Source organism: Salmonella sp. 32100201201700099SM, assembly GCF_017572645.1.
Classification (GTDB): Bacteria; Pseudomonadota; Gammaproteobacteria; order Enterobacterales; family Enterobacteriaceae; genus Salmonella; species Salmonella enterica.
In genome coordinates, this window is record NZ_JAGERQ010000003.1 from 288358 (window position 1) to 346028 (window position 57671).

44 protein-coding genes and 3 pseudogenes (2 of these 47 only partly in view) are annotated in these 57671 nt (G+C 54.7%); 13 read left to right on the forward strand and 34 right to left on the reverse strand.

The genetic code is table 11. The features are described from left to right. From J4685_RS06950 to J4685_RS07035, 18 genes and pseudogenes are all read right to left on the reverse strand, one after another. A protein-coding gene (locus J4685_RS06950; protein WP_023211766.1) for an adhesion domain-containing protein crosses the window boundary here: on the reverse strand, positions 1–4426 show its 5' portion. Its footprint begins 1949 nt before the window's first position; the window shows 4426 of its 6375 coding nt (coding positions 1–4426); the start codon lies at positions 4424–4426; the stop codon falls past the left edge of the window. Between the two features lie 137 nt (positions 4427–4563). Next, positions 4564–5529, reverse strand: a complete 966-nt coding sequence (locus tag J4685_RS06955) for a SinI family autotransporter-associated protein (RefSeq protein ID WP_001149069.1) — start codon at positions 5527–5529, stop codon at positions 4564–4566. Positions 5530–5586: 57 nt separating this feature from the next. Continuing rightward, positions 5587–7742: pseudogene (gene sinH / locus J4685_RS06960) on the reverse strand (intimin-like inverse autotransporter SinH). Between the two features lie 345 nt (positions 7743–8087). Continuing rightward, positions 8088–8309 (reverse strand): zinc ribbon domain-containing protein, encoded by a 222-nt coding sequence (locus tag J4685_RS06965; protein WP_000402503.1) that lies wholly within the window; start codon positions 8307–8309, stop codon positions 8088–8090. Between the two features lie 88 nt (positions 8310–8397). Next, the gene (der, locus tag J4685_RS06970; protein WP_000249411.1) at positions 8398–9870 is read right to left on the reverse strand and encodes a ribosome biogenesis GTPase Der; all 1473 of its coding nucleotides are present in this window, start codon (positions 9868–9870) and stop codon (positions 8398–8400) included. A 116-nt stretch (positions 9871–9986) separates the two neighbouring features. Beyond that, positions 9987–11165, reverse strand: a complete 1179-nt coding sequence (gene bamB, locus J4685_RS06975) for an outer membrane protein assembly factor BamB (protein ID WP_001177072.1) — start codon at positions 11163–11165, stop codon at positions 9987–9989. Between the two features lie 10 nt (positions 11166–11175). Then, complete coding sequence (locus J4685_RS06980; RefSeq protein WP_000409190.1) at positions 11176–11796, reverse strand: YfgM family protein; 621 nt, start codon at positions 11794–11796, stop codon at positions 11176–11178. Between the two features lie 13 nt (positions 11797–11809). Continuing rightward, positions 11810–13084, reverse strand: coding sequence for a histidine--tRNA ligase (gene hisS, locus J4685_RS06985; RefSeq protein WP_001107148.1), 1275 nt, complete (start codon positions 13082–13084; stop codon positions 11810–11812). 110 nt (positions 13085–13194) lie between these two features. Further along, positions 13195–14313: a flavodoxin-dependent (E)-4-hydroxy-3-methylbut-2-enyl-diphosphate synthase gene (gene ispG / locus J4685_RS06990; RefSeq protein ID WP_000551804.1), complete on the reverse strand. Its 1119-nt coding sequence runs from the start codon at positions 14311–14313 to the stop codon at positions 13195–13197. A gap of 26 nt (positions 14314–14339) precedes the next feature. After that, on the reverse strand, positions 14340–15344 hold the full coding sequence (gene rodZ, locus J4685_RS06995; RefSeq protein WP_001090890.1) for a cytoskeleton protein RodZ: 1005 nt from the start codon (positions 15342–15344) through the stop codon (positions 14340–14342). 291 nt (positions 15345–15635) lie between these two features. Further along, a complete protein-coding gene (locus J4685_RS07000) occupies positions 15636–16802 on the reverse strand; it encodes a bifunctional tRNA (adenosine(37)-C2)-methyltransferase TrmG/ribosomal RNA large subunit methyltransferase RlmN (RefSeq protein ID WP_000003206.1) in 1167 nt (388 codons plus the stop codon). Positions 16803–17008: 206 nt separating this feature from the next. Continuing rightward, positions 17009–17440, reverse strand: a complete 432-nt coding sequence (ndk, locus tag J4685_RS07005; protein ID WP_000963846.1) for a nucleoside-diphosphate kinase — start codon at positions 17438–17440, stop codon at positions 17009–17011. Between the two features lie 120 nt (positions 17441–17560). Then, a complete protein-coding gene (locus tag J4685_RS07010) occupies positions 17561–18424 on the reverse strand; it encodes a 4Fe-4S binding protein (RefSeq protein WP_000247774.1) in 864 nt (287 codons plus the stop codon). Then, entirely contained in the window at positions 18424–19233 is an 810-nt protein-coding gene (locus tag J4685_RS07015) for a dimethyl sulfoxide reductase anchor subunit family protein (protein WP_000544884.1), read from the reverse strand. The genes J4685_RS07010 and J4685_RS07015 overlap by 1 nt, the downstream gene beginning before the upstream one ends. Continuing rightward, entirely contained in the window at positions 19226–19855 is a 630-nt protein-coding gene (locus tag J4685_RS07020) for a DMSO/selenate family reductase complex B subunit (protein ID WP_000077433.1), read from the reverse strand. The genes J4685_RS07015 and J4685_RS07020 overlap by 8 nt, the downstream gene beginning before the upstream one ends. Further along, positions 19852–22230, reverse strand: a pseudogene (locus J4685_RS07025) (DMSO/selenate family reductase complex A subunit). Before J4685_RS07025 ends, J4685_RS07020 begins: the two are co-directional and overlap by 4 nt. Positions 22231–22386: 156 nt before the next feature. After that, positions 22387–24702, reverse strand: coding sequence for a peptidoglycan glycosyltransferase PbpC (gene pbpC / locus J4685_RS07030; RefSeq protein ID WP_001014769.1), 2316 nt, complete (start codon positions 24700–24702; stop codon positions 22387–22389). After that, complete coding sequence (locus J4685_RS07035; protein ID WP_000681875.1) at positions 24703–29637, reverse strand: alpha-2-macroglobulin family protein; 4935 nt, start codon at positions 29635–29637, stop codon at positions 24703–24705. Positions 29638–29845: 208 nt separating this feature from the next. On the opposite strand from J4685_RS07035, the gene sseA reads away from it, so the two are divergent. Next, positions 29846–30688 carry a 3-mercaptopyruvate sulfurtransferase gene (gene sseA / locus J4685_RS07040; protein ID WP_000205252.1) on the forward strand — a complete coding sequence of 281 codons (843 nt, stop codon included), beginning with the start codon at positions 29846–29848 and terminating at the stop codon, positions 30686–30688. Here the strand turns inward: sseA and J4685_RS07045 are convergent. Further along, the gene (locus J4685_RS07045; RefSeq protein ID WP_024131533.1) at positions 30668–30892 is read right to left on the reverse strand and encodes a hypothetical protein; all 225 of its coding nucleotides are present in this window, start codon (positions 30890–30892) and stop codon (positions 30668–30670) included. The genes sseA and J4685_RS07045 overlap by 21 nt on opposite strands. Positions 30893–30933: 41 nt before the next feature. Here J4685_RS07045 and J4685_RS07050 point away from each other — a divergent pair, with 41 nt between their 5' ends. Both J4685_RS07050 and timP read left to right on the forward strand, forming a co-directional pair. Further along, positions 30934–31602 carry a DUF5066 family protein gene (locus tag J4685_RS07050; RefSeq protein WP_000355301.1) on the forward strand — a complete coding sequence of 223 codons (669 nt, stop codon included), beginning with the start codon at positions 30934–30936 and terminating at the stop codon, positions 31600–31602. Positions 31603–32017: 415 nt separating this feature from the next. Then, positions 32018–32134 (forward strand): small toxic inner membrane protein TimP, encoded by a 117-nt coding sequence (gene timP / locus J4685_RS22490; RefSeq protein WP_242617172.1) that lies wholly within the window; start codon positions 32018–32020, stop codon positions 32132–32134. A gap of 36 nt (positions 32135–32170) precedes the next feature. Here timP and sseB read toward each other — a convergent pair whose 3' ends face one another. From sseB to trmJ, 11 genes are all read right to left on the reverse strand, one after another. Next, positions 32171–32947, reverse strand: coding sequence for an enhanced serine sensitivity protein SseB (sseB, locus tag J4685_RS07055; protein WP_016505160.1), 777 nt, complete (start codon positions 32945–32947; stop codon positions 32171–32173). A 109-nt stretch (positions 32948–33056) separates the two neighbouring features. Then, positions 33057–34340 carry an aminopeptidase PepB gene (pepB, locus tag J4685_RS07060; protein ID WP_000133540.1) on the reverse strand — a complete coding sequence of 428 codons (1284 nt, stop codon included), beginning with the start codon at positions 34338–34340 and terminating at the stop codon, positions 33057–33059. A 53-nt stretch (positions 34341–34393) separates the two neighbouring features. Beyond that, positions 34394–34594: a Fe-S cluster assembly protein IscX gene (gene iscX, locus J4685_RS07065; protein WP_000523621.1), complete on the reverse strand. Its 201-nt coding sequence runs from the start codon at positions 34592–34594 to the stop codon at positions 34394–34396. A gap of 11 nt (positions 34595–34605) precedes the next feature. Then, complete coding sequence (fdx, locus tag J4685_RS07070) at positions 34606–34941, reverse strand: ISC system 2Fe-2S type ferredoxin (protein ID WP_001124466.1); 336 nt, start codon at positions 34939–34941, stop codon at positions 34606–34608. 1 nt (position 34942) lies between these two features. Then, positions 34943–36793, reverse strand: a complete 1851-nt coding sequence (gene hscA / locus J4685_RS07075) for a Fe-S protein assembly chaperone HscA (RefSeq protein ID WP_001196660.1) — start codon at positions 36791–36793, stop codon at positions 34943–34945. Positions 36794–36805: 12 nt separating this feature from the next. After that, the gene (gene hscB, locus J4685_RS07080; RefSeq protein ID WP_000384391.1) at positions 36806–37321 is read right to left on the reverse strand and encodes a co-chaperone HscB; all 516 of its coding nucleotides are present in this window, start codon (positions 37319–37321) and stop codon (positions 36806–36808) included. A 196-nt stretch (positions 37322–37517) separates the two neighbouring features. Then, on the reverse strand, positions 37518–37841 hold the full coding sequence (gene iscA, locus J4685_RS07085; RefSeq protein WP_000028952.1) for an iron-sulfur cluster assembly protein IscA: 324 nt from the start codon (positions 37839–37841) through the stop codon (positions 37518–37520). Between the two features lie 28 nt (positions 37842–37869). Further along, on the reverse strand, positions 37870–38256 hold the full coding sequence (gene iscU / locus J4685_RS07090; RefSeq protein ID WP_000331704.1) for a Fe-S cluster assembly scaffold IscU: 387 nt from the start codon (positions 38254–38256) through the stop codon (positions 37870–37872). A gap of 27 nt (positions 38257–38283) precedes the next feature. Beyond that, positions 38284–39498 carry a cysteine desulfurase gene (gene iscS, locus J4685_RS07095; RefSeq protein WP_000775263.1) on the reverse strand — a complete coding sequence of 405 codons (1215 nt, stop codon included), beginning with the start codon at positions 39496–39498 and terminating at the stop codon, positions 38284–38286. Between the two features lie 180 nt (positions 39499–39678). Next, complete coding sequence (iscR, locus tag J4685_RS07100) at positions 39679–40173, reverse strand: Fe-S cluster assembly transcriptional regulator IscR (RefSeq protein ID WP_001241346.1); 495 nt, start codon at positions 40171–40173, stop codon at positions 39679–39681. A 177-nt stretch (positions 40174–40350) separates the two neighbouring features. Continuing rightward, positions 40351–41082, reverse strand: coding sequence for a tRNA (cytosine(32)/uridine(32)-2'-O)-methyltransferase TrmJ (gene trmJ, locus J4685_RS07105; protein WP_000940032.1), 732 nt, complete (start codon positions 41080–41082; stop codon positions 40351–40353). Between the two features lie 118 nt (positions 41083–41200). Between trmJ and suhB the strand changes: the two genes are divergently transcribed. The 5 genes from suhB to asrC all read left to right on the forward strand — a co-directional run bounded on the left by suhB (position 41201) and on the right by asrC (position 46098). Beyond that, positions 41201–42004, forward strand: coding sequence for an inositol-1-monophosphatase (gene suhB, locus J4685_RS07110; RefSeq protein ID WP_000553467.1), 804 nt, complete (start codon positions 41201–41203; stop codon positions 42002–42004). 144 nt (positions 42005–42148) lie between these two features. Beyond that, positions 42149–43027: an alpha/beta hydrolase gene (locus J4685_RS07115; RefSeq protein WP_000174944.1), complete on the forward strand. Its 879-nt coding sequence runs from the start codon at positions 42149–42151 to the stop codon at positions 43025–43027. 181 nt (positions 43028–43208) lie between these two features. Beyond that, on the forward strand, positions 43209–44252 hold the full coding sequence (gene asrA / locus J4685_RS07120; protein ID WP_000985211.1) for an anaerobic sulfite reductase subunit AsrA: 1044 nt from the start codon (positions 43209–43211) through the stop codon (positions 44250–44252). A gap of 3 nt (positions 44253–44255) precedes the next feature. Beyond that, on the forward strand, positions 44256–45074 hold the full coding sequence (gene asrB / locus J4685_RS07125) for an anaerobic sulfite reductase subunit AsrB (RefSeq protein WP_000017582.1): 819 nt from the start codon (positions 44256–44258) through the stop codon (positions 45072–45074). 10 nt (positions 45075–45084) lie between these two features. Then, a complete protein-coding gene (gene asrC, locus J4685_RS07130; protein WP_000020684.1) occupies positions 45085–46098 on the forward strand; it encodes a sulfite reductase subunit C in 1014 nt (337 codons plus the stop codon). Here asrC and J4685_RS07135 read toward each other — a convergent pair whose 3' ends face one another. Then, a complete protein-coding gene (locus tag J4685_RS07135; protein WP_000111012.1) occupies positions 46099–47085 on the reverse strand; it encodes a nickel/cobalt transporter in 987 nt (328 codons plus the stop codon). Further along, positions 47076–47714, reverse strand: a complete 639-nt coding sequence (locus J4685_RS07140) for a DUF1007 family protein (protein WP_000805728.1) — start codon at positions 47712–47714, stop codon at positions 47076–47078. The genes J4685_RS07135 and J4685_RS07140 overlap by 10 nt, the downstream gene beginning before the upstream one ends. A 125-nt stretch (positions 47715–47839) precedes the next feature. On the opposite strand from J4685_RS07140, the gene csiE reads away from it, so the two are divergent. Beyond that, the gene (gene csiE, locus J4685_RS07145) at positions 47840–49117 is read left to right on the forward strand and encodes a stationary phase inducible protein CsiE (protein WP_000982961.1); all 1278 of its coding nucleotides are present in this window, start codon (positions 47840–47842) and stop codon (positions 49115–49117) included. Here the strand turns inward: csiE and J4685_RS07150 are convergent. Beyond that, positions 49112–50251, reverse strand: a complete 1140-nt coding sequence (locus tag J4685_RS07150; protein ID WP_001173724.1) for a 3-phenylpropionate MFS transporter — start codon at positions 50249–50251, stop codon at positions 49112–49114. The two genes, csiE and J4685_RS07150, sit on opposite strands and share 6 nt — an antisense overlap. 195 nt (positions 50252–50446) lie before the next feature. Next, positions 50447–51700: a serine hydroxymethyltransferase gene (gene glyA / locus J4685_RS07155; RefSeq protein WP_000919178.1), complete on the reverse strand. Its 1254-nt coding sequence runs from the start codon at positions 51698–51700 to the stop codon at positions 50447–50449. 324 nt (positions 51701–52024) lie between these two features. Between glyA and hmpA the strand changes: the two genes are divergently transcribed. The 4 genes and pseudogenes from hmpA to cadA all read left to right on the forward strand — a co-directional run. Further along, entirely contained in the window at positions 52025–53215 is a 1191-nt protein-coding gene (gene hmpA / locus J4685_RS07160; RefSeq protein ID WP_000883148.1) for an NO-inducible flavohemoprotein, read from the forward strand. A 181-nt stretch (positions 53216–53396) separates the two neighbouring features. Continuing rightward, positions 53397–54940: pseudogene (gene cadC, locus J4685_RS07165) on the forward strand (lysine decarboxylation/transport transcriptional activator CadC). 360 nt (positions 54941–55300) lie between these two features. Continuing rightward, complete coding sequence (gene cadB / locus J4685_RS07170) at positions 55301–56632, forward strand: cadaverine/lysine antiporter (protein ID WP_000100008.1); 1332 nt, start codon at positions 55301–55303, stop codon at positions 56630–56632. Between the two features lie 82 nt (positions 56633–56714). Then, a protein-coding gene (cadA, locus tag J4685_RS07175; protein WP_001100647.1) for a lysine decarboxylase CadA crosses the window boundary here: on the forward strand, positions 56715–57671 show its beginning. 1188 nt of this gene lie beyond the right edge of the window; 957 of the gene's 2145 nt are visible here — the first part of the coding sequence; it begins with the start codon at positions 56715–56717; its stop codon lies off the right edge, out of view.

Here is a 57671-nt window from a genome sequence, read left to right on the forward strand (position 1 = left end):
CTATAGGCCAGTTTTCATTTGTCTCGGCATAGCTCTTCACACCTAACGTCGACGCCAGCTCGCTATACAGCCGCGGGCGCTTAAACTCCGCGCCGTTGCTGGCGGTGAAGGTTTCCGGCATATGGCCATACATATTGGCCTGCGGGCTGTCCGGGCTGGTCACGGTGGTGAACACCACCGGCAGCGTCGAGGTTACCGTCGGCGTGTCGGTCAGGGCTGCGGTTATCACGTTTTTCACCCCCGGCCCTGCGGCCTGCGTCAGCGTGAGGACCGCCGTGCCGTCCGCGCCGGTGGCACCGTAAATAGTGTAGCCATTATAGTAGAACTGTTGCGCCGAACCGGTGGGCGGCGCCAGCATCATGTTAGTGCTGCCGGTAAAGGTATAGCTGGTGTTGCGCGCCGTCCCGGCGTCGCGTATGAGGGAAAATGGCGTATAAGGCACCGGGTTGCCCGCCGCATCGGTGGTGGTGATCACCAGCGGAATCGAGTCGCTGTTTTTTGCCTTCACCGCCTGGATATCGCTATCCGTCGCCAGCGTAGAAGTGAGCGTAATCCGCCCGGCCAGAGTCTGCGGCGTCGCGGAACAAATCTGGTATTGCCTGTCGCTATCACTAATATTGGGAACCTTCCGGTGCGCATCATCATTCAGATCGACCGTGTAATAGTCATAGGGTGGCGCGCCGGGGGTGATTGTCCCGGCGTTTGTGCCGCTCCAGTAAGAACGGATGATCGGCCAGCCCTGGGCGGTTTTTATCGCTCCGTTCGGGTATTTGCTGTACAGAGAATCCAGTTGCTCAACGGACGGAAAATACCCCTTGGGGCAGGCTTCCGGACTAACGGTTTTGGTCGTATTCGGCCCATAGAACACTACCCAGCGTTCGTTGTCTTCCGGGTACTCCGCAGCACCGGTCTTGCTGGCCAGTTCATCGTAGAGCGACGGGCGCTTGTACACCGCACCATCCGCAGCCGTCAGCGACGGCGCCATATGTCCCCACATGCGGGCGACACTGACATCCGGGCTGGTGACGACGGTAAAGATGGTGTCGATGCTGGCGCTCACGGCGGCATTTTCATACAGCGTGGCGGTAATGGCCGTGCGGGTGCCGTGGGTGTCCGGGCGGGTGACGCTGATGATGCGGGTGCCGTCAGGGCCGGTCTGCGACCCCATTTTGGTGGTAGTCCAGGCCAGCGATTCGCCGTCGATCACCACGGGCGTCACGATATTTTGCAAATCGGAGCCGTCCTGGGCGGTGTACTTTTCCCCTTTGCGATCGTAGCCGTCGCCGCGGGTGAGCACAAACGGCGCTTCCGGCACCGGTTTGCCGCTGGCGTCCTTCACCGTCACCTTCAACTGTAGGGTATCGCCCTTTTTCACTTTCAGCGCATGGACGCCGCTGCCGTCGTACCACTGCGACGGATCGACCGGTTCAATGGTGATGGCGGCTGGCACCGGGTTATCGCTGGCCAGACAACTGGTGTAAACCGAGGTGTTGCTGCCCGGAAATTCACTGCCGCTCGCCAGCGCGATCAGTTTCCAGGTGGTGGCGCTCTGGTAGGTGGACGACCAGTAGTTAATTAAGGTTGGCCAGCCCTGAGTCTTTTTCATCGCGCCGCCGCTGTTGGCGCTGTATAACGCCTCAAGCTGGTCGATACGCGGCAGGCGGTTCGCCGCGCAGCCGCCCGCATCCGGGTTGCCCGCCGCGTCGATATGGGCCACGCGCGTCCAGGTTTCATTGCTCTCTTCCTGAGTACGCAGCGGGCTATTTACTTCACTCGCAAGCTTAGGCCGTTCAAAAGTCCAGTCGCCGACGGTAAGAGTGTCGGCCATGTGGCCCCACATTTTGGCTTTTGCCGTGTCCGGGCTGGTGGCGACGGTAAACTTGACGCTGCGGGAAATCGGCGTCTTGATTAATGAATCGACGGGCGCGATGCTTAACGGCGTCAGCAGCCCCACGCCCTTATTCTGGGTGAGGATAATGGTCGCATCGCCGTTGGCGTCGGTGATCCCGTGATAAACCTGCCCGGCAGGGTAGCCCACGCCGTCAAACTGCATCTCGCCGTTGCTGGGATCGGTAAAGCCGGTCGACTGCCCGTCGCGCCGCTTGCCGTTCGCCATGGTGATGGTGAAGTCGGTATAGGCAATCGCCATGTCGTTAAGGGCGTTGCGCGAATGAACGTTTAGCTTAATCTGTTCACCGACTTTGGCGGTCATATCAGCGTTTTTGGTCGTTGGGTCGTCGTTGAAGTAGACGTCCAGCACCGCCACCATTTCATTGGCCGAGCAGGTCAGGTAGTTCGGCGCATTGGTAAATTTACCGCTATCGCCATTTTCGAGGTTGACGTGTACCGTCCCGGAGGCGTCGCTGTCGGCGGCAATGAAGTAGTCTTCGGTCGGCCAGCCGTGTTCGATTTCCATCTTGCCGCTGGGATGCTCGCTGTATAAATGCGCCAGCGATGACTGATCCGGCACCTGGCCGACGCCGCACTGCGCGGTGGCCGACGCCACGGAGTTAAACGTCGCCCACTCTTCGTTGTTTTCACTGAACTGACCGTCTTTATGGCTGGCTTCCACCGCCAGCAGCGGGCGCTTATACAGGTTGCCGGCATCCACCACGCCGCGCATATGGCCCCACATGTTGGCGCCGTCCACGTCCGGGCTGGTGATTACGGTGAAAATCACGCTAAAGGGCAGCTCGACGCTGCCGCCTTCATCGTCCGGCATCACGATTCGGATGGGCGTCTCAACCCCCATGCCGCTGTCGTGCTGTAGCGTCAGGTGCGCCTGACCGTTGACGTCGGTCACGCCGGTATAGTGCTCCGGCGACGAGGCGCGCATATCTTCGGAGCTGACGGTAACCCGCTGGCTATCCCACGCGTCCTGATGCCCCCCTTTACGGTTTTTCGCCGGGTCGATAAACAGCTCCATGTAACGGTAAGGCAGCGGTTTTTGCGTGTCTTTATCGACCACGGTCATGACTAGATCAATCGATTCCCCCACCTGCGCCTTATAAGGCCCCTCCGGGGAGAGGGTAATCTGCGGGTGCGCCGCGGGCTGGGCCTTATCTACACAGCTAACCAGCAGCGTATCGCTGTTGGGCGCCCTGACGACCGACGCGCTGTTCATATGCACGGCGGCGTGGTAGTTGCTCATCTGATCTTTGGTCGATGACCAGTATTCCGCATCGCCCGACGCCGGCCAGCCGGTGTACGTTGCCAGCGTGCTGTGCGCATGTCTTAGCGCCACCAGTTGTTCGGCGTCCGGCAGAACGTCGCAATGGTTATCCGCGCCGCCCCAGGTAAACTGCGCCCAGGTTTCGTTAGTATCGTTGACGCTTTCGTCAGCGTTGCCCGCCTCCACCGCCAGCTTCGGTCGAGTGAAAGTGTAGGTCGCGCCGTTCAGCGTGGCGCTGGCGCTCTCCAGCATGTGGCCGTACATGTTGGCCTGGGCGGTGTCGGGGCTGGTGATGGTGGTGAAAATAACGTCCACGCCGTCCGTCAGCGTAGGATAACTTTGCGAAGCGACGATAAGATGCGTTTTTACGCCGGGGCCTTCATCCTGCGTCACCACCACTGTGGCTTTACCTTCGGCATCGGTGACGCCGCGATACTCCGTTTGCACGGTCGTTAGCTCGGTATCGCCAACGTGCACCGGGTTAGTGTTATTGACCACACCCTGACGGTTTTTGGCATCCTCACGGCGGATGACAAACGGCGCATTTTTCACCAGTTCGCCATCACACCCTCTGGTCGTGACGGTGAGGGTGATGCTCTCTCCCACTTTCACTTTTGAGGCTTCAAAGCTGGCGTCAACATGATCGCCGCTGACCGACACGGGATTGCCTACTGCCTGGGCAATATTGACAGTCACTTTCGAGCTGAGCAACGGGATGGCCGCATTATTCGGCACGCCGGTGTGGGTATAGAGCCACAGCGCGGGGACGGTCGTTTCATCGTCTGGCTGCGGCCAGACAACCAGTTTCCGTCCGGCCAGGTTCTGGGCGCAAAAGGTCTGGTTAGGCATCGGCTGCGGCGAAAGCGGCGTGTCGGGCGTGGCGGCATCGGCCCATAACAGGCCCACGCTCGGCGGCTGTTGATTTTCCCAGGCAATGGTCGGCGGATCGCTAAAGAGATCGCCTTCGGTATCGGTGGAATTGACCGCACGCATCGAGGTTGAGGTGGCATCCGCGCTAAAATCGCGCGGCATGGCGGTGAACGCAACATCGTAGGTTTTGGTCGGGTCAAGCAGCATACTTCCCTGATACACGGGAATAATCGCGCCGTCGGCGCGGGGCACGGTGCCGTTAACTGCGGCAGTGGCTGAGTTCAATTCTTGCCAGGTCCCGCCTTTCAGTAAGGCCTGCGCAGGCGCGATCGACGCTACAAACATGATCAGTAATGTCAGTAAGAAATGTACAACTTTATTCACTTGCCGATTCCTGTCCATGAGCGATAGCCACCCGTTTTCATTCTCTGTCGTAATTCAACCCACTTTGCTTAGCGCGCGGCTAAGCAAAGTGCGCGGAAAATACCACTCCCCGCGGGGAGTGGTATGTTGAGGACAACTTATTTGCGTTTGTAGTCGATGGACAAAGCAAAGCCCTGGACACCGTCGCTACCCACGGTAACGCCGCCGTCTGCTCCCTCGAACGCCTCTTTCGCTTCGGCGTTGGTAAGCGGGATGACAAGGTCTTTATCGTTCCAGTTTTCGTTGACGATACCGCCAGTGCCAGTACCTGCAATTGCGCTGGTACCGACGAATTTCCAGCGGTAGTCATACTGGTCGGTAACGTTTTCACCGGCATCATAGGTGCCGTTGCCGTTCTTATCGCTCCACAGCAATACCTGATAGGTGGTATTCGTTTTGAGTGTCGTCCCTGAATTCTTCAACAGGTTGGTATTCGAATCTTTCTCATGAATAACAACATGGACGTTTTCATCCACCACCGGACCTTCCGGAATGTCGTCGCCATCCGCACCACCGCCCGCATCGGTCGACAGGTCTTTCAACAGCAGTTCGGTTGCCACGGCAGGGTCACCGGTGGTGGTGGTTGGGGTGATTTTGATACCGATATAATGGTCTGCGTCACCCGCCTGAATTTCATAGGTATCGCTGCCTTTGGTGCCAATCTCTTCGGGATTGCTACCATTCTGGTCGCTGTATCTCATCCACTGCACCGTCAGTTTCGTGGCGGCGTTGTCGACATCCAGGTCGCCTTCCGTATCGCCAATCGCCCAGTTGACCGTGACCTTATCGCCAACGTGGAACTGCTTATCGCCTTCGGTCACAATTTTGCGATCGCCGCGATCGATAGTTACCGTTACGTGATCTTTGTCGGTATCCGCAGTTTTATCCGCCGCACGGGTAATCCACGGCACCGTACCCTGAATGGTGCCCGTCTGTTCAGAGACAATCTGCCACTGCCCCGATTTCAGATTACCGTTTGCCGCCACCGCCGGCGCGGCGCAATACCCGGCAACTACTAATGCTAAAGCGACCTTCGTCAGCCGCCGTTTTACTGTTGCTTGCATTCAGACTCTCCTTTTTCTCAAAATTCAGCGGCTGGCTGGTCAGCCACAACGCTGACGCTATTTCTGACTATACGTAACGCGTATGCCGTAACCCTGAACGCCATCTTCCACATTGGCGGCAAACTTCTGCGCCGCCTCTTTATTGGTTACTGGCAGAACAAGATCTTCATTTATGGTGTTGGCCAGCGCGCCGGTATGTCCGTTTGTACTCTGTCCGGTAAACTCCCACTGGTAGTCGTACAACGCCATCTATTCTTCCGTGAGCTGCTCGGACATCTGGAATACGCCGTCTTTATTTTTGTCGCGCCACAGCAGGAAACGGTAGGTGTTATTAACCGTAGGATGTTTATCTTCTTTGCCGATCAGGTTGACAGGGTTGGCGGCTTTGACCTGATAAATCACCGCATTCAGCGCACTCAGGTTGTCGCCGATAAAAGTGACATCAACGTAGTTACTGTCGCCATAGGCGTCTTCTTTCGCCTTCCAGCGGAAAGTGCCCGGCAGGGTGCTGGAAAGCGTCACCGTCCCCGCTTCTTTGTCACGGCTGGCAATAAACACGCAGGGGGTTTCCGTGGTGCAGGGCGTCTGGGCCAGGGTGACTTTTTTATCATTGCTGTCGTACAACACGGGCGTCATGGCATCGTCCACCAGTTCGTTACCATTGCGATCCGTGGAGTCGCCAAAGGAGTCGGTGATCAGGAGATCCATCACCACGCCGTCTTCGCCATCGGCCAGCGCGCTGGCTTCATGGCTGTGATCGCTACGATCGGTATCGGCAATGTTGTCGACGATCAGCTCAATTTTGCGATCCTGCTGAACGGTGATTTCCACCACACCGGAGTTCTGCTTATTGCCCTTTTCGTCTTCCAGCATCATGCGTACTTTCCAGGTGTTCAGGGCGGTGCGCTGCTCTTCGGCATCGGCGTTAACCCAGGCAGGAAGCACCAGATTCCAGCTGTTATTGTTGCCTTCGGTCAGCGCATCTGCTTTTACCACCGGCATCACCAGAGTACGGGCGGCGTTGTTTTTCGCCTGCCAGGAAGCAGAAATAATTTTGTAATGATGGTTAATCAGCGCGTTGACCGTCCACTTACATTTCTCCAGCCCCACCGCGGCCTCAGGCGTATCTTCAATCACGCATTCCGGGTGTTCGTCGGTGGCGTCGGCCTTCAGCCACAACGTGACGTCCAGCGGATCTTTCTCGCGGTATTCGAGAATGATGAAATTGTTACGATCGACAAAATCGGTGCGGCTGCCCATTAAAGAGTGCTGGATTTTAACGTTTTCCGGATCGAGTTGCGCCGCCAGCGGCGTTCCTATCTGGTAGTTCACAGTCGCTTTAACGCTAAAATCGTTATTATCGCCAGTACCGGCGTATATTCCAGCCCCAAGGTAACGGCATGAGGATCTTTTTGCAGATTATCGGTGCCAAACAGCGCCACTTCATCGCCGTAGTACTGTTCGTAAACTAATTTAGCGCCAAGCTGCGGATAAAAGGGCAGCCAGCTTTCCATGCGGATATCCCAACCGCGCGCAGGTCGTTCTTCATAAAAGTCGAAATCTTCGGAATCCTTCCAGTCAGAAAGAGGATGGTAATAGTTGCCGGAGAATTTCAGGTAATCCGTCCAGGCTTCGGTTCCCAGACCTAGTCGACGGTGACCGCGCGTAAAATCGTAGTCATAGAATGCGTTGCCGCCAAGCAGCCAGTTGCCGACGTTCTGGCGCACGCCAAGCCCAAAGTTACCAATGGTGCGGTCTTCTTTACGTTGGGCTGAGAGTTGGCTAAAAAGTAAGGTTTTTTCGTTATCATACCAGGGAACGAAATAATCCAGCGAACTGCCGTCCAGATCGCCGCCTTCGCCTACGGAGAGGCTGGTACGGATCTTGCCATAAGGTGACATTACGCCTTCAAGATATGACTGTGCTGATGAAGTGATTTGGTTTTGCAAATAGCTACGCGCCTGGGATTCCAGCGCTTCCGGGGTGAGATTATCAAAGCCCTGGGTGGCGGAATTAATAAAGTAGTCAGCGCCCTGTTCTTTAAAGGACTTTCCTTTATTTTCCTGTTCTTCTTTTTTCGCGGATTCGCTGGCTAAATCAGGCAGGGAGGAGTGGCTTTCATCGTTTGCAGGTACAGAGTTACCTGCGCCGGAAGCCGCAACTGATACTCCAGACACTAATAGCAAAACCAGAATGCGAATCCTTCGCACCATATGATATCCCTGTTGTTAAATAAACACGCTGCTATGAGACGATATTATATGGATGATTCATAGGGAATCATAACTAACAGGCCTAAATATATTCCTAAAAAGAAAAGTTTAATATGAAACAGACTTATAATATTGATATAATAAATAAAAAGAAAGATGTTATTTATTTTTAATATTGATTTTCGGGAATAATATTCCCTATAAATAGTTGAATCAATAAAAAGAATAAAATAACCGCCGGGCAGGATACTATGCTGATATTACGGGAGTATCGAATAACTCTTTTGCCCTTAGCCGGATAAGACGTCGGCGCCTCTGCTCTGCGGCGCAACGTCGACAGCGGTTTTATTGATCGGAAATGACGAAATTAACCCGTTTTTTTGAAATTAAACCATGACCGTTCTGGCAAAAATAGTCCACTGCGCCGCAGGCTTTCAAAACCTGTAACGGCTGGCGGCAGTCAGGACAAAGTGCCTGTAACGAGAAATCCTTAGCGCATGTCTCGCAATGGGCTGTATCGCCATTGCGCTCCAGCGCGTGATGGCAAACAGGGCAGATTATTTCCATAACATTCTCCTCAGGCGCGTGACTCGCTTTTACTTGAAAGGCCTGATAGCGCTGCGCTTATCAGGCCTGGAATATTACTGAAAAAGCATTACTTGCTTTTCTTGATATGCTTCATCAGACGCTTACGTTTGCGCATTTGCGTTGGCGTCAGTGTGTTACGCTTGTTCGCATACGGGTTCTCCCCTTCTTTAAACTGAATGCGAATCGGCGTACCCATCACTTCCAACGACTTGCGGAAGTAGTTCATCAGATAGCGCTTATAGGAGTCTGGCAGATCTTTTACCTGGTTGCCGTGAATAACCACAATCGGCGGGTTATAGCCGCCAGCGTGGGCATATTTCAGCTTCACACGGCGACCGCGCACCAGCGGCGGCTGATGATCTTCCACCGCCATCGTCATGATACGGGTCAGCATCGCAGTGCTCACCCGGCGAGTGGAACTGTCGTAAGCCTCGCGTACGGACTCAAACAGGTTCCCGACACCGCTGCCGTGCAGCGCAGAGATAAAGTGCACGCGGGCAAAATCAATAAAGCCCAGACGGAAATCCAGCGTCTCTTTCACCTGCTCTTTGACTTCCTGGCTCAGGCCATCCCATTTGTTGACTACGATAACGAGTGAGCGCCCACTATTGAGGATAAAGCCCAGCAGAGACAAATCCTGGTCAGAGATCCCCTCGCGCGCATCGATAACCAACAGTACGACGTTAGCGTCTTCAATCGCCTGCAACGTTTTAATCACCGAGAACTTTTCTACCGCATCGGTGATTTTTCCGCGCTTACGCACCCCCGCCGTGTCAATCAGCACATATTCCCGTTCGTCGCGTTCCATCGGGATATAAATACTGTCGCGAGTGGTGCCCGGCATGTCGTATACCACCACGCGCTCTTCACCGAGAATACGGTTAGTGAGTGTGGACTTACCTACGTTCGGGCGACCAACAATCGCCAGCTTTATCGGCAGGCTTTGCGGGTCAAAATCATCTTCCGGCGCTTCTTCGCCATTTTGTTCCGCCTCGAACTGCGCCCAGTATTCTGCGTCTTCATCCACCTCTTCCTGCGGCGCGACATCATCCATCCACGGCAGAAGCACATGTTCCAGCAGGCTCAATACGCCGCGACCATGTGAGGCGGCGATAGGGTAAATTTCGCCTAATCCCAGCGAGTAAAAATCGACAACCGCCTGATCGGGATCGAGACCATCCGTTTTATTCGCCACCAGGAAGGTCGGTTTTTCACGGGAACGCAGATGTTTGGCAATCGCTTCATCCGCCGGCATCAGGCCAGCGCGCGCATCAACCATGAATAACACCACATCCGCTTCTTCAATCGCCAGCAGCGACTGTTCCGCCATCCGCGTTTCGACGCCGTCTTCGGTGCCGTCAATACCGCCGGTGTCGATACAGATAAACTCGCGGCCTTCAACCTCCGCACGACCGTACTTACGGTCACGAGTCAGACCCGGGAAATCCGCAACCAGCGCATCTCGGGTGCGGGTCAGACGGTTAAATAGCGTGGATTTTCCGACGTTAGGGCGCCCGACAAGCGCGACCACAGGTACCATGTTTAAAGCCTCATTAAAAAAATCATCAGACAACGCGCGCATTTTGCGCCATTGTTAAAAACAGGAAAACGGCCCCTACACCAGGAGCCGTTTTTTAAAACGCACAACCGTGACGATTAACGCGTAATCGCGTAGACCGTACCGTCTTTGGCCTGGATGAGCAGTTTACCATCCGCCACCGTCGGTTCGGTCAGAAAACCGGAACTGTCTACTTTTTGTTGGGCCACAAAACGCCCGTCATCAACATTAATCCAGTGCAGATAACCTTCACTATCGCCGACGACTAAATCACCATTATACAGAACCGGGGAGGTCAGCAAACGGTGCAGCAGATCGCTTTGCGTCCACAGCGTTACGCCGCCGTCAGTGGTCAGCGCCAGCACGCGATCGTTCTGATCGACCAGGTAGATACGGTCGCCGTCGACGATAAAGTCATTGACCGAACCCAGCTCGCGTTTCCACATAATCTGACCACTGCGCAGATCCAGCGCCGTTAAGTTACCATTATACGCCAACGCGTAAACAACGCCGTTTACCACAACCGGCGTGGTATCAACGTCGCTCAGACGGTCAATTTCCGTTGGGCCAGTGGCCTGGGAGATACGCTGCTGCCAAATCATCTGCCCTTGTTGCATCAGCACGGCGCTGACGCGGCCATTATCACCACCAACGATAGCCGCGCCGAACGCGGTTGCCGGCGCAGATTCGCCGCGCAGCGACAGCGAAGGCATATCCAGGTTCACCGTCCATTTAATTGCGCCATCCGCCTGATTTAGCGCCTGCAACTGACCGTTGCTGGTATGGATAAGGACAATTCCATCACTGACAACCGGACGAGACAACGCTTCGCCTGCGACCTTCGTCTGCCATGCTGTGGTACCGTCGCTGGTATTCAGCGCATAAACCTCGGCCTTTTCACTGCCGATATAGACGTGACCGCCCGCGACAGTGACGCCGCCGGACAACAGCGCGGACGAACGAGAGAACCAGCCGTCTTTCTCGCCCAGATTCACAGACCAGATCTCTTTGCCATCATCCGCATTGAGCGCTTTTACCACGCCCGCGCGATCGGCTGCATAGACCACGTTATCTGCCATTACCGGATGAAGGTTAGAATAAAATTCACCAATTCCGTTACCGACAGAGGTGCTCCAGACCGTGGTCGGGGTAAACTGGTTTTCAACCTGCGGTAATGGAGACATCTTGACGACATCTTCTTCACCGCTAAACAGTGAACAGCCGCTGAGCAGGGTAACGGAAAGCAACCCTGGCAGAAGTAATTTACGCAATTGCATCGGGTCCCTCTCAGATGGACAAATTATTGATTTTCATCTGCATCATTTCGCTCAACGCCGGAGAAGCATCGCTATTGACGCCCGCTTCCCATGCGCTGCGCGCGCCTTTTTTATCACCCTTACTCAGCAACGCTTCGCCGCGCAAATCAGCGACAATGGCCGTCCATCCTTCGCCTTTAACGGCATCCAGAGTTTTCAGCGCAGCGTCAGCTTGCTTGAGCTGCAACTGAACGCGAGCGAGACGCAGATTAATCACCGCTTTGAGATTTTCATCGCTGGTGGCCGCCAACCCCTGCTGCAACTGGGCTTCGGCTTTTTTAAGTTCATTCTTATCCACAAACTGCTGCGCCAGTTCCATAGACGCCAGCGCACCATAGGTGTTTTTATTCTCAGCCGCGAATTTTTCAGCGGCGGGAATGCTATCCGGCTTATCGGCGCTTACCGCCGTCACCGCATTTTGATACGCCAGAGAAGCAGCACGCGCGGACTCCGTCTGATGGCTGCTCCAGTAACGCCAGCCAACCAGCGCGCCAACCCCTAAAATCACTCCGACAGCCAGCGCTTTGCCGTTTTCGGCAAAGAAGCGTTTAATCGCATCCACCTGGTCGTGTTCGTTCTCGTAAATTTCCACGCTGTCCTTCTCCTTAGCCCAATAAAGTGCGCAAATGCGCGGCGACGCTGTCCTGCGCCACTGCCGTTTGCTCACCGGAGCGCAAATCCTTCACTACAACAGTCCCATCGGCGACTTCAGATTCGCCAAGAACCAGTGCAATACGGGCGCCCCACTTATCGGCGCGGGCAAACTGTTTCTTAAAGTTGCCGCCGCCGTGGTTTGTCATTAGCTTCACGCCTGGCATTTCATCGCGCAGCCGCTCCGCCAGCGTCATTGCCGCAGACTGCGTTTGTGCGCCGGCAGCTACCAGGTATATATCGACAACAGGAGAGGCAATAAATTCCGGATTAACTGCCTGAACTAACAAAACAAGTCGTTCCAGGCCCATCGCAAAGCCCACTGCCGGGGTAGCGCGACCGCCCAGTTGTTCCACCAGACCATCATAACGACCACCCGCACAGACGGTACCCTGTGACCCCAGACTGTTTGTTACCCATTCAAATACAGTGCGGTTGTAGTAATCCAGACCGCGTACCAGACGCTGGTTGACGGTGTAGGCAATCCCCGCCGCGTCCAGCAATTTACACAGACCGGTAAAGTGCTCGCGTGAATCGTCATCAAGATAGTCGCCGAGAACAGGCGCGTCGTTGAGCAGCGCCTGCACGTCCGGATTTTTTGAATCCAGCACGCGCAGCGGATTGGTATACATGCGGCGTTTGCAGTCTTCGTCCAGCGTCTCTTGATGCTGTTCGAGGAACGCGACCAGCGCATCGCGATAGTTCGCACGCGCCTCTAAGGAACCAATAGAGTTCAGCTCCAGGCTAACGTGTTCAGAGATGCCCAGCGCGCGCCACCAGCGTGCGGTCAGCATAATCAGTTCCGCGTCGATATCCGGGCCTTGTAAGCCAAAGACTTCGGCGCCTAGCTGATGGAACTGACGGTAGCGGCCTTTTTGCGGACGCTCATGACGGAACATCGGCCCGATATACCACAAACGCTGTTCCTGATTGTACAGGAGACCATGTTCGATGCCGGCGCGTACACAGCCCGCCGTACCTTCAGGGCGCAATGTCAGGCTATCGCCGTTGCGATCCTCAAAGGTGTACATCTCTTTTTCAACCACGTCAGTAACTTCACCGATCGCGCGTTTGAATAACGGGGTCTGCTCTACAATCGGCAAGCGGATTTCACTGTAACCGTAGCTGCCGAGCACGTTTTTGAGTGTGCCTTCAATGCGCTGCCAGATGGCGGTTTCGCCAGGCAGATAATCGTTCATGCCGCGAATGGCTTGAATGTTTTTTGCCACGTTTATTCTCTTTCTGAATATAAAAATGAACCCTCAGCGCTTCCCCGAACGAACCGGGAGCCATGCGGGTTCAATCATACACGGGAAGCGCGCCGCTTCCCATCACGTTCTTATTTTTCAACCTGCAGCACGTCAATCCGACGCGCTTCATCAAGTTGACTTGCTTTCGCGCGAATACGGGATTCAAGCTGCGCGATCATATCGTCGTTATCGAGTCTGTCCTTACGCACGCCGTCTTCATACAGGCCGCTTTTCTTATTGCCGCCCGTCACACCCAGCGTCGATACCAGCGCTTCGCCCGGCCCGTTCACTACGCAACCGATGATCGAGACGTCCATCGGGGTGATGATATCTTCCAGACGCTGCTCCAGCGCGTTCACCGTGCCTATAACGTCGAACTCCTGACGAGAACAGGTCGGGCAGGCGATGAAATTGATGCCGCGCGCGCGAATGCGCAGCGACTTCAGGATATCGAAACCGACTTTGATCTCTTCCACCGGGTCGGCCGCCAACGATACGCGCAGCGTGTCGCCGATGCCTTCCGATAACAGCAGACCTAAACCGATCGCCGACTTAACCGCCCCGCTACGCGCGCCGCCCGCTTCGGTGATCCCCAGATGCAGCGGCTGATCGATCTGTTTAGCCAACAAACGATAAGACTCAACGGCAAGGAATACATCGGATGCTTTTACGCTCACTTTGAACTGATCAAAGTTGAGACGATCGAGATGATCCACATGGCGCATGGCTGATTCCAGCAGCGCCTGCGGCGTCGGCTCACCGTATTTTTCCTGCAGATCTTTTTCCAGCGATCCGGCATTTACGCCGATACGGATAGGGATGTTTTTGTCGCGCGCGCAGTCCACCACCATGCGAATACGTTCTTCGTTACCGATATTGCCGGGGTTGATACGCAAGCAGTCAACGCCGTATTCCGCTACTTTCAGCGCAATGCGGTAGTCGAAGTGAATATCGGCAACCAGCGGGACGTTAACCTGCTGTTTGATAAGCTTGAACGCTTCGGCGGCGTCCATGGTCGGTACAGAAACACGAACAATATCTGCGCCAACGCGCTCCAGCGCTTTGATCTGATTAACCGTCGCTTCCACGTCAGTGGTACGCGTGTTAGTCATCGACTGGACGGCGATAGGGGCGCCATCGCCAATCGGCACATTCCCAACGTAAATACGTGTCGATTTTCTACGTTGAATCGGAGCCTGGTTATGCATGAAAAATCTCCCGCGTTACCCGTCTGTTACTGCGCCGGTGTCGGTTCGGCATTAAGGGTCAGACGCGCAACCTGATTAGTTCTGATAAAGCGGCTCAGATCGACAGGTTTTCCTTGATACTGGATCTGCACCGCGGCCGGCGCGCCAATTTTAAGTTTATAAGGCGCCTGACCGGTTAGGTTTAAATTGCCATCTTTACGCTGCATACCGCTAAACAGTTTTTTACCCGTGGCGTCAGTGACTTCGAGCCAACAGTCAGCGGTAAAATTCATCACCAGCGCGTTCGGATCGGCAGCAGGCGCCGCTACGCCAGCCTGACTGGTCGGCAGCGCGGACGGCGTTTCCGTTGCCGCTGGCGCGGCAGATGTCGCAGCCGTATCGACATTCGCCTGCGAAGGCGCGACTACCGTATTTTGCGTCGCCGCCGCCGTTGGCGCTGGCGTTTGCGTCGCTGCCGTCGAATCAACCGGCGTCGCAGGAGCCGGAGCCGTTTGCGCTGGCGTCGTATCCTGGCTTGTCGCGGCACCGGTGTCCAGCGGTACGCTTTGGCCGCTGTCTTTATCTGCGTTCAGTTCAGCCGTGCTTTGATCGGCCATTGTCGTGATCTCTTCCTGCTGCGCCTTATGGTTCTGCCACCACCAGGCGCCGGTCAGCCCTACGACCACAAACAGTACCAGCCAGGTAAAAGACATTAACCAGCCGTCGCGTTTTTTACGACGCTTTCCTAATGAGAAACTCTGCATCGGGGCGACTTTAGCGGCGCGCAGCGGAGCTTGTTTTTCCAGCCCCGGCAGCAGTTCCTCTTCTGGAACATGCACCAGACGCGCATATGAGCGGATATATCCGCGCAGGAAGGTTGAAGCAAGATCGGACGGCGCCTTATCTTCTTCAATATCGCGTACCGTAGAAACCTTCAGGCAAAGTCGCTCAGCGACAGCCTGCTGGCTGAGTCCGAGTTGTTCACGGGCATTGCGCAGACGAACGCCGGTGGTTTGTGCTTCATTTTGGTCGTGCGTGGCTTCAGTATTCATTCGCTACAGCTACAGGTACGTGTAAATTAGGATTCAGGCGCCGACGAGCCGTAATGCCCGCCCACACCGCGAAACATCAGGTTAGTTAACCTTAGTCAGACAGTATAAGCCTGTCAGGCCGCAGATGACAAAACCGCTAAGACACAAGGCTAAACTCTTGTTGCACCATTACATACTGCCTTAAAGTCGACAAAAACGCACCGTTATTATTGACCAGACAAGTACAACGCCAGACATTATTCAACTGACATTGCGCCACGGTATAATGAATGCCCAGTGGCACAACTGCTATCAAATAGCCTTGATGTCAATCACCTCTCCCTGCATACGCTTACGCAGGGTACGTTTAGTACGGTCAATCACATCGCCTGCCAACTGTCCGCATGCCGCATCAATGTCATCGCCACGCGTCTTGCGTACGATGGTCGTGAAACCATAACTCATCAAAACTTTAGAAAAACGATCGATACGGCTGTTAGAGCTGCGGCCATACGGCGCGCCAGGGAACGGGTTCCACGGAATCAGATTAATCTTACAAGGCGTCTCTTTTAATAGCTCCGCCAGTTGATGCGCGTGTTCAGTGCCGTCGTTGACGTGGTCAAGCATCACGTATTCAATCGTCACGCGCCCCTGATTGGCGTTGGATTTCTCCAGATAGCGGCGAACCGCGCCCAGGAACGTTTCGATATTATATTTTTTGTTGATCGGGACGATTTCGTCGCGAATAGTGTCATTCGGTGCATGGAGCGAGATTGCCAGCGCAACGTCAATCATATCGCCCAGTTTATCCAGCGCAGGCACTACGCCGGACGTTGAGAGCGTGACACGACGTTTGGACAGGCCGAAACCAAAGTCATCGAGCATAATTTCCATCGCCGGTACGACATTGGTCAGGTTAAGCAATGGCTCGCCCATCCCCATCATGACCACGTTGGTGATCGGACGCTGGCCGGTGACTTTGGCCGCGCCGACGATTTTCGCCGCACGCCAGACCTGACCGATAATTTCCGATACGCGCAGGTTGCGGTTAAAGCCCTGCTGCGCAGTTGAACAAAACTTGCACTCCAGCGCGCATCCTACCTGTGAAGAAACACACAGCGTAGCGCGGTCGTCCTCCGGGATGTAGACCGTTTCAACGCGCTGATCGCCGACAGCAATCGCCCACTTGATGGTGCCGTCTGAAGAACGCTGCTCTTCAACGACCTCCGGCGCGCGAATTTCCGCGACCTCTTTTAATTTGCCGCGCAACACTTTGTTGATGTCGGTCATCTCATCAAAATTATCGCAGCAATAGTGATACATCCATTTCATCACCTGATCGGCGCGGAAAGGTTTTTCACCTAAGTTTTTAAAAAACTCGCGCATCTGCTGACGGTTTAGATCCAGCAGGTTGATTTTTGTTTCGTTGTTAAGAACTACCGGGGTACTGCTTTCAGGTGTGACAATTTGTTCAGACATATGCTATTCCGGCCTCGTTATTACACGTTATGGCCCCTGGAGGGTTGAAAAAAGAAACGCCCCGGTAAGCTTACTGCTCGTCCGGGGGCGCTGCATTGTACAAATTCTGGCGTAAGGATGCCACGTCTGCACGCGGCATTAGCAAAAATAATATTTGAACCGATAATTTATCGCCAACGCATTTACAGCGTGAAAGACGAAGGAGATTAACGGGTGCGTGGGCACACTTCGCCTTCACCGAAGAAAAAGGCGATTTCGCGCTGCGCGGATTCCAGCGAATCCGAACCGTGGGTGCCGTTTTCAGTTAAGCTATCAGCGTAGTCGGCGCGCAGCGTACCCGCCAACGCGTTCGCCGGATTGGTGGCGCCAAGCAGATCGCGGTGACGCTGTACCGCATTTTCACTTTCCAGCACGGATACCACGATAGGGCCAGAGGTCATGAACTCCACCAGACCGTCAAAGAACGGTTTGCCGTCGTGCTCAGCATAGAAGCCGCGCGCCTGCTCAACGGTCAGGTGCAGCATTTTAGTGCCAACAATTTTGAACCCTGCAGCTTCAAAGCGCGCAAAGATGCTGCCAATAACGTTTTTTGCCACCGCGTTGGGTTTAATGATGGAAAAAGTCCGTTCAATAGCCATGTTTACCTCTGAAATATGTTCTGTTGTTATGTCAGGCGCGGATTATAAAGAGCATCCCATCAATTGCCTATGGATATAGGTAACATTTTTTTAAAATAAAATGAGCATTAGCAACAAAAGTTAAAGGCGCACAGCAAACTCAGCGGACTGACACAGCACGCAGTGCGTGTGTTCAGGCGTGAGAGCATGGAAAGTACGTTTGCAGCTTTCGCAGGTGAGCGTATACGCCGCACTATGCCGCGTTGGGGCGGGTTCCACGTCAAACCGTAACCGCAATGCCTGATGCGGACATACCGCCGCACAGCCGCCGCATCCCGTACAATGCGCCGCCGCTATCGTCAGCGTGTCGTCGTCAAACTGGATAACGTTTTCCGGGCAGCTTCGCCAGCAGGCGCCGCACATCCTGCACTCTTGCGGACTGATTTCGGGTACGCATTCGCTGAACGCGGAAAACGCCTGTCTGAGACGCCGTTTCCCCGGCTCGACGGCGCACGGGGTAATGGCGTCGCGCGGAACATGAAACAGAGTGCGCCGCGAGGCATTAATTTCCGCGCCGACAACGTGTTTGAAAGACCAGCCCGGCTCGCCGTAGCGGCGCAGCGCTAAATTTAGCCCCGCCAACGCCATCAGCCACTGCGCCGATCGCTCCACCGCAATATCAATAAAGCGAATACCGTACTGGCTGTGCCAGAGAAGCAGTTCATCGACCGTTGGCGCCTGTAGCGAAAACGGCCCCACCAACGTATCCCCCTGCACAAAGCGTTTAACCGGTTTGATATCGGTAATGGCGTCAACAGGACAGACAAACAGACAGTCGCCACAGGCTATGCAGCGCGTCGTATCTATGCTGACCTGCCCCTGCGCCAGCGAAAACGCCTGCGCCGGACAAACATCGGCGCAAGCGCGGCAGGAAGAAAAACGAAAACGACGACGGACGCAGGCCTGCGTCACGTCTACCGCCGGATCGATCGTCAGGTTAACCATCAGCCAATACTAAAGAAGACGTAGCGCAGCATAATCTCGCCGAGAAGCAGCAATACGCTGCCCGCCATCAGAGTCCCTCTGGCGTTTCGCAGACCGCCTGCGGCAAAGCAGAGCATTCCCGCCGCTGAGACACACCAGCCGAGAAGATAGACGTCACGCAACTGCGCCAGCGCCTGTAGCGGATGATGCGGGAAAGTGACGACCGTCGTATCCACCGCATTAATATCCGCCAGCCATAGCGGCTGCATGATCAGACGAATCAACACCATCAGTGCGACCACCACCACAGCGCAGCGCATTGCGGCGCCAGCGTTGCGCAGATAAGCCAGCGCAATGACTACCGAGCCGATAATGCCTGACGTGCCAAAGAACAGCGCCAGCGTGTTGCTATGCTGCCAGGTCGCCACCGAGGCATGGATATAAACCTGCGCCATGCAGAATACATCCACCAGCCCGAACGCTGCCGCCAGCGCCAGCAGCGGCTGCCAGCCTGGCTTTCGGAAAAACAGCAGCACAACCCCCAGTCCCAGCGCCGCCAGATAAAGGCTGGCAAAGACGATTTCGCGACTCAGCCACGAACTGGCGACATGACGTAACGCATTTAGCGCGTTCAGGGGATAGCCCATGTGCAGCGCTGAAGCAAGCAGCCCCACGCAGGCCAGTACAAACGCCCCCGCCATCGCGGGAAGCGCGCCACGTGCAGGCACGCGTCCCTCTACGGCGTACTGGCGGCCCAACGCCAGCCACAGAGTCACACCCACAGACCCTTGCAAACAGAGCGTAAAAATCAGCAGCGGTAACTCATGCATGGCGTTTACCCTCTTTTTCTGCGCCCTGATGCGCTTTGACAACCAGATTAGGTTTGGTTATGGATGAATCTGGCAGCCCGTTAACGTCGCATACGCTATCGTACTTCGCGCGCAGTTCATCAATCGGGCCAAACTTGATGGCCTCCAGCGGACAGGTCGCGACGCAGACGGGCAGTTCACCTTTCGCCAGTAAATCAACGCACATGTCGCACTTGGACATTTGGCTGGTCTGCTCGTTAAGCTGCGGCGCGTCGTAAGGGCAGGACCAGGCGCAATAGCCACAGCCGACGCATTTGTCGGTATCAACGCGCACGATGCCGTCGCCCGGGCGTTTATGCATAGCGGTAGTCGGGCAATTTTTGGTGCAGACAGGGTCCGCACAGTGGTTGCAGGAAATGGAAAGCGTATAAGCAAATACGTTATTGCTGACCCCGCCCTGCCCGGTCGGGATGAAACTTCCGCCCTTGACTTCATAGACGCGGCGGAAACGACGGCCTACTTCCAGATTGTTTTTGTCTTTGCAGGCCACCTGGCAGGCTTTACAACCGGAGCAGCGTGAGGAGTCGATGAAAAATCCCAGTTGTTTATCGCTCACCGGCGGGTAATGTGTAAACTGACTCATGCTTTAGCCACCTCCACCAGCATGGTTTGATGTGAATTTCCCTTTGCCAGCGCGGTAATACGGGCCGAGCTGAGGACGTTCGCACAGCCGCCTTTATCAATACCGTTCTCATCCGGCTGCCACCAGGCGCCGGCCTGCATCGCGACAACGCCGGGAATAATGCGCGGCGTCACTTCCGCCGGGATTTCGCAAATCCCGCGTGAGTTATGAATACGCACCATGTCGCCATGCGTAATGCCGCGCGTTTGCGCATCCTGCGGGTTGATCCACAATGTCTGCTGCTGCACTTCAATCAGCCACGGGTTAGCGTATTGCGTTGAGTTGGCGCGGTTTTTTCCTTTCCACGTAATTAACTGGAGCGGAAAATCTTTCACCAGCGCATCCTCCGGGCCTTCATGCGCGGGAACGTAGTGCGACAACGCCGGGATTTCCGGATGCTGCATGTCGTACAGGCGCTTCGAGAAGATCTCTATTTTCCCTGACGGCGTCGGGAACGGATGATTGTCCGGATCGCGAATATTGTCTTCAAAGGCGATAAATGGCGCGCTTTTGAACAGATGCTGACGGGTCTTTTGCAGCGTGGCGAAATCCGGCAGATTTTCGTCCGGCATCGCCAGACGCGTCTGTTCCCAGATGTGTTCAATCCACGCTTTCTCATCGCGCCCCTGGCTAAATTCATTCTCAATGCCTAATTTCGCCGCCACCTCACGTAGCCAGTCGTAGTCGGAGCGCCGCTCAAATTCAGGCTCAATCAGTTTTTCAGAGAGTATCAGGTAGCTTGCCGTGCCCCAGGTTTCACCGATGTTCCAGCGTTCCATAAAGCTGGTTTCCGGCAGCAGTAGATCAGCGTATTTCGCGCTCGGCGTCATAAACAGATCGCTGGCGACAATAAACTGGATCTTTGATTCATCCTCCAGTACGCGTACCGCCTGGTGCAGATCGGGGTTCTGATTCGCCAGATAGTTCCCGGCCAGCGAGAACAGAATACGGATGTTACTGTCCAGCTTATCGGCATCTTTCAGCCCCATATCCGGCGTCACTTTGCTGGCGTCGTCTGCGGCCTGCACCCAGTTCATCGCCGAAATTTTGGCTTTTACCGGGTTATCCGGCATCTCCGGACCCGCGGCGAATTTACGGTTAGCGCAGCCGCCGTAACCCGCAGCCCAACCGCCTTTGATGCCGACATTACCGGTAATGGTCGCCAGTAGGGTCGAGCCGCGCGCGGTGCGCTCGCCGCAGTTGTGGCGCTGTGGTCCCCACCCCTGAATCAACGCGGCGGGTTTGGTATTCGCGTAATCACGCGCTAACTGGCGAATGGTTTGCGCCGGGCACATGGGTGATCTTTTCCGCCCACTCGGGGGACTTAACGACACCGTCTTTGGCGCCGGTCAGATACGCCACCAGCGATTCGTTAGCCGGTACGCCTTCCGGCATTGAGTCTTCATCAAAACCGATAGCGTAGCGCGCAATAAATGCGCGATCGTGCAGATTCTCGCTGATGATGACGTACATCATCGCGTCCATCAGCGCATTGTCGGTGGTGGGCAGCAGCGGGATCCACTGATCCGCCAGCGACGAAACGGTGTCGGAATAGCGCGGATCGACCACGATAAACCGCGTACCGTTCTGCTTCATCTTCTGCAAGAAATAGTTGGTATGACCAAAAATGGTCTCCGTCGGGTTATGGCCCCACAGAATCACCAGTTTGGTCTCCAAAAGTGTATCCAGGAACTGCCGCTGGCGGCAATGCCGTAAGTATAAGGCGTCGCGGCCGCCGTGTTGCCCATACTCACAGAATGGTAGCTTTCGAGATAGCCGCCGGTCAGATTCAGCAGGCGACGCGCCATTTTATCGCCGGAAAAGGTGCCGCCGGAAACGGCGGTGCCAACATGAACATAGCGCGAAGCCGGGCCATATTTTTCAGTAATCGATTTTAAATTATCGGCGATTAAGGTTGTCGCTTCATCCCAGGAAATTCGCTCGAATTTTCCTTCACCGCGTTTTCCTACGCGCTTCATGGGATATTTAAGTCTGTCAGGATGATAAACAAATTTACGGTATGCGCGTCCACGAACACAGGCACGCATCACCGGCATTTGCGCATCCAGCGCATTATCCGGTCGCGTTGAAATTCGCGTCACGATACCGTCACTAACATGCGCCCGAATATCGCATTTGCCCCCGCAGTCAAAAGTGCTGCATGTCTGAACGACTTTTTCCGCAGGCCTGTTTTCAGTTGCCGTCACAGCGCGCGCCTGAGCGGTAGCTGGCGAGGAGACAAACGGTAACGCAATAAGCGCGGAGCTGGCCTGGATAAAATGGCGGCGAGAAATAGCGGGCTGTTCGCCATTTCCCTGGCTTTTTATATTTTTCATGATCCGACTCGTCAAATAAAAACCCATTCTCACGTTTTTAAGTGTTAGATCTCTTGATATTTATCAAGCTCCCTCATTAAGGGTAATTCTGGAAAAAATTAATAATTCTCATTAACTTTAAATTAAATGAAATTCATAATTTATTCTGAAGAGTTGTTAACGTATTAATTCAAAATTAACCGCTGCAACCTGACCGGACTCATCCATTACGACAAGTTGATAACGTCCAGCGATATTGAGTAATAAAGAAAGGCGATTATTTTCGCCATTAACAGGTTTGCCATTTAAAAACCGCCAGCGACGCCCTTTACCGCCGGTAGTCGAGACGGGCAGCGTGACGTTTTCCTGGCCTGGCAATTGCCTGATCACCGCGCCATCTCTCACTCCTGACAGCATTAACGGCGCGGCATCATTGCCCTGTAGCGGCGGACAGCGGTCGGACGCCGCGGGCAAGCGGGCGCTACGTCTTTCCGCAGGCGGCAGCCACGGCTCCAGCGGCCGCGGCCAGACGATAAACGTATGCGCACGCGCCTGCGGACAGTCGGCAGCGACACGCCGCCCCGTATCATCCAGCCAGACCGGGAAACGAATACCGTTGATGTCTTCCTGCTCAGGTAACAGCAGCGTGGGCGGCTGGCTGTCGTCAAGCAGCCATGTCGCCAGTCGGCGGCGACAGTTGCTGTCTCCGGCAGGCAGAGTCTGTCCGCCCGGCCAGCAAATGACGCCGCGGCTTACCGTCTGCGGACGCGGATCTTCCGGCAGGCGTCCCGTATGCGCCAGTAACAGATTATTGACCTGGTTAAGCAATGGCACCGCGCTGGCAAAACCAAATTGCCCCACCACAGGCGTGCCGTCGGGTCTGCCTGTCCAGATGCCGATGATATAGCGCGCGTTAACGCCAATAGCCCACGCATCGCGATAGCCGTAGCTGGTGCCGGTTTTCCACGCCAACGGCACAATGCGCGGCAGCGCGTTATCCGGCAAGGGTTGCGCTTCATCCGCCATAATCCGTCGAATGATCCACGCCGCTCCCGGCGACATTAATGGTCTTTCCGACAGCGGATCGTCCGGCTGTAACCGTAGTTTCGCCGCTTTCCCATGACGAGCGAATGCGCTGTATGCCGCCGCCATCTCGTCAAGCCGCGCGCCCGCGCCGCCCAGAATCAGTGAAAGATTGGGCGCCGCGCCAGCAGGCAAATATAGCGGCAGGCCGACGTTACGCAGTTTTGCCGCAAATCGTTTCGGCCCATAGGCTTCAAGCACCTGAACGGCAGGCAGATTCAGCGAGCGTACCAGCGCGCCGCTCATGCTGACCGGGCCGTGAAATCCGCTGTCGAAGTTTCCCGGGCGGTAATCTCCGGTACGGCGCGGAACGTCCTGTAATAATGATGCGGGATGGATCAAGCCGTCATCCAGCGCCAGACCATACACAAAGGGTTTGAGTACCGATCCCGGCGATCGGATCGCCGTTACCATGTCGACATGACCAAAACGGCTGTCGTCATTAAGGTCTACCGATCCTACCCAGCCGCGCACGCTCATATCGGTATGATCGACGACGATCATCGCCAATGAACTGCGTGCAGGCAACCGCCCTTTCCATGCCCGCGCCAGATCTTCCAGTTGCCGCTGCAACCCGGCGTCCAGCGTGGTCACAATTTTGTCGCTCCGGCTTTTACTCAACATCATTCGGGCAAAAAGCGGCGCCAGTTGCGGCATTTGACGCGGCGCCAGCCAGACCGGCTCTTCACGCGACTCGCGTACCGTTTCGGCAGGCCAGACGCCCTGCTCCGCCATCCGATCCAGCACTTTATTCCGTGCCGCTTCGGCTCTCGCAGGCCATCGGTCGGGGCGTAACCGGCTCGGCGCCTGCGGCAATACGGCCAGCAGCGCCGCGTCAGCGTAGCTCAGGCGCGCGGGCGGCTTGCCGAAGTAGGCCCAGCTTGCAGCGCCAATACCCTGTAGCGTGCCGCCGAACGGCGCGCGGTTCAGGTACAGCGTCAGGATATCGCGCTTGGACAAATGCCATTCAAGCTGGAGGGCGCGCCAAAGCTGGCGGATTTTACCGCCGAACGTGCGCGAATGCGGGTCCAGCAGTCTCGCCACCTGCATAGTCAGCGTACTGCCGCCGGAAATAACGCGCCCGGCGGTAAGATCCTGCCATGCCGCGCGCGCGACGGAGAAAGGGTTAACGCCAGGGTGCCGCCAGAACCAGCGATCTTCGTAATTGATTAAGGCCTCCAGGTAGCGGGGAGAGACCTCTTCAATCGTCACCGGATAACGCCAGATCCCCCCGGCGTCGGCAAAGCGCCACAGCGGCGTACCGTCATGGGCTACCACGACCCGCGCAGGATGGACCTCATTGAGCGGCAGCGGCCAGAGTTTATCCGCCGCCCATAACGCCAGGAAAATAAAAAGCGGCGCGCCCGCCAGCCACAGCCAGCGGCCACGTTTACCACGCCAACCGTTCATTTAAGGCGTCACAATCAGCAGCCCCTCGCTCGCGCCGGTTGCCCGCCACTGAGGCGCGTACATCGATTCCACCTGCGGTTGCGCAAGCTGGTACGTCCCCGGCGTTACCGCGCGCGCCAGGTAGACCAGCGTCACGAGCTGGCCCTCATTGACGACGACGGCAGCCACAAATCGATCGTCGCGGAATTCCATATACTGAATATCCGCCTGCTGCATCTGATTAAGCAGATTTTGCACTTCGCTACCGCTTTCCGGCAGGCTGGCGCTGCTGTCAGCCAGATTCTGGTTTTCCAGCTCCAGCCCGGCCGGGAGCAGGTCCACCACCAGCGCATCCGGCACATTGCGATCGGCCACTACCGTTAACCAGACCAGCACCAGTTCGCCGCTACGCAACGAGGACAGCGATTTGCGCTGACCATCGGTCCCCAGTATTTGTCGTTCAATCTGCAAAACGTTGCTGGCAGGCTCAGGCGCAGATGAGGGATAGCCGCTGCTATCCAGACGCAGCCATAGCGGCTGGCTACCGGTGTTCGTCACCTCAAGGGCGGCCAGCTGGTCAGCATCCAGATTACGGGTCAGCGCCTTGTCGCCCGCCAGCGGCTGCGCCTCTAAAGAGGTCTGCGCCTGCCAGGCGCCCGCGCTGGCCTGTCGCGAATGCGCGGCGAGGAACAAGGCATTGTTCTCCTGGGTAGAGAGCCAGCGCTGACCGAAGGCCTGCTCAGAAAGCGAGCTTAATAGCGCGTTTTGCGCGTCCGGTCTGAGGTTGTTCTCTTCCAGTAGCGACAACATCAGAGCGTTATCGCGCAGAGAACTACCGTAATCCGCTATCCATTGCCGTTCGTCCTGACGCGGCGTATTCAGAGCCAGCGTAATGGCCTCTTCGCCACGTCTGGCATCGCCCATCGTGTTTAACGCGATGCCCAATTGCATCAGCGGCAGTCCTGAAGCCGCCTGACTACGGCGCTCCCAGATTTCGCGCAGCGCGCCGAGCGGCGCTTTCTGCTGACGCGCCAGTACCAGCGCGGCGTAAGCCTGAGCGGCAAAAGTACTGGCCTGGGTATTATCGCTATAACGAATCAGCATCGTGCCGGGATCCTGCAGATAGCGCAGCAGTCGCTCATTGCCCCGGTTAATGGCCTCCGGCAGGACGCTATATCCCTGCTCGCCCGCGCGAATGAGGAAATCCATCGCGTAGGCCGTTAGCCAGGGCTCTTCCGCCCCATTTTCATCCCATAGCGCAAAACCGCCGTTATCACGCTGCATCTGTAGTATCCGGGAGATGCCGATATCCACCGCGGCGCGCCGTTTTTCATCGCTATCGCCGGTAATACCGAGCGTCTGCAATTGAGCGGCATTGGTGTACAGCGCCGGGAATAACCCGCTGGCGGTTTGTTCCAGGCACCCGTACGGATATGCTTTCAGCTCGCGAATGTAGCGCGCCAGATTGAGCGGCGGTTTTCCGCTTAACAGCAGTTGTCCCTGCAACGTGGCTGGCGAGACGTTTGCCAGATGCTGCTCTGGTACATGCCAGCTCTCTCCCGGCGCCAGCGCAATGCCGCTATTTACCGTTTGGGCAGGCCAGGCCGGACGCACGCCGATTTGCCACTGCTTATGCTGCGCGCCGAGGGTTTCTCCCGGCAGATTCAGACCGCTAATGGTCGCCTGGATTTCGCCTTCGCCAAAACCTTCCAACGCGCGTACCGGAACGAATAAGGTGGTGCGCACGCCCGGCGCCAGGTTGACCAGTTGCGGCTGCTGGCTAAGCAGTTCCAGTAACCCACTGGCGGCGAGCGCAATATTCAGCGTCTGCGGACGCTCGGTCAGATTGGTGACATCCAGCACCAGTCGCGAAACATCCCCTCCCGCCAGAAAACGCGGCATATTCAGCTCGGCAATCACTGGCGCGGCGACAACGACTTTGCTTTCGCCGCGACCAAAATCGTCCGCTGTCCATGCCTGCGCCATAACCCGCAGTTCGCCGTTAAAGTCGCCAATCGGCAGCGTTACGACCCCTTCGCCCTGCTCATTGAGCGTGATCGGCTGCGCCTGCTGCGCGATGATATTGACATGGTTTACCGGCGGTTTTCCGCCGCGCTTAAGGGCGTCGCCATCGCCGCCAAAACGCAACGCCGCCAGCCGCCCCTGCCCTTCAATGACCTGGCCGTAAATATCGTAGATATCCGCACCGTAGCGTTTTTGACCGAAGAACGCCTGCCACGGGTCCGGCGTCGCGTAATCGGTGATATTCAATACGCCGCTATCGACCGCGGAAACCAGCACGTTGATCTGTTTTGGCATTTCGCCGTGTTTAACGCTGGCTTTCACCCTGACGGTGAGCGGCTGATTCGGGCGCATTTTAGCCGGGCTTTCCAGCGCCAGATCGAGGCGGCGGTTTTCATCCCCCAGCGGTAGGTGTAGTAACCCCACGGCGCGTTTTGGCGTCGCGGAACGAGATTTATCGCCGGGACGCACCACCAGCGTACTGAGATAGAGATCGTGGCGATTCCAGGTTTTATCCACCGGAATCGTGAGCTCCAGCCCCTGCGCCGGCACGTCGATCGCCTGCCACCACAGCGGACCATCGCTGGACTCCACCATGGCATAACCTTTACCGGCGACCGGCGCGGCGATATGCAATTTCATGGTGTCGCCTGGACGATAATTCGCTTTATCCAGTTTGAGGGTGACGCGATCCGGACGCGCCGCGCCGCTACCGTCGCTGTTATCCTGCCAGCTATAGCCGGCCCAGAAACGAACGCTGCTGACCGTCTCATTCGGCGCTTTGACCTCCAGACGGTACGCGCCCCATTCCACCGGGAAGCTGACTTTTCCGGTTTCATCCGCGTTCAGATTCAGCGTCTGCTCGCCCTCCACCAGATCTTTTTGATCAAACTGCGACTGCCAGCCTTCGCTTTCCGACCAGTTCCAGTAATAGTCGCGACGCTCGCGGATGAGCCGCACCTGTAAACCGGACACCGCTTTTTTCTCGCCCTGCGCGTTGGCGTAAACAATATCGAATGCGGCGTTGCTGTCTTCGTCGACAATCGGTTGATTAACGGTGGTATCCGTACGGTAGTCGTATACCGCTTTGGCGGCGAACTGTGGACGAATTCCCGGTAACGTATCGGCAGGCCAAATCGCCTGCTCTACGCGACGAGTGACCGGACGACCGCCAGACTCCAGCAGGCTGGCCTGTAGAATTACCTGCAGCGGCGAATGCGCTTCTTGCCACTGGCTGGCAGCACTCACTTCACCACGTCCGCCTTTATCCAACGTCAGTTGAACTTCGTCCAGGCTGCGCGAAAGATTCTCTTCGGCAATATTGCCGAACTGGAAGCCAGGCAACGCCGCGACAGCGTCGCGCAGCGGACGCAGGAAAAGTTGCCCTTGCAGGGTATTGCCGTTAGCAGGGGCGCCATACAAGTAATAGCCGACAACGGAGAATTTCACCTCATCCGCAGGCGCCAGCGGCGTTTTTTGCGCCGTCAGGTTGAGCGCCATCCGCTCCGGCATAAAGTCTTCCACGTGGAAATCCCAACTCCGCAGCAAATTATCGCCGGTGTTGGCGCGGACATGCCACAAGCCGGTCGGCGCGTTGATATCCAGCGGATAATTCAAACGGTATAGCCCGTTTTCCGGCTGGCTGACAACGGTACGCATCACCTGTCCATCTGGTTTTACCACTTCCAGCTTAACGGGTTGATCGGGCAGCGTTTTACCGTCGCTATCGCGCAGTAATCCGTTGAGGATAACCGTTTCGCCCGGTCGGTAGAGATCGCGCGGGCCGAACATAAAGAACTGCTTGCTGTAGCCGGGCGCGCCAGCGACATTAAATTCCGACAGATCCAGAGCCGGAAGCGTGAGATCGAGCAGCGTGGTCTGCTCCTCTTTACGCGCCAGTAATAGCGCCGCCGCTTTATCAGCCTCCAGTTGCACATGTCCCTGCGCGTCGCTCGTCGCCTGCGCCAGCGTCTGACCTTTATCATTCAGAAGAACGATCTCAATTCCCGACTGCGCCGCGCCGTTTTCCAGGCTTTGCGTAAAGATATCCAGCCGATTATGGTAACGGTGCGCGGACACGCCGATATCGCTAAGGGTAAACAACGTAGCGGCATTACTATAGTTGTAGTGTCCAGCCTGATTCATTACCGCCACATATACGCCCGCCTGTTGCAGCGGCTTAATATCGCTTAATGGCAGCAGCAGTTTCTCACGCGTATTGCGCGCCGGATTAAGATCAAAACGACCGGTATAAACCAGATCCGCCATTTTCAGCAGATGGCCGGACTCCCAGTTAGAGAGAGAACTACGGTACTCCCACTGGCTGACAAATGACGCCAGCGATCCGGGCTTAACGCGGAAAAAGTTCACATCAACGTGGTTGACGTTAAGCGCCATGACCGGCAGTCCTTCCGCGATTTTCCCCGGTAGCAGCGATCCCCGGCTGGCAAAGCCGACGCTGGGCTGGACATCACGCGTGGTAATCGTTTTTTCATAAGACTTGCCGAAGGTGGCGTTATTCAGCGCTTTAACGGCGGGATCAACCGTGACCACCAGCACGCGCTCAGGTTCCAGATGACGTAACCTTAGCTCTTTTAAATTTGGCGCCAGCTCCCATGCGCCATCAACGCTGCCGCTTTTCTTATCAACCACGTGAACCACACGGGAGAAATCCTGTTCAGGATCTAAAGGAATTGAAAACGTCAGCACCAGCGTCGCCGCGCCGTCGAGCTGCGCTTCGGAGGCGTCTAATAGCGTGAGCGCTTTGCCCTGGCTTTGCTGCGCCAGCTTTTGTAGCTGTGCCGGGTCTTGCGCGGGCGAGGGCTGCGCTACGGCTGGCGCTTCGCTTTTAGTCGTCGGGGCGGTTTTATCGTTGTTATCGCATCCCGCCAGCGCCAGCATGATCATGCAGGCCACCACGCGTAAATGTTTCATCTTTCATCCCTGGCCTTAACGGCCTGTCAGCAACGGTTGATGAGATATTATGCGCGAGAAATTTTATTGTGTAAGTCCGTATTACTGTGATGATGCGAAAATTTTACGCAGAAATGTGGTTTCGCCAGCCAAAACAGCCTCTTCTACTTGTCCCTTTTCGGGAAACGTCCGACAATTTGACCATAATCAGGTAACAATGGAGATGCCCATGACCACCGCCTTTTTTGTCGCCGCCGACTGGCTTGCCGAACATATTGATGATCCGGAAATACAGATTCTTGACGCCCGTATGGCGCCGCCAGGACAGGAACATCGTGATATGGCGGGCGAATATCGCGCCGGACATATTCCCGGCGCGCTGTTTTTTGATATTGAAGCGCTTTCCGATCGCGCATCGCCGTTGCCGCATATGATGCCGCGCCCGGAAGCGTTTGCGGTGGCCATGCGTGAACTGGGTGTTCGCCAGGATAAACACCTGGTCATATACGATGAAGGCAATCTGTTCTCCGCTCCGCGGGCGTGGTGGATGCTGCGCACGTTCGGTGCCGAGAAAGTGTCCATTCTGGCGGGCGGACTGGCGGGCTGGCAGCGCGACGAATGGCTATTGCGCGAAGGCGAGGAAGCGCATGAAGGAGGCGAGTTTGAGGCGAAATTCACGCCGCAAGCCGTGGTGCGTCTCACCGACGTATTGCTGGCAAGCCATGAAAAAACCGCGCAAATCGTTGACGCGCGTCCGGCGGCGCGTTTTAACGCTCAGGCTGATGAACCGCGTCCGGGACTGAGGCGCGGACACATTCCTGGCGCGCTAAACGTCCCGTGGACGGAACTGGTGTATGAGGGCGAATTAAAGACCACTGACGAACTGAATGAGGTTTTTTTCAGCCACGGCGTGAGTTTCGACAGACCGATTATCGCCAGTTGCGGTTCCGGTGTGACGGCCGCGGTCGTGGTGCTGGCGCTCGCCACGCTGGATGTACCTGACGTCACGCTTTACGACGGCGCGTGGAGCGAATGGGGCGTGCGTACCGATTTACCGGTTGAACCCGCTTAATATCTGCCATGCCGGATGGCGCTCACGCTTATCCGGCCTACCGTTCAGGCTGATGTAAAACGATCTACAGACATTGTTTTTATTCAGCTGTTTTCCACTGTCCTGCAAACGGGCATTATTTTCTCTTAATAAAATCCTATTTTTTATCGGTAAATACTTTACGCCGGGTATAAGGAGTATCATCACCGCTGTTTTGGTTTTCACCGGAAAATAACTCCTGTAAATATAATTTTTAAGGATGGAAAATGGATATTTCACTCGCTAATTTAATTGAGTTGGTTAAAAAGGTTAACCGTAATAAGGTACCTACTCCTATGTCTGCCGAGGAAATAAGTCGTCTGCGAGTGCGTAAGTATCGCGATCCGCAAAATACGGAAACCACTGAGTTACCTGAAAGCCTGAAGGCGCTACTGGCCTACGACCGCGATCTACTTAGCAATTATAATATGCCTGTGATTGAAACATTACAAAGATCTATTGATAAAGAGGGAGTAATACATTCTTACTCTCCTGATGAAGAGGCGTATTACGGCGCTGGCATGGATAGCTCAGGTATTGATATTGAAGATCTGATGCCTGTCTGGAGTAACGATCCCCGTCTTCCGGCATTAATTCGTATCGATCATGTCGGCGATCAGGCCATTTTTATCTATATCACAGAACGGGATGCCAACGGCGAATACCCTATTGCCCGCATAGAGCGTAATGAATTCTGGCTGGCGGAGTCTTCTCTGGTGGAATACCTCTATAATATTATTTCGGGCGCTAAAGACATTGGCTTTACCGAAGAGGATTTACATCTTCCGCAATGGAAGGCACAGCAAAAAATGAATGAACAACGCGATGCCGCTTTACTTGACCTGGAGGATTATCATGAGGCGTTTTGGGCAAAACTGGACGCGCTCGTCGATTAATCGACATGCTGTCGGGTGGCGCTCACGCTTATCCGGCCTACCGTTCAGGCTGATTTAAAACGAATCTACATAAATACTGTTTAAGCAGGCCACAAAAAAACCGCTCAGTTGAGCGGTTTTTTTGTGCTGGTCCGGTTCGCGGCCTTTCCAGCAGGCTTTGTTGCCATAGCAACGCAGGCACACCACAGTAGGTAAATACTCCCTTTTAAGGAGAGCAAAGTCAAGTTAATTCACGACGAAACTATTCAGCATTTGAGGTATTATCTTTCCCGGCCCCCTCCGCCGTCTCGCAAACGAGCGCTGGCTTCAGGAGAGGATGTTCCATGGCCGTAAGCGCAGGCACACCACAGTGCCTGCTATCACGGCATTATCGCCAGCGGTGCTACCGTGATGCGGTCTTCGCAAGGACCGCAACATGAAGGTACGATGCTTTTGTGTCGTGCTTCTTGTTTCTGGCACGTTGTGTCTTCACGCAGACAGAAGCTACCCAGGTAATTCTGTTCCCGTAACGCTCAACGTCCAGAGCAGGTAAGCCAGGAGGCCGCCCTGTTGGGCGGCTTTCTTTTCTTCAGATGATGCGGTTCTGTTTAAAATCGCGCAGGAACCCACCCCAACGACGCTCGTAGAACGGCGCGATATGCTCGGTGATAAAGTGGCTGATACCCTGCGCGCCCTTCCTCACCTGACAAATATCGATCGGTTCGTCACCCGGTAACGTGTCGGTCGCCACATTGCCCGCTGCGTGAATGATCTCTTCAATTTCGCCGTCAGCCTCAATGCCAATCAGCAGATTAGGTTGGGCGTCCGCATGTTCTTTAATCGCGCAGAGAAATGCGCGTTTCACCGGTTTGATGGTTTTAAACAGCGTAGTGAGGGAATCAATCATCTGCGACGGCGGCTCGGCCACTTCGGATAAAATAAGCGACTCGCCGCCTTCCAGCACTTCCTGCGTACTTAACGGACTGCCTTCCTCAGCGAGAAGCAGGCTGATTTCACGCGGCATAAACTCTTTGCCGGTCGGCAATTTAGCGTTGAGGAATAACGTTTCGCCAAGCGTCATTTCAAACAGCGTGCGCGCCGGCATCACCACAAACGCCTGTTCGTCTTCCACGGCCTGCTGCAGCGCCTCCAGAGAAGTAAAGAAGGGAATGACGGTCGTGCCGTCTTCTTTTTCCCAGTGCTGCAAATCCAGAGCGCTGTCTTCCACAATCGCCTCGCCTTCGGCAGCGCTGCCCGGCACCCAGACGGTGGACTCCAGTAAGGTACGAAAAAATGCCGGACGATGCGCGGGCTCAGTCGCCGCTTTCTCCAGCAAGATTTCTAATTCATTTTTAGTTTCGGACATAGGAATCACAAATTATGTATATGGGTTGTAGGCCTGATAAGACGCACGGCGTCGCCATCAGGCGAAATGCCGGGTGGCGCTTCGCTTACCCGGCCTACAAAAACACCGTTCAGGCGGTCAGCAGATTCGCGATGATGCGCACACCCAGACCGGTTGCCCCGGCAGCCCACTGCTCAACCGGCGCTTTGCGATAAGTGGCGGAACAGTCAATGTGCAGCCAGCCTTCGCGGTAATTTTCAACAAAGTGCGACAGAAAACCCGCGGCGGTGCTTGCCCCGGCGGGATACGCCGCGCTGCCGGTGTTGTTCAGTTCCGCAAAGTTAGACGGCAGTTGGTTACGGTGAAACTCCGCCAGCGGCAGACGCCAGAACGGTTCATTCTCTTGCGCCGCGCTGGTCAGCAAGCGCCCCGCCAGCGTATCGTCAAAACTGAATAGCGCATGGTAGTCGTTACCCAGCGCCGTTTTCGCCGCGCCGGTTAACGTCGCCATATCAATGATTAGCTGCGGGTGTTGCGCGCTGGCGTCAATCAGGCCATCCGCCAGTACCAGTCGCCCTTCCGCATCGGTATTCATGACTTCGACATTCTTGCCATTACGGTAGCGAATAATATCGCCCAGTTTAAACGCGTTGCCGCTGATCAGATTATCGGCGCAGCACAGGAACAGTTTTACGCGTTTATTCAGCCCACGGGTAATGGCGAACGCCAGCGCGCCTGTTACTGTCGCCGCGCCGCCCATATCGGATTTCATAGAATCCATAAAAGCGCTTTGTTTGATACTGTAGCCGCCGGAGTCAAAGGTGATACCTTTACCGACCAGGCAGGCATAAACCGGCGCATCTTTGTCTCCCGTCGGGTTGTAATCCAGCGCCAGCAGCACCGGCGGACGCTCGGAACCACGGCCTACGGTATGCAGCCCCATATAGTTCTGCTCGCGCAGATCTTCGCCTTTGGTGATACGATAAGTGACGCTATCGCACGCGACGCTGCACAGCAGATCCACTGCGCGCTGCGCCAGTTGCTCCGGCCCAAGCTCTTCCGCCGGAGCATTAATGGTGTCGCGCACCCAGTCAATAATGGTCAGGCGGTTATCCAGCTCCTGACGTTGGGCATCGTCTAAATCCGGCCACATTACGGTACGGACGCCTTTTGGTCCTTTGTAACCCGCCCAGAATGCCCAACAACGCTCGGTATCCCATCCTTCGCCTGTCAGCGCGACCTGTTTTATTCCCAGGCCGTCGATTTTACGCGCCGCACGCTGGATCAATCCCAGATCGTCTTTACCGTTAAGATGCAAGGTAATACCGTCGTTATTAATACTGTAAGTGGCTTTATCGCCCCAGCGCGCATCGGCAGGCTGCGTGGAAAGCGTAATTTTCATGGCTTCTGTCATTGTTATTTTCCTTATTAGCAAACGGGCCGCCGTAGGGCAGCCCGTTATTTGACTTACTCTGCTTCATCCAACCAGACTAGCAGAATCGCCTCCAGAATTTTTTCATTGGATGCGTTAGGGTCGTCGTCAAAATCGTCCAGTTCGCAGATCCACTGATGCAGATCGGTGAAACGAACGGTTTTAGGATCGACATCAGGATATGCGTCGTATAACGCTTCGCCGATCTCGCGGCTATCGGTCCACTTGAGTCCCATACTACCCTCTGTTAATGCTCACGCGCATGGTTGATTGTGTAACGTGGAATTTCGATAACCAGATCGTCGTCGGTAACGCGGGCCTGGCAGCTCAGTCGACTTTCCGGCTCCAGCCCCCACGCTTTATCCAGCATATCGTCTTCTTCTTCCGAACTTTCCGGCAAGGAGTCGAAGCCTTCACGTACAATACAGTGACAGGTGGTGCAGGCGCACGATTTCTCACAGGCGTGTTCAATCTCGATGCCGTTGCGCAGCGCAACGTCAAGAATGGTTTCACCGGTCTCAGCTTCCAGAACTGCGCCATCCGGACAAAGATCCTGATGAGGCAGAATAACAATCTTCGGCATGTTAAACCTCGTCTACGGAATGGCCTTTCAACGCGCGACGAACCGACTGGTCCATGCGGCGAGCGGCAAATTCCTGGGTTTGTTTATCTACGTTTTTAATGGCTTGTTCTATGGCGTCAACATCATCGCCTTGTGCGACCGCGCTTAAATGTGCGGCGGCATCATCAATGCATTGACGTTCTGCGGCGCTTAACAGCGCGGCGTCGGCAGTTAGCGCGCCGGTCAAACTTTCCAGCACGCGCGCGGCTTCGACTTTTTGCTCCGCCAGCATACGCGCTTTCACGTCCTGCTCGGCAAAACTCATGGAATCCTTGATCATCGAGGCGATTTCGCTATCGGTCAGGCCATAGGAAGGTTTGACCTGAATGGAGGCCTCGACGCCAGTGGATTTTTCCATTGCGGTGACGCTCAACAGGCCATCGGCGTCTACCTGGAAGGTCACGCGAATATGCGCCCCGCCCGCCGGCAGCGGCGGGATCCCGCGCAGCGCAAAGCGCGCCAGCGAGCGGCAGTCCTGCACCAGTTCGCGTTCGCCCTGCATCACATGGATAGACATCGCGGTCTGGCCGTCTTTGAAGGTGGTGAAATCCTGCGCGCGCGCCACCGGGATAGTGGTGTTGCGCGGAATGACTTTTTCCACCAGGCCGCCCATCGTTTCCAGCCCAAGAGAGAGTGGAATCACGTCCAGCAGCAGCATTTCGCTGTCCGGCTTGTTGCCGACCAGAATATCGGCCTGAATCGCTGCGCCAATAGCGACCACTTTATCCGGGTCAATAGCGGTTAACGGCGTGCGGCCAAAAAATTCGCCCACCCGCTCACGCACCAGCGGTACACGGGTCGAACCGCCGACCATGACCACTTCCAGAACGTCCTGGGGCTCAACGCCGGCATCTTTCAATGCGCGACGGCAGGCCAATAGCGTGCGCTTAACCAGCGCGGAAATGAGATCGTTAAACTGCTCGCGGGTGATCTCCCCCTGCCAGCCTGCAACATTAACGCGAACGGTATCAGCATCGCTTAAGGCGATTTTCGCGGTAATCGCGGCATCCAGCAGTTCGCGCTGAACGCGATTGTCGCTACGATCGGCAATTCCCGCCTGCTCACGAATATAGTCCGCCAGCAGATGGTCAAAGTCGTCGCCACCGAGCGCAGAATCACCGCCCGTCGCCAGCACTTCAAACACCCCGCGGCTCAGGCGTAAGATAGAGATATCGAAGGTACCGCCGCCGAGATCGTAAACAGCGATAACGCCTTCTTTGCCTGAGTCCAGACCGTAGGCAATCGCCGCCGCCGTCGGTTCGTTGAGCAGGCGCAGGACATGCAGGCCTGCCAGCCGCGCGGCGTCTTTCGTCCCCTGACGTTGGGCATCATCGAAATAGGCGGGAACGGTAATCACCACGCCATCCAGCTCGCCGGAGAGCGATTCGCTAGCCCGCGCGGCCAGCGCTTTGAGAATATCAGCAGATACGCGTACCGGATTGAGCAATCCAGCCGCCGTGTCAATCATCGGTAGCCCATTAACGCTTGCCTTAAACCGGTAAGGCAGATGCGGATAGCGCGCCTGGATATCCGCCAGCGAGCGTCCCATCATGCGTTTCACAGAGCTGATAGTGTTGGCCGTATCCTGCGCGGCATTGTCACGCGCAGCGTAACCGACCGTATGGCCCTGCTGCTGATAGTGAACCACTGAAGGCAACAGGTGGCGCCCTTCGTGGTCAGGCAGTGTTTCCGCCTGGCCGCTGCGAACCGTCGCAACCAGAGAGTTGGTAGTGCCTAAGTCGATGCCCGCCGCCAGACGACGCTGATGCGGCGCGGCGCTCAGACCAGGCTCACTAATTTGTAATAAGGCCATGTTAGATTCCAGTTAAAAATCGAGCAGCTTTTCTTCGAGTTGTTCTGCGCTGCTTCGCAGTTTATCGAGAAACCGCAGTTTGCGCACCGTATCCGCCGCCGCGTCCCACGCGGCGTTGTCCAACTGTTCCACCATTTGCTGAAGACGAGCATCAAACATCTTTTGTACGCGTTTGATGAAGCTTTCCAGCCGCGCGTCGTCTTTTGATTGTTCGATATCGTCCAGCTCTTCGCGAAGCGTGAGTTGTTCCATCAGAAACGCGGTGTCGCGTACCGTATGCTGCTCGCTGGCCAGATCGAACCCGTGTAAGGAAAGCAGATACTCCGCGCGCGTCAAAGGGTGACGCAGCGTTTGCCAGGCCTGGTTGATCGTGGCGGATTGCTGGACGGCGGCAAGCTGCTGCGCCTGAGTGCCGTTGGCAAATTTGTCAGGGTGATACTGGCGTTGCAGATCCTGAAAACGAAAGCTCAGCGCCTGGGTGTCAATCTGATAACGGGCTGGTAAGCCAAAGAGGGTGAAGTAATCCATAACATTCTCAGGGATAGCCTGTCAGAACAAACCCCACACGCAGGCGACCACGGTGGGGTTATACCTTCTTACTTCGCGCCGCAGATGCGTTGTCTGCGCGGGTTCCCCCAGTCACTTACTCAAGTAAGCGTCTGGGGATTCACTCGCTTGCCGCTTTTCTGCAGCACGAATGACTCGGTATAACAGCGGAACACAGTTACACGTGGAAGCTTTCGCCGCAACCACACTCATCTTTCACATTCGGGTTGGAGAATTTAAACCCTTCGTTCAGGCCTTCTTTTACGAAGTCCAGCTGTGTACCGTCCAGAAATTGCAGGCTCTTGCCGTCAACCACTACCTTAACGCCTTTGTCTTCAAACACGGTGTCTTCCGCCGTCGGCTCGTCAACAAATTCCAGTACATAAGCCATACCTGAGCAGCCGGAGGTTCTCACGCCCAGACGCAGACCAAACCCTTTACCACGGTTGGCCAGGAAGGTATTAACTCGCGCTGCTGCACTGTCGCTAAGTGTAATCGACATAACAAAACCTCAATGTTAACGTTCTATTTTATTTCGCTTCGCGTTTGCTTTTGTAATCCGCAATAGCGGCTTTAATCGCGTCTTCCGCCAGAATAGAGCAGTGAATTTTCACCGGCGGCAGCTCCAGTTCGTCTGCAATGTCGGTGTTTTTAATCGCCTGCGCTTCGTCCAGGGATTTCCCTTTCACCCACTCCGTTACCAGAGAACTGGAGGCGATAGCGGAACCGCAGCCGTAAGTCTTGAAGCGCGCGTCTTCAATGATACCTTCATCGTTAACTTTAATCTGCAACTTCATGACGTCGCCGCAGGCCGGCGCGCCAACCATACCGCTTCCCACGTTATCGTCGTTGTTGTCAAACGACCCTACGTTACGCGGGTTCTCATAGTGATCGATTACTTTTTCGCTGTAAGCCATTATAAATTCTCCTGATTCCGATACCGATTAATGATGTGCCCATTCGATGCTGTTCAGATCCACACCCTGCTTGTACATTTCCCACAGTGGAGAAAGGTCACGCAGACGGCCAATGGATTTACGAACCAGATCAATGGTGTAGTCGATCTCTTCTTCAGTGGTAAAACGACCTAAAGAGAAACGGATAGAGCTATGCGCCAGCTCGTCATTCATGCCCAACGCGCGCAGCACGTAGGACGGTTCCAGACTGGCGGAGGTGCAGGCGGAACCGGAAGAGACCGCCAGGTCTTTCAGCGCCATGATCAGCGACTCGCCTTCAACGTAGTTAAAGCTCACGTTGAGAATGTTTGGCGCGCCCTGCTCAAGGTCGCCGTTCAGGTAAACTTCTTCAATATCTTTGATGCCGTTCCACAGACGGTTACGCAGACCGCGCAGACGGGCCATTTCGGTCTCCATCTCTTCTTTCGCGATACGGTAAGCTTCGCCCATGCCGACGATCTGGTGAACAGGCAGAGTACCAGAGCGCATACCGCGCTCGTGCCCGCCGCCATGCATCTGCGCTTCAATGCGAATACGCGGCTTACGACGCACATACAGCGCGCCAATGCCTTTCGGACCATAAATTTTATGACCGGAGAAGGACATCAGATCCACTTTCAGTTGGCTCAGGTCGATAGGCAGTTTGCCCACGCTCTGGGTGGCGTCAACGTGGTAGATGATACCGCGCGCGCGGCACATTTCGCCGATGGTCGCGATATCCTGCACCACGCCGATTTCGTTGTTCACGTGCATGATGGAAACCAGAATGGTGTCGTCACGCATCGCTGCTTCGAGCTCGTTGAGATCGATGATGCCGTTGCGCTGCGGCGCCAGGTAGGTCACTTCAAACCCTTCGCGCTCAAGCTGACGGCAGGTGTCCAGCACCGCTTTGTGCTCGGTCTTGCTGGTGATGATGTGCTTGCCTTTTTTCTGATAAAAGTTAGCAGCGCCTTTAATCGCCAGGTTATCGGACTCCGTCGCCCCTGAGGTAAAGACGATTTCACGCGGGTCGGCGCCGACCAGTTCAGCAATCTGGTTGCGGGCGATATCGACGGCTTCTTCAGCCTGCCAGCCGAAACGGTGTGAACGAGACGCCGGGTTCCCAAAGGTTCCGTCCAGGGTCAGAAACTGCATCATTTTCTCGGCAACACGCGGGTCCACCGGCGTGGTTGCGGAGTAGTCGAGATAAATCGGTAATTTCATTGCTCTTAAACTCCGTACATCACTCAATGCAAGGAATCAGGCAACCGGCTGGATGTACGACCGTGTTGACGGGACGTCCGCGTCCCGGCCTGATTCTGAATTCTTTTTTACGCTTCATCCTTCAGACGACCGCGGCATTCACCGCATGAGGCCGCCAGAAGAGATGGCGTAATATTTTAATTAAGCGCGTAATTTAACGTCGATAGCGTCCTGCGCACGACCGCTGGCGCGCGGCGCGTCATGCGTGTGCTGGCGACCAGACACATCCAGAACTTCCTGGTTATTCACCAGCTCGCCTAAGGTAATATTGTTGAGAAAACCGGTCAGGCGATCGCTTAAATCACGCCACAGCGCATGGGTCAGGCATTTATCGCCGCCCTGGCAGCCGCCTTTGCCCTGGCAACGGGTCGCGTCAACGGATTCATCAACCGCGCTGATCACTTCGCCGACCGCAATACTGCCAGCATCTTTACCCAGCAGATAACCGCCGCCCGGCCCGCGTACGCTGGAAACCAGACCGTTTTTACGTAAACGGGAAAATAGCTGTTCCAGATAAGAAAGGGAAATCCCCTGACGTTCAGAAATATCAGCCAACGGTACCGGGCCCGCTTCGGAGTTGAGCGCAACGTCTAACATTGCGGTCACGGCATAACGCCCTTTAGATGTCAGTCTCATGTCTTACTTAACCTCAAACTCGCCCCTGCCCGGGGTTTTTTATTGTAAAATGGGGGTATTGCATAGCAGGGACAAGTCTGACATTCCCGAGTAATTTGGTCAACTATTTACTTGAGTAAATTAGTCAGGTATTTAGCGTTCCGTGCGATATTGATGCGCCATCCGGCATTAACGCGGTTACTTGCCTTTATTCTGCTGCTCAATAGACGCCAGAATCCCACGCAGAATATTCAACTCCTGGCTTTCCGGGCGGGCGCGGGTAAACAGACGGCGCAATTTATTCATCACCTGCCCCGGATGGTTTTCGCGAATAAAGCCAGTGGAGAGCAACGTCTGCTCCAGGTGGCCGTAGAAACGTTCAAGATCGTCCACCAGCGGATACGGCGTCTCTTCATGATCTGCCGCGTCGCCGTTTTCCTGCGTCGCCAGCCAGGCCATACGGACTTCATACGCGATGACCTGTACCGCCATCGCCAGATTCAACGAGCTGTACTCCGGGTTAGCGGCAATAGCGACGTGATAATGGCATTTTTGCAACTCATCGTTAGTCAGCCCGACACGCTCACGGCCAAAAACCAGCGCAACCGGCGTATTTGCCGCTTCCGCCACGCTTTTTAAGCCGCACTCGCGCGGATCAAGCATCGGCCACGGCAGAGTGCGGGAGCGAGCGCTGGTGCCGACCACCAGGCTACAGCCAGCCAACGCTTCATCCAGCGTATCGACGATCTGCGCATTACCGATCACATCGCTGGCGCCTGCCGCCAGGGCGATGGCCTGGGAGTCCGGTTTCACCAACGGGTTTACCAGCCACAGGTTAGTTAAGCCCATGGTTTTCATAGCGCGAGCCACGGAGCCCATATTGCCGGTGTGGGAGGTTTCCACCAGCACAATTCGAATGTTTTGCAGCATTGTCTTTCTTCAGCTAAAGATTATTCTGACATCTTACCATAAAACCAAGACAGATTCCGATCTCGCTGCTATACTCTGCGCCGTTTTCCCGTTCTTTAACATCCAGTGAGAGAGACCGATGCATCCGATGCTGACCATCGCCGTGCGCGCAGCGCGCAAGGCGGGTAATGTAATTGCCAAAAACTATGAAACTCCGGACGCTGTAGAAGCGAGCCAAAAAGGCAGTAACGATTTTGTGACCAATGTAGATAAGGCCGCTGAAGCGGTGATTATCGACACCATTCGCAAATCTTACCCGCAACACACTATTATCACCGAAGAAAGCGGTGAGCACGTTGGCACAGATCAGGATGTTCAATGGGTTATCGATCCGCTGGATGGCACCACCAACTTCATCAAACGTCTGCCACACTTCGCTGTTTCCATTGCTGTACGCATTAAAGGCCGTACTGAAGTGGCTGTCGTGTACGATCCGATGCGTAACGAACTGTTCACCGCCACCCGCGGTCAGGGCGCACAGCTGAACGGCTACCGTCTGCGCGGCAGTACCGCGCGCGATCTGGACGGCACTATCCTCGCTACTGGCTTCCCGTTCAAAGCCAAACAATATGCGACCACCTACATTAATATTATCGGCAAGCTGTTCACCGAATGCGCCGATTTCCGCCGCACCGGTTCCGCCGCGCTGGATCTGGCTTATGTGGCTGCAGGTCGTGTCGATGGTTTCTTTGAAATTGGCCTTCGTCCGTGGGATTTCGCCGCAGGCGAACTGCTGGTTCGTGAAGCGGGCGGTATCGTCAGCGATTTCACCGGCGGCCATAACTACATGATGACCGGTAATATCGTGGCGGGGAATCCGCGCGTCGTTAAAGCCATGCTGGCGAATATGCGCGACGAACTGAGCGATGCGCTGAAGCGCTAAGTCTCTTCGGCGGATGGAGCCACTCATCCGCCGTGCCTTTTCAGGCGTTTTTCCTAAACACAGCCTCATCGCTTTACTTGCCGGCATGTTTTTGTACGATCGCTCCCTGCTCCGCTATGGACATAAAGCGGCAAGGAAGCGAACATGACCCTTCAACATACCCGACGCATCGTCAAATCCCTTTTTATTCTGTTTATCATTGTGGTCTGTATTTACCTGCTACCCCGCGTAGCGATCAATGCCTTTTATTACCCGGACAATAAAGTCTATGGACCAACCCCTGCCGAAGCTGAATCCATTACCTTTACCGCTAAAGATGGCACGCATCTGCACGGCTGGTTTATTCCCACTGCTTTCGGCAGGCCGGAAAACGCCGTCGCGACGGTGATTCATGTCCATGGCAACGCCGGAAATATGTCGGCGCACTGGCCGTTAGTCAGTTGGCTGCCAGAACGCAACGTAAACCTGTTTATGTTTGATTATCGTGGGTTTGGCGAATCTGAGGGCACCCCATCACAGGAGGGGCTACTGGACGATACGAAAAGCGCGATAGATTATGTGCGGCATCGCGCCGACGTTAACCCCGAGCGCCTGGTACTGCTGGGGCAGAGCCTGGGCGGAAATAATGTGCTGGCCGCCGTAGGCCACTGCGTAGGCTGCGCAAATATGCGCTACGCCGACCAGGCGGGCATACGTGCGATTATTCTCGACTCAACGTTTTTATCCTATTCCTCCATCGCCAACCAGATGATCCCGGGCAGCGGCTATTTGCTTGATGACCGCTATAGCGCGGATCGCAATATCGCCAGCGTCAGCCCCATTCCGGTATTGATTCTTCATGGCACGGCAGACCATGTTATTCCCTGGCAGGACAGTGAGAAATTGTATGCCCTCGCCCGGGAGCCCAAACAAAAAATCTTCATTCCTGACGGCGATCACATTGATGCTTTTTCCGGACGTTATGCAAACCTTTACCGTGATGCGATGATTAAATTTATTCAGACCGCGCTATCCGCTAAATAGCGCGACGCTGTATATATGCATATTTTATGATTAAGAATATATTTATTATACCGATAGTAAAAACCATTTTTTCCCGTTAGCGAAGGCGGTGGATTAGCGCTAGCGTAACAGTAATATTCAACTGATTTTTATAACAATTTATTTTCATTTGTTTTTCCTGAATATTACTGTGGAGTATGTGATGGCTATCAAAATTACGCCTGACGAGTTTAGTTTGCTTATCCAGCGATTAAACAAAAAATGGCGCGTGTTTGCCCCGTCCGCAGAGTTTCGCGGCGGACGTTTTTCCGACACTGACAACATTATTTATCAACGGATTAGCGGCTGGCGCGATCTCATCTGGCACGAGAAATCGCACATGTCGCCGAATACCATTATCGCCCCTATCACCGAAACGCTCTTTTATTTCGATAAAGACACGATTCAAATTGCCGAGACAGACACCTCCCCAATAATCATCTTTGCCCGCGCCTGCGACATTAACGCCATGTCGCGGCTGGATTATATGTATTTATCAAATGGGAATAATTCCGATTACAGTTATCAACTGCTACGGGAGCATATTCGTTTCGTCCTTATTGAGTGTGAAAAAAGCTTCGAAAATTGTTTCTGCGTCTCAATGGGTACTAATAAAACTGACTGTTATAGCGCCGCCATGCGTTTTAGCGATGAGGGCGCGCTTGTCAGCATCCGCGATCCCTTTATCGAGGCGGCGATACAAGGGCTGGGGCAAGAGGCTGACTATACCCCCTCTTTCGTCAGCGAAAACCGGGAAACCGTCGTCACGCCGGACAGCGTTTGCCGCGATCCGCAAAAAATTCGCGACATTCTCACCCGCCATCCGCTATGGGACGCCTACGACAGCCGCTGCATCAGTTGTGGTCGCTGCACTACCGGATGCCCAACCTGTACCTGCTATAGCGTCTTTGACGTCGCCTATGATGAAAATCCGCAGCGCGGCGAACGCCGTCGCCAGTGGGCAAGCTGCATGGTGCCGGGCTTTAGTGACATGGCCGGCGGTCATGGTTTTCGCGAAAAACCCGGCGAGCGTCTGCGCTACCGCGCCCTGCATAAGGTCAATGACTACAAAGCGCGCAACGGCATTGAACATATGTGCGTCGGCTGCGGCCGCTGCGACGATCGCTGCCCGCAATACATCAAATTTTCTTTGATTATTAACAAAATGACCGCTGCCGTTCGGCAGGCGCTGGCAGAGGAGGCATAACGCATGTCACATTGTTCCTGTCATGATAAACCGCAGCACAGTTTGCTGCCTGCGGCGTACCGCATCCTCAGTATTACTCGCCACACGCCGCTGGAGTGGAATTTCCGCGTGGCCGTCGATTTTCCCGCGCACTGGGGGCAATTTGTTGAGGTGTCGCTGCCGCGCGTCGGCGAAGCGCCCATCTCCGTTTCCGACTACGGCGACGGCTGGATAGATCTGCTGATTCGTAATCTCGGAAAAGTGACCAGCGCCCTCTTTACGCTGAAAGAAGGCGACAACGTGTGGCTACGCGGCTGCTATGGCAATGGCTATCCGGTCGATACGCTGCGCCATAAGCCCTTACTGGTTGTCGCAGGCGGTACGGGCGTCGCGCCGGTGAAAGGCTTAATGCGCTATTTCGTTGAGAATCCCCAGGAAATTGGTCAACTGGATATGATTCTCGGCTATAAAAATCGCGATTGCGTGCTGTACAAAGAAGAAATGGCGACGTGGCGCGGCAAACATAATCTGGTGCTCACGCTGGATGAAGGCGAGGCTGATGACCGTTACCAGATTGGTCGGGTGACCGATCGGCTTGCCGACATGACGCTTAGCGATATCGACACCATGCAGGCCATCGTCGTTGGGCCGCCAATAATGATTACCTTTACCGTAAAAATGCTGCTGCAAAAAGGGCTCAAGCCGGAGCAAATCTGGGTGGACTACGAACGCCGGATGGCCTGCTCCGTCGGGAAGTGCGGCCACTGCCGTATGGGCGAAGTGTATGTCTGCACCGACGGCCCGATATTTAACTACGCCGTCGCGCAACGTTTTGCCGATTAAGGAGAACATCATGAGCATTGATATTGATATCATTAAAGCCCGTGCGAAAAACGAATATCGCCTGTCAAAAGTGCGCGGCGAAGCCATGATCAGCGTCCGCATTCCCGGCGGTATTTTGCCCGCGCATTTGCTAACGGTGGCGCGTGACATCGCCGAAACCTGGGGCAACGGACAAATTCACCTCACTACCCGCCAGAAGCTGGCGATGCCGGGTATCCGTTACGAAGATATCGACAACGTGAACGCCGCGCTGGAGCCGTTTCTTCGCGAGATTGAAATAGAACTGTGCGACGTCCAGGTTGAGGATACCAAAGCGGGCTATCTCGCTATTGGCGGGCGAAATATTGTCGCCTGTCAGGGGAACCGCATTTGCCAGAAAGCCAACACTGACACGACCGGTCTGTCCCGTCGTCTTGAAAAACTGGTCTATCCCAGCCCTTATCATCTCAAAACGGTCATCGTCGGCTGCCCGAATGATTGCGCGAAGGCGTCAATGGCCGATCTGGGGATTATTGGCGTGGCGAAAATGCGCTTCACTGCCGATCGCTGTATCGGCTGCGGCGCCTGCGTGAAAGCCTGTAGTCACCACGCGGTAGGCTGCCTGGCGCTGAAGAACGGCAAAGCGGTCAAAGAAGAGTCCGCCTGTATCGGCTGCGGCGAGTGCGTGCTGGCCTGTCCGACGCTGGCCTGGCAACGTAAGCCGGATCAGCTCTGGCAAGTCCGTCTGGGCGGACGCACCAGTAAAAAGACGCCGCGCGTCGGCAAGCTCTTCCTCAACTGGGTGACCGAAGATGTGATAAAGCAGGTGATCGTTAACCTGTATGAATTTGAAAAAGAGATGCTCGGCGGAAAACCGATCTATCTACATATGGGCCATCTGATCGACAAAGGCGGCTATCTGCGTTTTAAAGAACGGGTACTGCGCGACGTTCAGCTCAATCCGGAAGCGATGGTCGCCGAACGCATTTACTGGGCCAAAGACGAATCCGTCGCGCGGATGCATCTCAAACCCGCCGGGCACTAATCAACCACGCCATGGCCGCAACCCGCCCACAGGCTGCGGCACGTTAAACCACATGACCAGCGCCGCGACAAACAATATTACCCCTCCGGCCAGCGCCAGCGTTGACCAGCCTACCTGCCGCCATAACGCCGGCGCTTTGTTTCCACTGAGTTTCACCGCCAGAGCACGAAAAGTGTGTACCAGCAGCGCCAGCGAGGTAATCGTTAGCGAGGTTCCCGCCGCCATTGCCAGTACCGACGCCATTCCCCAGCTAAAAACGCCAATCACTTTACTGAATAACAGCACCATTATCGCGCCGGAACAGGGCCGCATCCCCATAGACAGTACGATCATGAGTCGCGCGCGCCAGTCATCGCCGCTATGCAATTGTTCCTGCGTCGGTAGATGCTGATGTCCGCAGCCGCATTTTTCATGGTGAACATGGCGCGGCGTAAAAGCGATAAAGACAGGTTTACGTAGCAGCGCGCGTAACCTTTTTATGGCCCGCCAGCACAGCAAGATGCCCAGCCCGCCAACTAACGCATAGCTCCCCTTTTCCAGCCAGAAACCGCTCAGATGGAGCTGCCTGGCCGGAAGTTGCAATACGGTCAGCACGCCCACCACCAACCCGATAGCCACGAACCCCTGTAATAACGCGGCGGCGAGGGTTAACACGATACTTGATTTCAGCTTCGAAGGATGCGTCGCCAGCCATGTCGCGATCACCACTTTGCCGTGTCCCGGCCCCAGCGCATGAAGCACGCCATACATAAAACTCAGCAGAAGCAACGATCCGCCCGCCCGCTCAGGATGCGTCGCCACCGCATTAAGCAGCGCGCTCAACTGCTGATTTACGTCCCGCTGCCAAAGAGCGCTTTTCAACATCACCTGCGGCCAGGCCTGCCATATCCACAGACCGCCAACCAGCATCAGCAGCAGGAATAACGCCAATGGCCACAGCGAGAGCCAGCGTCGCCCCGGAGTGCGTTGAGAAAAAATTACTGACATTGCAAGGTCACCGTTTGGGCAAACTGTTTACCTAAATCCATATCCTCCGGCGGCGCGTCCTCTTTATCCAGCGACTGGGCGAAACGTAGCGTCTCTTCGCCGGGCGCAGGAGTATAAACCTGAATCCGACACTTTTCGCGCAGCGGTTCCGGCATCGTGATATCGCTGTCCTGGTCATAATGCATATCGACATAATAAGAGGGATCAAACGTTGAAAAGGTATAAGTCTGTCCGCTTAACGGCTGCGGTTCAGCCAGCGGTAGCGTAAAGGTCAATACCGCCTGATGCGCGTCACGCGTCATACCGTATTCTGTCGGCCTGTTTTTAAACTTCACTTTCGCGCCATTGCGCCACACTTCTGTAAAGTAGTGCTGCCCAAGTACGTTAGCCATCACTTCCGCCGCCAACTTTTTCCATATTTCTGACCCCGGTGCCGCGTTTCCGGCGTCATACAGCAGATCTGCGGACGTCAGCGCGTCCATTGTCCAGCGCATTTTTAACGCCACAAATTGCTCATTTTCACTGACCACCTGCGTTTGCAGACGGATGAAGCTGTGCGGATGCGCCGCCGCCACGAAAGATAAAACGGCAAGAAATAGTGTTAAGGCGCTGCGTTTCACTGGCTTCATCTGTTCCTCGCGATAAAAATTCTGTGACGTTCCTCAGCATTCCTGGCCTAAAAGCACGCTTATCACATTTTTCACGCGCAAACTTTAGCTATCCTTACCAGACAAACTAACGGGAGACCTGACAGATGATGCCGACAATTGCCCCACCATCTGTACTTTCCGCTCCCCAGCGCCGCTGTCAGGTATTGCTGACGCTTTTCCAGCCGGAGCCAATTGCCACGGTGGAAATCTTCAGCGCGCTTAATGGCGTTGATGATGATACTGCCCGTGAGGATATCACTGAGACAAGCCTGGAGATCCAGCGCTATCATCGCCTTGCCATCACAACATGCCAGAACGGTTGCTATCGGATCGAAGGTACAGCACTCGATCAGCGCCTTTGCCTTTTACACTGGCTCAGGCGCGGCCTGCGTTTATGCCCGACCTTCGTCACGCAACAGTTTACCCCGGCCTTAAAAAACGCGCTAAAACAGCGCGGTATCGCGCGTCCGCTGTATGATGATATTAATCTTCACGCGCTCATCAATCTGTGCGCCCGCCGGTTGCAAAAACCATTTGAACATCGCGACGTGCAGTTCCTGCGTCTCTTTTTACAGTATTGTCTGCTACAACACCATGCCGGCATCACCCCGGAGTTCAACCCTGTACAGCAGATTTGGGCGCAGTCGTGCGCGGAATATCCACTCGCCCAGGAAATTGGTCGTCACTGGCAGCGCCACGTGATGCAGGCCGCACCGCTCAATGAAGCGCTGTTTATGGCGTTACTGTTTTCAATGATTCGCCTCCCCGACCCGATTCGCGACACGCATCAACGGGCGCAGCAACTGCGACTGGAGGTGGCGCGGCTGGTGCTGCGCTTTCGAGAAAAAGGGAACGTACGCTTCAGCGACGAACAAGGGCTTAACGATCAGCTCTATGTCCATCTCGCCCAGGCGCTGAACCGAAGTTTATTCACGATTGGCATCGATAATACGCTTCCGGAAGAGTTCAACCGTCTTTATCCGCGTCTGGTTCGCACCACACGTGAGGCGCTCGCCGGGTTTGAAGCCGAATATGGTATCCACTTTTCCGAGGAAGAGACGGGGCTGGTGGCAGTGATTTTCGGCGCCTGGCTGATGCAGGATAACGATTTGCATGAGAGACAGATCGTATTGTTAGCGGATAAAAATGATGCGCTGGAGACGCATATTGAGCAGCAACTGCGTGAACTGACCCTATTGCCGCTGAATATCAGACGGATATCGCTCCAAGCGTTTCAAAAAGAGGGATGCCCGCGCGGCGTAGCGCTGATTGTTACCCCTTACGCCACGCCGCTACCGCTCTTCTCACCGCCATTAATTCATGCGGATCGCGCCCTCACAGAGCACCAACAGCAGCAGATCCGCAAGATCCTGGAATCATGACGCGGCAACCACTTTGGGCCGAAGGAAGATAGCGGGCAATGCCACCAGCGCCATAATCCAGAATACGCCGCCGCCCAGATGTTGATACAGAAAACCGGCAAATACTGTCATAATCGCGATGCTGCCGCCCATCGCCACAGCGGAATAGACGGCCTGCAAGCGAATCACCTCGCTTCCCTGACGCGCAGCGATATAGCGCATGGCGGCCAGATGGCAAACGGTAAACGTGCCACAGTGCAGGATTTGTATCACAATCAGCCACGGCAACGCCGTACTCCAGCCCATCAGTCCCCAGCGTACCACGCCGCACACAGCGGAAAGCAACAGCAAGTCGCGGGCGCTAAACCGGCGGAATAGCTTTTTACTCAGGGCAAAAATGATCACTTCCGCCACCACGCCCAACGACCATAAATAGCCGACCGCCGATGCTGAATAGCCAGCCCCCTGCCAGTAGATGGCGCTAAAACCGTAGTAGGCGGCGTGCGCCCCTTGCAGCAAACAGACGCAGGCGAGAAAACGCCAACTTTGTGCCACCAGCGTACGCCAGGCGGGCCAGCCTGCGCTCTCCTGCTGACGGCTTTCCCCTTGCGGCGGCACGCTGGGACGTAACAACATACCCAGCAACATCGAGGCGACGCCGAGCGTCAGTAGCGCCAGAATCGCCTGGTAATCGTATAAACTCACCAGCTTACCGGTCAGCGCCGACCCTATCACGAAGGCGATGGCCCCCCACAGCCGCACCCGACCATAGTCCAGGGTAATTTGCTTTTGCCAGGTATTGGCCAGCGCATCGGTCAGCGGCACCAGTGGTGAAAAGAAGAGGTTAAACCCAACCATCACCACCATTAGCCACGCGACATGCGTTCCTGCCCAAAATGCCAGCGCAAATACCAGCGTCAGCAATGCCAGTACGCGCAGCGCGGAGATCAACCGCGAAGGATCGCTTACGCGAGGCGCAATGAGCAGACTACCGAGAAAACGCGCGACCAGACCCACGCCCAGCAGAAGACCGATGGTTTCCGGCGTTAGCCCAAGACCTTTGAGCCAGACGCTCCAGAAGGGCAGAAAAATACCGTAACTAAAGAAGTAGGTGAAATAACTGAGCGCCAGCCAGCGCGTGGAATGCAATGCCATGATTCCCTCCCGTTTGGAGGCGATAGTCTGGCGGTAAACGGTTGCGCTGGCAAGGGTAACATAAGGTTAACAGGCGGAGGGAGAAGTTCAAACGGCAACGCCGCCGGATAATGACTTCCGGCGGCGTCACGTTATGGCGCATAAGTAATGCCCGACAGACGCAGCGCCATCGGGCCATTTACACAACACAAACGCTTACGCGTAAACCGGGAAGCGGGCGCAGATATCCAGCACTTTCGCTTTCACGCGTTCAATGGTGGCTTCATCATTGATGTTGTCCAGCACGTCACACATCCAGCCAGCCAGCTCTTTCACTTCCGCTTCTTTGAAGCCGCGACGAGTAACCGCCGGAGAACCAATACGGATACCGGAGGTCACGAACGGGCTCTTCGGATCGTTCGGCACGCTGTTTTTGTTCACGGTGATGTTAGCACGGCCCAGCGCGGCGTCAGCTTCTTTACCGGTCAGGTTTTTATCCACCAGGTCCAGCAGGAACAGGTGGTTCTCAGTGCCGCCAGACACCACTTTGTAGCCGCGGTTCAGGAACACTTCCACCATCGCTTTGGCGTTTTTCGCCACCTGCTGCTGGTAAACTTTGAACTCCGGCTCCATCGCTTCTTTCAGCGCTACCGCTTTACCCGCGATCACGTGCATCAGCGGGCCGCCCTGCGCGCTTGGGAACACGGCGGAGTTCAGTTTTTTGTACAGCTCTTCATCGCCGCCCTTCGCCAGGATCAGGCCGCCGCGCGGACCCGCCAGGGTTTTGTGGGTGGTGGTGGTGACAACGTGAGCGTGCGGAACCGGGTTCGGGTAAACGCCTGCGGCAATCAGGCCCGCCACGTGCGCCATGTCGACAAACAGGTATGCGCCGATGCTGTCAGCGATTTCACGCATTTTTGCCCAGTCAACCACGCCGGAGTAGGCAGAGAAGCCACCGATAATCATCTTCGGCTTGTGCTCTTTGGCCAGCTTCGCCATCTCGTCATAGTCAATTTTACCGGACTCATCGATACCGTAAGGTACGATGTTGTACAGTTTACCGGAGAAGTTAACCGGGGAGCCGTGAGTCAGGTGGCCGCCCTGCGCCAGGTTCATACCCAGAACGGTATCGCCCGGCTGCAGCAGCGCGGTGTAAACAGCGAAGTTAGCCTGAGAACCGGAGTGCGGCTGCACGTTAGCGTAGTCGGCGCCGAACAGTTCTTTCGCGCGGTCGATAGCCAGCTGCTCTACGACATCAACGTATTCGCAACCGCCGTAGTAGCGCTTGCCCGGATATCCTTCAGCGTATTTGTTGGTCAGCTGAGACCCCTGCGCCTGCATCACGCGCGGGCTGGTGTAGTTTTCGGAGGCGATCAGTTCGATGTGCTCTTCCTGACGTACTTTTTCCTGCTCCATAGCCTGCCACAATTCGGCATCATAATCGGCAATGTTCATTTCACGCTTTAACATCCGCATCTCCTGACTCAGCTAACAATAAAATTTGTGCCTGAAAAGGCAGTCCGTGGGACTTCGGCCAACAGTATAACCGAATCATTCTTCGATAACAGGTCTTGACAAAGGTTTTTACGCAAACGATTACCTATGCGTCAGATAAGGGTTTCCTGAACGAGAGCCTGACGAATTTCAACGGATTTCTTTTCAGCTTTGTGATGCAGATTTTTCACGTTGTTACCTCCATAACGTAAAGCAGAGAAGATCCATTTACAATGCAAGGGTATTTTTATAAGATGCATTTGATATACATCATTAGATTTTCACATAAAGGAAGCACGTATGCTTGACGCACAAACCATCGCTACAGTAAAGGCCACCATTCCCCTGCTGGTTGAAACAGGACCGAAACTGACCGCCCACTTCTACGACCGTATGTTTACGCATAACCCGGAGCTCAAAGAAATCTTCAATATGAGCAACCAGCGTAACGGTGATCAGCGCGAAGCCCTGTTTAATGCTATCGCGGCCTACGCCAGCAATATCGAAAATTTACCGGCGTTGCTGCCGGCGGTAGAAAAAATCGCGCAGAAGCACACCAGCTTCCAGATTAAGCCGGAGCAGTACAACATCGTCGGGACGCATCTGCTGGCGACGCTGGATGAAATGTTCAACCCGGGCCAGGAAGTGCTGGACGCATGGGGTAAAGCCTATGGCGTACTGGCTAACGTCTTTATTCATCGGGAAGCCGAGATTTATCACGAGAACGCCAGCAAAGACGGCGGCTGGGAAGGCACGCGCCCCTTCCGCATCGTTGCGAAAACCCCGCGTAGCGCACTGATCACCAGCTTTGAGTTTGAACCGGTCGACGGCGGTACGGTGGCGGAATACCGTCCCGGGCAGTATCTGGGCGTCTGGCTGAAGCCGGAAGGTTTTGCGCATCAGGAGATCCGCCAATATTCACTGACCCGTAAACCCGATGGCAAAGGGTACCGTATTGCCGTGAAGCGTGAAGACGGCGGCCAGGTATCAAACTGGTTACACCATCACGCCAGCGTAGGCGATGTGGTGCATCTGGCTGCGCCGGCAGGTGACTTCTTTATGAATGTCGCCGCTGATACCCCCGTTTCGCTGATTTCCGCTGGCGTCGGCCAGACGCCGATGTTGGCGATGCTCGATACGCTGGCGAAAGAACAGCATACCGCGCAGGTGAACTGGTTCCACGCGGCGGAGAACGGCGACGTCCATGCGTTTGCCGACGAAGTGAGCGAGCTGGGCCGTACACTGCCGCGTTTCACTGCCCATACCTGGTACCGCGAGCCAACCGAGGCCGATCGCGCCCAACGCGTCTTTGACAGCGAAGGGCTGATGGATTTAAGCCAACTGGAAGCCGCGATCAGCGATCCGGCAATGCAGTTCTATCTTTGCGGCCCGGTAGGCTTTATGCAGTTTGCCGCAAAACAACTGGTTTCACTTGGCGTGAATAACGAAAACATTCATTACGAATGCTTCGGCCCGCATAAGGTGCTGTAATTGCAAGAAATCCGCTGAAAAAACGGGCGTTATCGTTAAGGCGAACGCCCGTTTTCCTCCCCGTTCTCCTGCTTATTGCGCTGCTTTTTATGCCTTTCTTTTACAAAAAAGGGGAATAAAAAAAGTCTGTGCAAATCGTGTTATTATTAACGTTTGACTTAGCTCGTTAGGGCATCTTTTTATGCAGCAACCTGTTGTACGCATTGGAGAGTGGCTGGTTACACCTTCTGTTAATCAGATCAGTCGTCAGGGACGCCAGATTACTCTTGAACCACGGCTGATCGATCTTCTGATGTATTTTGCGCATCATCCGGATGAAGTGTTAAGCCGGGATAACATTATTGATCATGTCTGGATGCGCACCATCGTGACCAACCATGTTGTCACCCAAAGCATTTCTGAACTACGCAAATCATTAAGAGATGGCGGAGACAGCAATGCTGAATACATCGTTACCGTACCTAAACGCGGCTATAAGCTGACGGCGCCGGTTATCTGGTGCGAAGAAAATAGCGATGAGATCGATAATTTATCAACGTCGCCGCCGCCGCCGATCGCAGCAACGAATGCAGAACCGACAGAGGGGGTTCCTGCCGCTGCGCCTGTGCCGCCCGCCTCTTTGCAAACGCCGACTAAAAAGGCGAAAAAGCCGCGTATCGCCGCTTTCTGGACGTGGGTGATGTTCCTGCTCTCGCTGGCGACGCTGGTGGTGTTTATCGTGATGTCGGTGGTAGATCATAATGCCGCGGTAACAAAAACGCGGTTATTACTTAACCCACGAGATATAGATGTTCGTTTTGAAGGCGGCAATTCCTGTAATAACTGGGTCTCGCAGGAGTCCTACGCCATCGGTCTGGGCGGCTTAATCACCGACCTGCTGAACACCTACTCGACCTTTATGGTGCACGATAAAACCAATTACCGGGTCAATGAGCCAAGCAGCTCCGGTAAGACGTTAACCATTCAGTTTGTCAATCAGCGCCACTATCGGGCGCAGCAGTGCTTTATGTCTGTGGTGCTCATTGATAACGCCGATGGTTCAACCATGCTGGATAAGCGTTATTTCGTCACCAATACTAACCAGTTGTCCATCCAGGATGATCTGTTTAATAGCCTGTCTTTCGTTTTAACACAGCCCTGGCCTAATCGTATGCGAGAACAACTGGCCCTGTTCAGAACGCCGCAAAATACCGCGCTGATGCGTTTTTATGAGGCGCGCCAGCTTATTCTGAGCGGCGATGCGCAGGCGCTAAGTAAAGCCAGCGATATTCTGAATGGCATTATTAAGGAAACGCCTGATTCAACTATGCCTATGAATATAAAGTGCTGGTAGATGTATTACGGCAATCACAACAGCCGTTTGATAAAGAACAAGTGGCTGCGCTGAACGAAGAGTTAAAAAAAATAGATCAAATTCCGGGCGTTGAGAAAACGTCTGTTTATTATAAAATCAAGACCGTTGATCTTTTGGGCAAAGGTGATATCGATGCAGCGTATGAGGAAATCAATAAAAGCATCGAGCTTGAAATGTCGTGGTTTAACTATGTCCTGTTGGGGAAAGTTTACGAAATGAAAGGTGAGAATCGTCTGGCCGCTGATGCCTATCTGACCGCCTTTAATTTACGTCCAGGTGAAAATACGCTGTACTGGATCGAGAACGGCGTATTTCAGACATCCGTTCAGAAAATTGTCCCTTATCTGAATAGTTTTCTGGCAGAAGATTAAATTTAACGCTGAACCATGACAAATAAAAGCGAAAAGATATTAAATTTTTCGCTTTTATTTTGTGAAAAATATGTTGCAAAAAATAGCTTATGTTAATTTTGGCAACATATTCATCGCAAAGAAATGTAAATATAACCCTTTGTAATTAAACAATGTTTATCCTTTCATGATATTTTCCATGATATTTATATGTTAATTCAAAAAAATCAATCTATCAGTTTTTTCATGTTTGTGTTTATTTCACTTTTTCTTTAGGACTTATCTCAACCCATTCGTTAATCTTGTCGACAGTTGAACGGGCACGCAGCATATATGAAGCATAAGCCCGGTTCTTAAAAATACAGCTCAGGAGAAATGAACATGAGTTCTGTCAAAAAGATCGGGCTATTTGCCTGTACTGGCGTCGTTGCCGGTAATATGATGGGGAGCGGGATTGCATTATTACCCGCCAACCTTGCCAGTATTGGTGGCATTGCCATCTGGGGCTGGGTAATTTCTATTATTGGGGCAATGTCGCTGGCTTATGTTTATGCGAGGCTGGCAACCAAAAACCCGCAACAGGGTGGCCCTATCGCTTATGCTGGGGAAATATCTCCGGCGTTTGGTTTCCAGACCGGCGTTCTTTATTATCACGCAAACTGGATTGGTAACTTAGCCATCGGTATTACCGCGGTTTCTTATCTTTCTACGTTCTTCCCGGCATTAAATAATCCAATACCGGCAGGTATTGCCTGTATTGCTATCGTCTGGCTGTTCACCTTTATTAATATGCTGGGCGGGGCCTGGGTCAGCCGCTTGACAACGATTGGCCTGTTTCTGGTGCTGATCCCGGTAGTCTTGACCGCAGTCGCCGGCTGGCATTGGTTCGATATCGCGACCTATCACGCGAACTGGAACACGTCTACGACGACCGACTCTCACGCCATTGTTAAAAGTATTCTGCTCTGCCTGTGGGCGTTCGTTGGCGTTGAGTCTGCCGCCGTCAGCACCGGCATGGTGAAAAACCCGAAACGCACCGTACCGCTGGCAACCATGCTGGGTACCGCGCTGGCAGGCATCATCTATATCGCCGCGACTCAGGTTATCGCCGGGATGTTCCCAGCTTCCGTTATGGCCTCTTCCGGCGCGCCGTTCGCTATCAGTACCTCCACGATTCTGGGTGGCTGGGCTGCGCCGCTGGTTTCCGCCTTTACCGCTTTCGCCTGCCTGACGTCTCTGGGCTCCTGGATGATGCTGGTCGGCCAGGCTGGGGTTCGCGCCGCCAACGACGGCAACTTCCCGAAAATTTACGGTGAAATGGATAAAAACGGTATTCCGAAAAAAGGTCTGCTGTTGGCTGCGGTGAAAATGACGGCGCTGATGATTCTGATCACCATCATGAACTCCAGCGGCGGTAAAGCGTCCGACCTGTTCGGCGAACTGACCGGGATTGCCGTACTGCTTACCATGCTGCCGTACTTCTACTCTTGTGTTGACCTGATTCGTTTCGAAGGGTTCAACATCCGTAACTCGGTAAGCCTGATTTGTTCTGTACTGGGCTGCGCATTTTGCTTCATCGCACTGATGGGCGCCAGCTCCTTCGAACTCTCCGGCACCTTTATCGTCAGTCTGATCATCCTGATGTTCTACGGTCGCAAAATGCACCAGCGCCAGAACAACGACAGCGACAACAATACGGCTGAAGCGCTTTAACCGCTAACTCCTTTTTCTCAAAGCCCCTTTCGTCACCTGCTATAGCGTAGCGGGAGGGGCCCACTTTACCAGGAACAAGACTATGAACGTTATTGCTATCATGAACCACATGGGCGTCTACTTTAAAGAAGAGCCTATTCGTGAACTGCATCGTGCACTGGAAGGTTTAAATTTCCGTATCGTCTATCCAAACGACCGAGAAGACCTGCTGAAGCTGATTGAAAATAACTCCCGCCTTTGCGGCGTCATTTTCGACCGGGATAAATATAACCTTGAGCTTTGCGAAGAGATTAGCAAGCTGAACGAGTATATGCCGCTGTACGCCTTCGCCAACAGCTACTCTACGCTGGACGTCAGCCTCAACGATCTGAGAATGCAGGTTCGCTTCTTTGAATATGCTTTAGGCGCCGCAGCCGATATCGCGGCGAAAATTCGCCAGAATACCGATGAATACATCGACAATATTCTGCCGCCGCTGACAAAAGCGTTGTTCAAATATGTGCGCGAAGGGAAATATACTTTCTGTACGCCTGGCCACATGGGCGGGACCGCTTTCCAGAAAAGCCCCGTCGGCAGCATCTTTTATGATTTCTTCGGCCCGAACACGATGAAATCCGATATTTCGATTTCCGTTTCTGAACTGGGTTCACTGCTGGACCACTCCGGCCCGCATAAAGAAGCGGAAGAGTATATCGCCCGCGTCTTTAACGCCGAACGTAGCTACATGGTGACGAACGGCACCTCTACGGCGAACAAAATCGTCGGTATGTACTCCGCGCCGGCAGGCAGCACGGTACTGATTGACCGTAACTGCCATAAATCGCTGACCCATCTGATGATGATGAGCGACATTACGCCGATTTATTTCCGCCCAACCCGTAACGCCTACGGTATTCTTGGCGGTATCCCGCAAAGCGAGTTCCAGCACGCCACTATCGCTAAACGGGTAAAAGAGACGCCTAACGCAACCTGGCCGGTCCATGCTGTTATTACTAACTCAACCTATGACGGTCTGTTGTATAACACTGACTACATCAAG

What these genes read in the sequence shown, in the direction of transcription:
- J4685_RS06955 (WP_001149069.1), bottom strand. Translation starts at nt 5,529, where the DNA reads ATGCAAGCAACAGTAAAACGGCGGCTGACGAAGGTCGCTTTAGCATTA.
- J4685_RS06965 (WP_000402503.1), bottom strand. Translation starts at nt 8,309, where the DNA reads ATGGAAATAATCTGCCCTGTTTGCCATCACGCGCTGGAGCGCAATGGC.
- der (WP_000249411.1), bottom strand. Translation starts at nt 9,870, where the DNA reads ATGGTACCTGTGGTCGCGCTTGTCGGGCGCCCTAACGTCGGAAAATCC.
- bamB (WP_001177072.1), bottom strand. Translation starts at nt 11,165, where the DNA reads ATGCAATTGCGTAAATTACTTCTGCCAGGGTTGCTTTCCGTTACCCTG.
- ispG (WP_000551804.1), bottom strand. Translation starts at nt 14,313, where the DNA reads ATGCATAACCAGGCTCCGATTCAACGTAGAAAATCGACACGTATTTAC.
- rodZ (WP_001090890.1), bottom strand. Translation starts at nt 15,344, where the DNA reads ATGAATACTGAAGCCACGCACGACCAAAATGAAGCACAAACCACCGGC.
- J4685_RS07000 (WP_000003206.1), bottom strand. Translation starts at nt 16,802, where the DNA reads ATGTCTGAACAAATTGTCACACCTGAAAGCAGTACCCCGGTAGTTCTT.
- ndk (WP_000963846.1), bottom strand. Translation starts at nt 17,440, where the DNA reads ATGGCTATTGAACGGACTTTTTCCATCATTAAACCCAACGCGGTGGCA.
- J4685_RS07010 (WP_000247774.1), bottom strand. Translation starts at nt 18,424, where the DNA reads ATGGTTAACCTGACGATCGATCCGGCGGTAGACGTGACGCAGGCCTGC.
- J4685_RS07015 (WP_000544884.1), bottom strand. Translation starts at nt 19,233, where the DNA reads ATGCATGAGTTACCGCTGCTGATTTTTACGCTCTGTTTGCAAGGGTCT.
- J4685_RS07020 (WP_000077433.1), bottom strand. Translation starts at nt 19,855, where the DNA reads ATGAGTCAGTTTACACATTACCCGCCGGTGAGCGATAAACAACTGGGA.
- pbpC (WP_001014769.1), bottom strand. Translation starts at nt 24,702, where the DNA reads ATGAACGGTTGGCGTGGTAAACGTGGCCGCTGGCTGTGGCTGGCGGGC.
- J4685_RS07035 (WP_000681875.1), bottom strand. Translation starts at nt 29,637, where the DNA reads ATGAAACATTTACGCGTGGTGGCCTGCATGATCATGCTGGCGCTGGCG.
- sseA (WP_000205252.1), top strand. Translation starts at nt 29,846, where the DNA reads ATGACCACCGCCTTTTTTGTCGCCGCCGACTGGCTTGCCGAACATATT.
- J4685_RS07050 (WP_000355301.1), top strand. Translation starts at nt 30,934, where the DNA reads ATGGATATTTCACTCGCTAATTTAATTGAGTTGGTTAAAAAGGTTAAC.
- timP (WP_242617172.1), top strand. Translation starts at nt 32,018, where the DNA reads ATGAAGGTACGATGCTTTTGTGTCGTGCTTCTTGTTTCTGGCACGTTG.
- sseB (WP_016505160.1), bottom strand. Translation starts at nt 32,947, where the DNA reads ATGTCCGAAACTAAAAATGAATTAGAAATCTTGCTGGAGAAAGCGGCG.
- pepB (WP_000133540.1), bottom strand. Translation starts at nt 34,340, where the DNA reads ATGACAGAAGCCATGAAAATTACGCTTTCCACGCAGCCTGCCGATGCG.
- iscX (WP_000523621.1), bottom strand. Translation starts at nt 34,594, where the DNA reads ATGGGACTCAAGTGGACCGATAGCCGCGAGATCGGCGAAGCGTTATAC.
- fdx (WP_001124466.1), bottom strand. Translation starts at nt 34,941, where the DNA reads ATGCCGAAGATTGTTATTCTGCCTCATCAGGATCTTTGTCCGGATGGC.
- hscA (WP_001196660.1), bottom strand. Translation starts at nt 36,793, where the DNA reads ATGGCCTTATTACAAATTAGTGAGCCTGGTCTGAGCGCCGCGCCGCAT.
- hscB (WP_000384391.1), bottom strand. Translation starts at nt 37,321, where the DNA reads ATGGATTACTTCACCCTCTTTGGCTTACCAGCCCGTTATCAGATTGAC.
- iscA (WP_000028952.1), bottom strand. Translation starts at nt 37,841, where the DNA reads ATGTCGATTACACTTAGCGACAGTGCAGCAGCGCGAGTTAATACCTTC.
- iscU (WP_000331704.1), bottom strand. Translation starts at nt 38,256, where the DNA reads ATGGCTTACAGCGAAAAAGTAATCGATCACTATGAGAACCCGCGTAAC.
- iscS (WP_000775263.1), bottom strand. Translation starts at nt 39,498, where the DNA reads ATGAAATTACCGATTTATCTCGACTACTCCGCAACCACGCCGGTGGAC.
- iscR (WP_001241346.1), bottom strand. Translation starts at nt 40,173, where the DNA reads ATGAGACTGACATCTAAAGGGCGTTATGCCGTGACCGCAATGTTAGAC.
- trmJ (WP_000940032.1), bottom strand. Translation starts at nt 41,082, where the DNA reads ATGCTGCAAAACATTCGAATTGTGCTGGTGGAAACCTCCCACACCGGC.
- suhB (WP_000553467.1), top strand. Translation starts at nt 41,201, where the DNA reads ATGCATCCGATGCTGACCATCGCCGTGCGCGCAGCGCGCAAGGCGGGT.
- J4685_RS07115 (WP_000174944.1), top strand. Translation starts at nt 42,149, where the DNA reads ATGACCCTTCAACATACCCGACGCATCGTCAAATCCCTTTTTATTCTG.
- asrA (WP_000985211.1), top strand. Translation starts at nt 43,209, where the DNA reads ATGGCTATCAAAATTACGCCTGACGAGTTTAGTTTGCTTATCCAGCGA.
- asrB (WP_000017582.1), top strand. Translation starts at nt 44,256, where the DNA reads ATGTCACATTGTTCCTGTCATGATAAACCGCAGCACAGTTTGCTGCCT.
- asrC (WP_000020684.1), top strand. Translation starts at nt 45,085, where the DNA reads ATGAGCATTGATATTGATATCATTAAAGCCCGTGCGAAAAACGAATAT.
- J4685_RS07135 (WP_000111012.1), bottom strand. Translation starts at nt 47,085, where the DNA reads ATGTCAGTAATTTTTTCTCAACGCACTCCGGGGCGACGCTGGCTCTCG.
- J4685_RS07140 (WP_000805728.1), bottom strand. Translation starts at nt 47,714, where the DNA reads ATGAAGCCAGTGAAACGCAGCGCCTTAACACTATTTCTTGCCGTTTTA.
- csiE (WP_000982961.1), top strand. Translation starts at nt 47,840, where the DNA reads ATGATGCCGACAATTGCCCCACCATCTGTACTTTCCGCTCCCCAGCGC.
- J4685_RS07150 (WP_001173724.1), bottom strand. Translation starts at nt 50,251, where the DNA reads ATGGCATTGCATTCCACGCGCTGGCTGGCGCTCAGTTATTTCACCTAC.
- glyA (WP_000919178.1), bottom strand. Translation starts at nt 51,700, where the DNA reads ATGTTAAAGCGTGAAATGAACATTGCCGATTATGATGCCGAATTGTGG.
- hmpA (WP_000883148.1), top strand. Translation starts at nt 52,025, where the DNA reads ATGCTTGACGCACAAACCATCGCTACAGTAAAGGCCACCATTCCCCTG.
- cadB (WP_000100008.1), top strand. Translation starts at nt 55,301, where the DNA reads ATGAGTTCTGTCAAAAAGATCGGGCTATTTGCCTGTACTGGCGTCGTT.